The sequence below is a fragment of the Coprococcus sp. RTP31081st1_H1_RTP31081_211007 genome (genome assembly GCF_040227275.1).
Classification (GTDB): domain Bacteria; phylum Bacillota; class Clostridia; order Lachnospirales; family Lachnospiraceae; genus Coprococcus; species Coprococcus aceti.
This window is the reverse complement of the sequence record NZ_JBEHVP010000002.1, coordinates 461,371-519,041: the sequence shown is the minus strand read 5'-3', so window position 1 is coordinate 519,041 and position 57,671 is coordinate 461,371. Positions and strand designations below refer to the sequence as shown.

Below are 57,671 nucleotides of genomic sequence, written 5' to 3'. Positions count from 1 at the left end.
TACAACCAAAAAAGAAACAAAAAATGGGTCATGGAACGAATGCAGTGAAAATACAGAACGGGCAGTAATCATAGAAAAGAATCCAGAAGCGCTTTTACAAAGAGTGCGTTTGATCAAGAATGCAAAAAAGGAAATTATTTTTTCTACTTTTGCATTTCAATCCGATGAAAGTGGAAAATTGATTTTAGGAGCACTGCATGATGCGGCAGACAGAGGTGTACATATTCGTCTGTTAGTAGATGGAATGGAGAGCTGGATTGATATGGAAGGAAATCCGTATTTCTATGGACTATCTTCCCATGAGAATGTTGAAATTAAACTGTATAATAAGGCCAATCCATTGAAACCGTGGAAAATGATGGGTAGAATGCATGATAAATATTTGATTGCAGATGGAAAGAGATATATTCTTGGGGGAAGAAATACACACAATTATTTCCTGGGTGATTTTCCGGGACATAAGAACTATGACAGAGACGTGTTAGTGGTTTGCGATGAACCTGAGAAAGAAAATTCAGTTAACCAGTTGTCAGAGTATTTTGAAACCATATGGAATCAGGAAGACAGTGGTTATTTTCATAACAATAAAAAACTGGCAAATAGAAAATCTGTAAAGAACGCAGTTTTAGAGCTGCAGAACAGCTATCAGAAATATTTTGAGGAGAATAAGGAAAGAATCTGCGAGACCGATTATACGGACGAAACTTTTGAGACAGAAAAGATTACATTAGTGTCAAATCCTATTCACACAGGTTCCAAAGAACCAGTAGTGTGGTATCAGTTGGGAGAATTGATGAAAAATGCAAAAAATCGTGTGAAGATCCACACGCCATATATTATCTGTAATGATATGATGTATAATACATTGGAGGAGATTGCAGAGAACGTTTCAGATTTTTCTATTATGACAAATTCAGTTGCGAATAATAGGAATCCATTTGGGTCTGCCGATTATGCGAAAAACAGAAATAGAATCTTAAGTACAGGAATTAATATCTGGGAATATGAAGGCGGTTATTCATACCACGGAAAAAGTATTCTGATTGACGATGATCTGTCTGTAATCGGTTCCTTTAATATGGACATGAGGAGTGCATATCTGGATACGGAACTGATGCTTGTAATACGCAGTAAAGATATTAATAAACAGTTGGAAGAGGGCATGATGGAATATGAAAGAGTGTCCCGACAGGTATTGGAAGATGGAACCTATCGTGATCCGTATCATGTAGAGCCAATTGAATTGACAAAGAAGCGTCAGAGAAACGTACTTTTGGTACAGCATCTGCTTGGATGGGCAAGATATCTGTTCTGATAAAGGAGGAAGAAGATCGTGTTTCAAATATTAATTGTAGAAGATGATAAAGAATTAAGCCAGCTATTCCAAAAAGTGCTTGAGAAGAATGGATATCAGGTCAAAAGTGCATCGGATGGAGCACAGGCATTAGAAGTATTGGATAAAGAGTATATTGATCTGATCATTTCCGATATTATGATGCCGGTTATGGATGGTTATGAACTGGTGTCGGAACTCCGTTCAGCAGGATATCAGATACCGGTACTTATGATCACTGCGAAAGGTTCCTTTGATGATATGCGCCAGGGATTTCTTTCAGGAAGTGACGATTATATGGTAAAACCGGTAAATGTGAATGAAATGGTTTTAAGAGTCGGAGCACTGCTTCGCCGTGCACAGATACTGAATGAACACAAAATTGTGATCGGTTCAACAGAGTTTGATTATGATGCAATGACGGTTACAACTGATAAGGAAAGTCTTGTTTTGCCTAAAAAAGAATTCCTGCTTTTATATAAGCTTGCAGCTTCGCCAGGCAGAACATTTACAAAACAACAGTTGATGGATGAAGTATGGGGATACGAGACGGAGGCAGACCCACATACGATAGAGGTACATATAGGAAGAATCAGAGAGCGTTTTAAAGATAACCCTGATTTTGAAATCGTAACAATGCGTGGAATTGGATACAAGGTGGTGAAAAAATAATGGAACAAAAGAAAGAAAAAGGATTGCGGATCCGATCCTGTCTGACTGGTGCAATCTGGCTGGCACTTGTATTTTCAACAGTCATATCTGCATTATTATTTGCTTTTTTGAATCATTTTTTTTATCTGCCAGGCAGCATACCTGTGCTTGGTTGGCTTTTGATTTTCAATACATTGATTGCAGGGCTGATTACTTCCTTTATTAATGCAAAGTTGCTGGAACCAATTACCAGACTTAGTAAAGCAATGAAGGAAGTTTCTCAGGGAGATTTTGAACAGCATTTGGAAACTAACAGCCGTATAGCAGAAGTTGGAGAATCTTATCAAAGTTTTAACGTTATGACAAAAGAACTTCGTGCAACAGAGGTGCTGCAGATGGATTTTGTATCTAATGTTTCTCATGAGTTTAAGACCCCGATTAATGCCATTGAAGGATATACAATGCTGCTTCAGGGAGAAGAACTGTCTCCGGATCAAGAGGAATATGTAGAAAAAATCTTATTTAACACCCAAAGACTTTCCGGATTGGTTGGTAATATTTTGCTGTTATCCAAGTTAGAGAATCAGAATATACCAATGAAAAAAACAGAATATCGTCTGGATGAACAGATTCGCCAGGCATTTCTTTCATTGGAAACAAAATGGACAGAAAAAGAAATTGGTTTTCAGGTAGAATTGGAGGAAGTTAAATATACTGGGAATGAAGAACTTTTTATGCATATCTGGATAAATCTTTTGGATAATGCGATTAAGTTCAGCCCTTCAAAGGGGACAATTACGATGTTTCTGAAACAAGAACAGGATTCTGTTAAGTTCATTCTGGAAGATGAAGGACCAGGAATAGAGGATGATGTAAAATCCAGAATATTTGACAAGTTCTATCAGGTAGATGGATCTCATAAAGCAGAAGGAAATGGCCTAGGTCTTGCACTTGTAAAACGGATTGTAGATAGTGCCGGAGGAACAATCAAAGCAGAAAACCGTGAATATGGTGGATGCAGATTTGTTATAGAGCTGCCAAAGCAGAAAGATGAGATTATATAGTTTTAAGATAAATTAGAAGATGGGAGAATTTATATGACATTTTATCAGGAGTTGCAGTTAAATCAGGCAGGTTCTAAAAACCTGTTGAAAAAGAGTGAAACACTAAAAGAAAAATTATATCATATGTGGGTATATCTGGTGAAGATAGCTGTTACAATGGCATTTTGTTTTTTCTTTGTTAGTATTTTCAGCATCCTATTTGGAAATGAGAACAGCATTGTAGGTGTAGTAGTCTTATTATGTCTCATGGTGTTTAGAAATGCGGATCTGGGGATCCGCACCGGACAATCTACGATGCTTTTGGCTTTGTTCTTTGTAATTATGACTGTATGTCCGCATTTAGCAAATCAGTTTTCACCGGTATTGGGAATGCTGTTAAATATTGCGGCACTGGCTGTGTTGATTCTGTTCGGATGCCATAATCCATTCATGTTTAATCAATCTACATTGGGTCTTGGGTATCTGCTGCTATATGGTTATGATGTTACGGGAAAAAGCTATCAGATGCGATTAGTCGGAATGGCTTTAGGTGCAGCACTTACCTGCTTCGTATTTTATCGAAATCATAAAAACAGAACTTATAAAAGAAATCTGAAAGATCTGATACAAGAATTTGATATCACTTCTTCCAGAACAAAATGGCAGATATGTCAGATTTTATGCGTACCGATTGTCCTTTGCATTGCAGAACTTTGTAATATGCCACGTGCAATGTGGGCTGGTATTGCGGCCATGTCCGTGATTTTGCCGTTTATGGAAGATATGCACTACAGAGTCCGTAAAAGGATTGTCGGAAATATTGCAGGTGTTATATGTTTTACAGTATTATATTTTCTGCTTCCTTCGTCAATCTATGCATATATAGGAATTCTTGGTGGAATCGGTGTAGGATTTTCAGCAAAATATGGCTGGCAGGCAGTATTTAACACATTTGGTGCTTTAGCCATTGCTACAGAGACTTATGGACTACAAGGAGCGGTTAGTCTTAGAGTGATTCAAAATGTTTTTGGTGTTGTGTTTGCTTTAGCATTTTGTGTTATATTTTATTGGTTTATGTCTAAAAAAAAGGAAAGTGAGGTGACCGTACATGCAGAGTGAAGTGAATCAGGAAGAAAATTTGAATAGAATTATTACGGTTCCTTATCTTCTTTCTTTTTTCGGCTTTGTCTGATTCCGGTAATTATATGGAGTTATTGTGTAAAGAAAAATCCTCTGTTAGCTGGTGAAATCTTATTGCTTTCTGTTTACTCGTTTTCCGCATGTGCTTCTTTTAATCGTGATAATGGCAGGTAAGGAGTTGTATATGGTAGTCAGTGGATGTCTTGTGATACGAAAGACAGGAAAAGTACATGGTGCAGACTGGCATGGAAAGATAGTAACCTTTTTATTATATGCATGAGACAGATAGTGATATTCTGGATGGAATGCGCATCCTTTGTGCAGAGGATAATGAGTTGAATGCAGAAATCCTAATGGAATTATTAAAGCTTGAAGGTGCAGAGTGTACTATTTGTGAAAATGGCAAAAGAGTTTTGGAAGCATTTGAACAGTCCGTGCCCGGTGAGTACGATATGATCTTGATGGATGTACAAATGCCTGTTATGAATGGTTATGAGGCAACGGAGGCAATCCGTAGAAGTTCACATGAACAGGCAAAGACGATCCCGATTATTGCCATGACTGCCAATGCATTTTCAGAGGATATGCAGCACTCTCTCGCTGCTGGAATGAATGCTCATATTTCAAAACCAGTTGATATGAAGTTGCTGAAGAAAACCATAAGAAATATAAAACTTGGGAGGGAGGAAGCCCAATTTATTGATCAATAATCACTAAAGAGAAATAAGAAGGACAAGAAACAAAAAATACTCATTGTAGATGATTCAAAATTTAACACTTTTGGATATCAATACTCTGTGCAGATAAAAGCGAAGGTGGAAAATGATAGCCAGATGTATAGTCTGAAACTGCATACATTGTGGTCTCCTATGAAGAAAGACGGAGATATAGGAATCATTGGATATTTTGATGCTGTAAATTAAATATGTAGATTATTAATCATAGAGTGTATGGATTCAATCAATTCCATATGCTCTTTTTCTTTACTTGATCTCAGAAAAGATTTTTGCAACCTGATACAATTTTCTGTTCTACAATCTCCGTCATAATAAAAATATCTCCATCATTTCAAAAGAAAATGACGGAGATATTTAGAATCTGTTCACGGAGACTCAGCTGCTCCTGTTCGGCTTGCTCCAGCCGCTTTTGTAGTAATTTAATATTACTTGCTGTGACAGAGGATAGGTCAACATTTCGGCTTTCTAGTGCGAATTTCGCATCTTGGAAAGCGTTGAGTTCCTGATCGTGCTTTTGGTAGTATGCCTCCTTACATTAAAGTATGTCAGAATGCTAAAAGAGAGAAATATAGATGTATACTTTGAGGTGGAAAAAATACATAGTCTGAAGGATGGAGAATTTTTATTGACGATTCTAAGTTCTGTAGCACAGCAGGAAGTTGAAAATACTTCTGCTTATGTTAGAAAAGGATTGAAGATGAAAATGGAACGTGGTGAGATGGTTGGATTCCAAGGCTGCTTATCTGTGTTCACAATTCCTGTAGAAGTCAGATTGCCGAGGCACTTGGAAAACGTCTAGCATCTGATGTGTTTGAAAGCTATTCTGCCGGGACAGAAACAAAGCCACAAATCAATCAGGATGCTGTTCGTATAATGAAAAAACTCTATGGAATTGATATGGAAACAAATGGTCAATACAGCAAGTTAATTACAGATATCCCAGATGTAGACATCGCAATTTCAATGGGATGTAATGTTGGATGTCCTTTTATCGGCAGACCTTTTGATGATAACTGGGGACTAGATGACCCTACAGGAAAAGATGATGTGGATTTTATTAAAGTGATCCGTGAAATTGAAGAAAAAATTATTAAATTGAAGAATAGTTTATAATCATCAGCACCTTGCAGCAATGCAGGGTGTTTTTGTCATTCATAGAAAATTTACAGAGTGGGACTGTGGCAGAATTGAATTTGTCAACCAAATGGTTTATAATGTAACAAGTTGAGGTGCGTTTTAGACATGGAGGATAACGATGAAGACATCCGATATGATTAAAGAATTATGTAATAAAAAGAATATAAGCGTTTCAGAACTTGCCAGACGGATAGGTCAGACTCCACAGAACTTTGGTAAGAAACTGAAACGAGATACAGTTACTCTTGAGGAGTTGAAACAGATAGCTGATGTGATGGAGGTTACCTTTGAGCAATCATTTATCTTCCCGGATGGAGAACAGATAAAAACAAGTAACGAATAGGCGGTGAGTAGCATGGATACTGTGGATTTGATTATTAAATCATCAACAGAATTTTATAATGATTTGAAGGGTGATGAGAATGGTCGATATCGTTCTTGGGAACACTGCTATTCACATTTCATAAAAGCACGAGGGAGCCAAGAGATTGATTATGATTATTTGAGTTTGCAATTGGCCTTTTATTTGGCTAGTTGGGGAATGTATCGTGGTTCATCCTTTTTATTGCAAAAGGATTATAAAGTACATATTCCGGTAGTGAAAGAACTGTTAAGTGAGAAGTATGATGTGCTGGCTGGAATTGAGTGCGTTAGCTTTAGAGAAAAAAGCAATCAACAATTACTTCTAGATATAAATTCGTTTTTAGGGCAGTATTACGATAAAATCAGACGAGAAGTAAAAGAGCAAAAATTAAAAAATCAATTGTCCTTTACACTAATCACTAAAATACTTATGGGAACTCTTGGTTGCGTTCCTGCATACGATAGATATTTTATAGCAGGCATTAAAAATCAGAAGGTTGCAATCGGTAATTACAACTTGAAATCCATTATGCAGCTTGTCGATTTTTACGAAAAAAATTCTGCTCGATTTGAACCAGTTAGAGAGAAAATGAAAATTGAAGGTATGCCGTATCCACAGATGAAGATGATTGATATGGGATTTTGGCAGGTTGGTTTTGAATTGGATACAAATAAGGGAATACAGACAGCACACTAGGAGGTAGAAACATGGAATATACACCAATGGAAAAGGATGTTCTTGATATGATGCAGAGAACTGATTTTAAGAATATATCAAAAGGTGATGTGATTAGTTTTGCATCAAAGATAGGCGAACTTCGTCCTGAAGTGGCTAAAGAAGTGCTTGCATAGTTTCCTGAATTTGTTGGATTAATGAAATCTTCATTAACTGAATACAAGGAGATGCTTGATACAATTGTAAGTAGTGATGATGCAAGTATTAAGGAGTATTACGGTGTAGCAAACAAAGAAATGGATCAGGCTGCAGATAGTAGAAAACAGTTTTATGCTTTTGTAAAACAAGTGCAAGCTGATTGCAGTAAACTTCTCGATAATCCAAACCTTCCTCCTGAGATGATGATTGAGATGTCTGAGATATTTGGGGTGGATAAGTCCGGAATAAGCAGACATTTGAAAAAATATTTGAAACAGGTAAATTAGATGAAAAAGTGGTTGTTGCAAAAATTGCAACAACCACGAGGCATGGAGCAATAGAAGGAAAGCGGACGTTGGATTATAGTTGATGAGAATAAGAAGAAAGATTACTAATGAGACCAAGTGGACAGAAAAACAGAAGTCCTAAACTACCTGAAACAATACCCCAAGATGGCGAAATGGATGAATATATGCATTTGCTGTGGCTCAATGGGTTATAACCCGGATATGCCAGACAAGATTAATTCGAGAGATGGCAATGGGGAATATAACACTGTATTTTCAAGAAACATAAAGAAGTATTTTTCTCCACTGAGAGTAAATGACATGGGGATGTGCGCCATTTGTCAGAAATATTGGAGAAATAAATAAGTATTTGCAAAAGGAGACCTCTTATTTGAAAAAGAAAAAGGATGAAATAACCATCCGTTCCAGTGCAGCAGAATATTTAACCTATGTTGCCTCTATCGGTGGTCAGCAGGACAGTATTGAGATGCGCTATGAGGATGAGAATATATGGCTGACACAGAAGATGATGGCCACATTGTATGATGTGGATGTTCGTACAATCAATGAGCATATTAAGAAGATTTATTCCGACTCAGAGCTTGAGGAAGATTCAACTATCCGGAATTTCCGGATAGTTCAAACGGAAGGTCCCCGTCAGGTGACTCGTGATACAAAGCATTATAATCTTCAAATGATTATTGCGGTCGGATTCAAGGTTAATAATGAGCGAGCGGTGCAGTTCCGCAAGTGGGCCAATGGTATCGTGAAAGACTACACTATTAAAGGCTGGGTCATGGATGACGAACGTCTGAAAAATGGTGGCTCTGTGCTTACAGTAGAATACTTTGACCGCCTGCTTGAGCAGATTCGTGAGATCCGTCTCTCTGAGCGGAGATTTTATCAGAAAATAACGGACATCTATGCTACAGCTCTTGATTATGACCGAACAGCAAAAACAACAAAGCAGTTCTTTGCAAAGGTTCAAAACAAGATGCATTATGCAGTTCACGGACATACAGCAGCAGAGTTGATTTATGAGCGGGCTGATGCAGATAAGCCACACATGGGATTAACTACTTGGGCAGCAGCGCCGGAAGGCAAGATTGTAAAAAGTGATGTGAGTGTTGCGAAGAATTATCTTTCAGAGAAGGAAATGCGTTCATTAGAGCGTATTGTATCTGCTTATCTGGATTTGGCAGAGGATCGGGCGGAACGTCATATTCCAATGACGATGGAGGATTGGGCAAAGCGTTTGGATTTATTCTTGATGGCCGACGACAGAGATGTTCTTCAGGATGCAGGCAAAATCACTGCTGAGATTGCCAAGGCAAAAGCTGAAACTGAATTTGAAAAATATCGTGTTATTCAGGATAGGCTGTTCATGTCTGATTTTGATAAGTACATGTTGGAATTGGAAGAGAATGCGAAGAAGTAGCATGAAACCAGTGATGATGTGGATGGGTTCGGATGAGTAACTTCCAGACACAAATCGGTAATTCATAGAGTGCTGTCTTTTCATGTGAAGACCGTCTGCTTGCTAAGCAAGAAACCTTGAGTTTATGCGGTATTTAGGTGGTTCTGACGGATAATGTGTACGCGAATAGTTGTATCCATTGTTGTGAAATGAGTTCGTAGTTGGAGAAAATAGAATTATATGAGAAAAAATGACAAATTTCCATTCGCTATGACAAAGAAATCATTGGTTGTGTATATTGTTTTTACAGTTCTTCTGGGACTATTTCTGTTTTTTGTCATAGGAGATATGGCTGGAAAATGTGCGGCATGCATTGCTTGTCCGATGCTCATTGCATATTTGCTCTATGCGTATTGCAAGGAAAGTAAAGCAGATACGAAAGCTCGTGAGATGAAAGCACAATATATGAATGGCAGTTATTTTGAAAGCCCTGAGTGGCATGAGAAATATGTAGCCTATCTCAATGAGCACACATTTGAGAAACCTAAATATCAAAGCATGAAACTGGATTTATTAAAAAGATTTCAAAGACGGGAATATCTTGTTAATATGATATTGCTATTGTTCCTGATGTTTTGTACATTGTGTCTTATTCCTTTAGGGCGTTATTATATGGCTATCATAGGATTTTGTCTGTTCGGATTCCTATTTTGGCTAGAGTTTTCACTGTATATAGGAATGCCGGTACGGAAGTGGCTGAAGGGCGATATTGATTATGAGGAGCTTGAAGCGTCATATTTAAAAAGTCAGATGCTTTTCTATAAAACAAATGCATTAGCATTTGGAACTACACATTTACATGGATTCACAGAGAAAAAATATATGCAGTAGATTATCGGCTGGTGGAAGGAATATCAAGAAAAATAGTACGCCTTAAGAAGTATGAGGATGGAATTTATAATACGGAGGAGTTTCAGCATTTTGCAGTTATTCATGTCAGACTGCCAAAAAGCGGAAACATTCATGATGTTGAGATCGAACTAAATGAATTTCAGGTTCAAATGGCAATCGATAAGTTACCCACCTACAAAATTGGTGAAAATTTGATGGAGAATCTTTCTGTAAATGAGCATAAAGAAAATGAGGCTGTAATATAGCCAATGCAGTATTTAGCATTGCCTAAAAAGGATAAAGAAGATAAGGAGACTCCATGGACAGAAAAACCGAAGCCCTAAACTACCTGAAACAATACCCTAAGATGACAAAATGGATGAATACCTGCATTTGCTGTGGCACAATGGGTTATAACCCTGATATGCCAGAAAAGATTACTTCGAGAGATGGCAATGGAGAATATAACACTGTATTTTCAAGAAACATAAAGAAGTATTTTTTCCCACTTAGAGTAAATGACATGGGGATGTGTGACATTTGTCAGAAATATTGGAGAGAAAATCACTAAGTAACTTGATATGATGAAATTGAGGCTTGCATCAATAAGCTAAATAGAAAAGGAGGATAATCATGGAATTTATATGTTACCCAAAGTGTTCAACCTGCCAGAAGGCAAAGAAATGGCTGGACGAGAATAAGATCGAATACACGGAGCGCCACATTGTGGATGATAATCCTACATATGATGAGCTTAAGAAATGGTATGGTAGGAGTGGACTTCCGCTCAAGAGATTCTTCAATACGAGCGGCATGCTGTATAAGGAGATGAAACTGAAGGACAAGCTTCCGGACATGAGCGAGGATGAGCAGTTGCAGCTTCTTGCGACAAATGGCATGTTGGTGAAGAGACCGCTTGTCGTTGCTGAAGGTTTCATGCTGACTGGATTTAAAGAAAAAGAGTGGACAGAGAAGATGCTGTAGTAGGAACGTCCCCGTGGAGAAAAAATGAAAAAAATTGATGTAAACAACAGTTGGGAAATGCATCGCGTAGGCGATGACGATTGGATCATTGCGACAGTGCCGGGATCGGTGTATGGGGATCTGCTGCAGGCGGGCAAGATGGAAGATCCATTCTGGAAGGACAATGAGATAGAAGCACTGAAGCTGATGGATTACGATTATGAGTACCGCACCAGCTTTTCGTGTGATGATGAGCTGCTGGGATCGGATGAGGTTATCCTTCGGTTTGAAGGGCTGGACACCATTGCGGATATCACGCTAAATGGTGTGAAGCTTGGACACGCCGACAATATGCACAGGACATGGGAGTATTCGGTAAAGGATACCCTGAAGCAGTCGGATAATATATTAAGTGTATATTTTTATTCGCCGACAAAGTTCATCGCAGATGCATTTGCGAAGGCTCCAACACGGGGAACCGAGGATGCCATGAACGGATTTGTACATATCAGAAAAGCTCACTGCATGTTTGGCTGGGACTGGGGCGCTCACCTTCCAGATGCAGGAATATGGCGGCCGGTCAGCTTGCTTGGAATTGATACCGCACGGATAGATTCTGTTGAAATCCTGCAGCATCATGATCAGGACTCAGTGGAACTTGATATAAAGCCGGAGATAGAATTTGCCCGGAAGTATATTGGTTCTGGATCAGAGACGGGACAGCTGAGTGCAAACGTTAGAGTAGTAGATCCGGTTGGAAACGAAATTATAAATAGAATATTAAATGAAGATATCACGAAGAATATACATATAGACAACCCACAGCTCTGGTGGCCTCGTGGGTATGGTGAGCAGAACCTTTATACTGTTTCCGTTGACCTTGTGAAAGATGATGGTACGGTGGTTGACAACTGGACGAGAAAGATCGGCCTGCGGACAATAACCATGGACCGCACAAAGGACAAATGGGGTGAGAGCTTTGCCACCTGCGTAAACGACGTAAATATATTTGCCATGGGTGCCGATTACATTCCGGAGGATCATCTTCTTGGACGTGTGACACCTGAGACTACAAGGACTCTGCTTGAGAAGGCGGTATTTGCGAACTTCAATTCTATAAGAGTGTGGGGCGGTGGATATTATCCTGACGATTGGTTCTATGATATGTGTGATGAGATGGGACTTGTGGTGTGGCAGGATTTCATGTTTGCGTGTGCTGTCTACGATCTCACACCAGAATTTGAGGCAAATATCACCGCGGAATTTATTGACAACTTAAAGAGGATCCGTCATCATGCGTCACTCGGACTTATGTGTGGCAATAATGAGATGGAGCAGTTTGTTAAGGAGAGAAAATGGGTGAGCAAGGACAGCGAGGTTCGGGACTATATTATTATGTACGAGCGAATTCTCCCGCAGATCATGAAGCAGTATGCTCCACAGGTATTTTATTGGCCAGCGAGCCCGTCCTCAGGTGGTTCATTTGATGATCCGAGAGACGAGAACCGCGGAGATGTGCATTATTGGGCTGTGTGGCATGGTGATAAGCCATTTTCTGAGTACAGAAAGTTTTGCTTCAGATATCTTTCCGAATTCGGTTTCCAGTCATTTCCTTCAAAGAAGACTGTTGAGACATTTACGGATGATGAGCGTGATATGAATATCTTTTCATACATTATGGAGCGGCATCAGAGAAATGGCTCGGCAAATGGAAAGATAATGAATTATATGCAACAGACATATAGATATCCATCTGATTTCGAGACGGTTATCTACGCATCGCAGCTTCTGCAGGCGGATGCTATCAGGTATGGCGTCGAGCATTTTCGAAGAAACAGAAATGATGACAGGTGCATGGGAGCAGTGTACTGGCAGTTCAACGACTGCTGGCCGGTTGCATCCTGGTCCAGTGTGGATTACTGCCAGCGCTTAAAGGCACTTCACTACTATGCAAGACGTTTCTTTGCTCCGATCATGATCTCCTGTGAAGAGGAGGGCATGCTTGGAAGCGGACAGGAGCTGGTGAGACTCCCATTTGAATTCCCGAAGTCCATACGCCTCTGTGTGGCAAATGAAACCATGAACACAGAGAAAATACTTGTGTCCTGGCAGTTGAGGGACGCGTCAGCTCGTGTTCTTGAATCCCACGAGGAAGAGATCACTGCGCCAGCGCTGACGAGCGTATGGCTTGACAAGGTTGAACTTCCTGGTATCGACATTTACCACCAGTATGTGAGCTATCAGGCAAGTATGAAAGGACAGGTAATATCAGAGGGGACTGTCATATTCTCATATCCGAAATATTTCTGCTACGAGGAGCCTCATTTGCAGGCGACAGTGGATGGCGACTATATCACAGTCAGTGCGGATGCTTATGCGAAGAGTGTGGAGATCCTGAACCAGAATGAGGATCTGATCCTGTCGGATAATTATTTTGACCTGAATGCAGATTCAAAGACTGTAAAGGTTATAAGTGGAAGTGTGGATAAGCTGAGGCTTAGAAGTGTATATGATATAAGTTGATCTTGATAAGGGAGATTTATAAATGGTAAATGCCAGCGCATTATATATGTGCTGGCATTCACAAGAAAGGAGAAGCCATATGAGTTTTGCATTGTTTCTGGACATAGATGGTGTATTGAATACCCGGACGACAGTTGTGGGAGCGCCGAGTGGAAGAACCGGGATAGACGAGTCCAGAGTGAGGCTGCTGAAAAAGGCGTTAAAACAGTTTGGCGATGCAGCAATCGTTCTGACTTCTGATTGGAAGCTTATGAGAGAAGACGGGGATGACTTCTCATATCTTGTATCTATGCTGGGCAAATTTGGACTAAGCCTGTCTGGAAAGACAACCGATGTCTGGGTTGGCAGAGGTGAGGGTATCCAGAGCCATCTGGCGGAGCATCCTGAGATAGATGAATACGTGATACTGGATGACAATACATTTGATTTCTCCAATTATCCTAAGCTTTGGGAACGGCTGTTGCTTACCAATGGCATAGAGAATGTCGAATATGCATCAAAGACACCGGCGATTGAAGCAATGCTTTTTCTGGAGGCTATTTCTTAGTCCTTTCCCATATCATCCTGACTACATAAGGAATCAGAATAACAGGAATTGCCAGATAGGCTAGGAAACTGTAAGCCTTCTGGATGAGTGTCAGCAGGCCGAACTGCGCAATTCCAAAGTCGGCAAGGCAGCAGATCAGCGCAGCTATGATCTCTTTGCGGGTTATTCGGGCTGAGCCTGCAGCAGGACTGATGGCAGGTTTAGCAGGTTTTTTATTGCAAATTCTTGCGACCATTGCGGCTACCATATTCACCGCAGTGGACACGGCACCTAGTATTATAAGAACGGAGATGAGCGGTGTCAGGAATCGACTGCCCACGCCGCTTTGAACCATGAACAGAGTAGGCACACTCTGTTTTGCCATGTCAGGATTTGATGCCACAGTCATTATTCCAAGAACGACAACGGTCATCATGATTATATTTATCACGCATCCTATTCCCATGCTTTTTACCGCGTCCTTCGGTTTGTCAAATGATCTGGCATGCTGCACGAATACAGCTACATTTGCAAGCTGGAAAGTCCCGTACAGGAATGCGGAGTAAAGTGCCTTGCCAAGAGGAAATGCGTCGGAGTTCATGGTCGATGCGGTCTGGCTGATCTCATGTGAGCTCGCGATGATATTCGGAATGTACACGATGAGCAGTCCGACGATGATGCATATGGATAAAACGGATGCAACTCTGCGCACCAGGTCAGTTCCGAATATGGCAACTATGAATATAAATACGCCTATGACGAGTGTACAGACAAGATATGGCAGACCTGTCAGAGTGCTCAAGGTCGCGCCGCCTGTAGCAAATGCCACTGCAGGTGCGACACACATGACACAGATGTACAGCACTTCGAAGAGATTTGAGAATACAGGGGCAAATCTGCCATAGAGGGCATTGTTGTATGAACGGTAGTCATAGACTTCGTGTTTTCTTGCAAAATACAGGCAGTATGCGAAGAATACCGCATTGTAGATCATGGCGATGGCTGGCGTGATGAGACACCAGACTCCATAGCGTACATAGTAGCTGTATATCTGGGCGCCTGATGCGAAGCCGCCGCCAAAGTGGGTGGTGAACCACACAAAGGCAACTCCTAATATTATGGAATATTTACTTTTCGACTGCGTTGATTTCTCCATTATGTGATTCTCCTGTCATTGAATATCAGCTTATTCTTTGTTCCTCATATCAAGTTCGTTCATAGCCTTGACCAGCATATCTCTTGTCACCTTGTATGGATAATGTGCCACATCGGACATATCCGGTATGCGATTCATGGTTTCTTCCCACTCTTCTTCCGTGATCTCTATGTCATTCAGGCATACCGGGAGATGTATGGCTTTGTTGAGCTCGTATACTTTCTCGAATTCATCCATTTGTCCATCAACAATAAGTGCGATCAGGACGCCAAATCCTACAACTTCACCGTGAAGATGATTTTTCTCTATGACAGGGTAATTGGTCAGCGCATAGAATATGGCGTGGGCCAGACCGCTGTTGTAGTCCGGGGTGCAGTCCTTTGTGAGGAAGATAGAGGCAATGCCGGTGGTCACCACTATGGAGAGGATGACCTGTTCAACGTCATACGTGCACAGCCCTTTCTGATGATCGGCAAATGCTTTGGGCCCGTAGGACAGCAGTGGATCCCGGCACATACGGCTTACGGCAACTCCAATCGATGTGAAATGTTCCAGGCGTTCATCCCTGGAGGATATGGTCGATTCGTAGTATTTCGCATAGGTGTCACCTATGCCGGCCCACATATAGCAGCTTGGCGCCTTGGCGATTATCTCGGTGTCTATGAACGCATGCATGGCCGGTCTTATAAAGAAGTGCGGCTTCAAAAATGTGCCATCCGGATTGTACATGATGGATACCGATGTACAGGCAGAGCAGTTGGATGCGATGGTTGGAAATGTAAATACGGGTTTGTCGTCAGTTATGCACAGGCATTTGACTGTGTCCAGTGCCTTGCCGCCACCGACTCCAAATACCATGTCGGCCTGCTGATAGACAGGGAGTGCGCGAAGACGCTCCACATTGTCGTAGGTACAGTCTGCTCCGAACAGTTCCTTTCCAATTATAGTAAGTTTCGTCTTGGCGACAGCCGCAGCTATCTTTTGGTAGGCGGCAGCTAGAGCTTTTTCCCCGCCGATTACCAGCACGGTGCGACCGTAAGATTCACATACAGGTCCGATCTTGCTGTAGATATTGCAGCAAGGGTGAATATATGATACAATGTCCGAAAAGTCGGAAGAAGCAGGGGGACATATTTTGAAGGTATATGAGAAGATATTTGCAAGGCTTGACGAACTGAGTATGAGCCAGTCAGAGCTTTCGAGGCGAACGGGGATTTCAACCAGCACGATAAATGACTGGAAAAAGAAGAAGATCAATCCACAGGCGGACAAGCTGGTTGTTATCTGTAAGGCACTTGACATGTCATTGGCAGAGCTTCTTGGAGAAGACGGGGCTGAGAACAGCAGCGTCGATTATAGTGCTGATGAGAAATATCTCATTGAGTGTTATCGCAGATCGGATAATTATGTGAGAAAGCATATGCTCAGATATATGGAGCTTATTGACAAGACAGAGAGAAAAGCGACCGGGACACCACAGAGAAATGTTGCCGTTATACAGGATGTGGATGGGAATAATATTGTGTTTATCAATGATATTATTTTTATGGGTAAGCAATCAATAAAGTGGAACGATGTGGAAGCATATTTAAAAAGATTTGTTGGAGAATTTTATTGGATTTCAGATACGGAAGATGAGATTTATATAGGGGCTGATTTGCCTGATGAGTATGCACATTCAGAATATACCAGAGTATTGAAAGGGGCAAATGCTAAGGCAAAAGCGAACGCTGCCCAGGGAATACCAGAGCTTATTGAAATTGCAACAGAAAAACGGCATACAAAAAATTCAAAGAAAAAGCATGAAAAGGATGCAAAATATGGCTGGTATAGGTATGAATCCCGCTTTGCTTTGCCTGTGTACAGTGAGCGTAGAGAAGTAATAAGATATAATGTTTATCATGTGGCAATGATTATAAGGCATAGTGAGGATGGAAAAAAATATTTATACGATATTATGAATATAAAAAAAGAAACGGGCAACCTTTTCCAGTCAGATGACCTTACTCAGTAGAAAACCCATTTCTTAATGGAATAAGAATAAAACATGCTACAGGAAAAGTCAACAGTTATATTGAGGAAGGATATAGATTGAATTTACAGGAGACATTAAAACACTATTTTGGATATGACAGTCTGAGATCAGGACAGCAGGAGCTTATAGATGGAATACTTGCAGGAAGGGATGTGCTTGGAATTATGCCAACCGGAGCAGGTAAGTCGCTTTGTTATCAATTGCCGGCTTTGATGATGGAATCCGCCGGGAGGGGAGTGACGATAGTTATCTCACCGCTAATATCACTTATGGTAGATCAGGTTAAGGCACTGAACCAGGCGGGAGTTCACGCTGCGTATATCAATAGTACATTGACAGAAGGACAGATCAGAAAAGCTTTGGAATATGCCGGACAGGGCAGATATACACTCATGTATGTTACCCCGGAGAGACTTGGCACTGCGCAGTTTCTGGATTTTGCCGGCAAGGCAAGTCTTGCAATGGTGACAGTTGATGAGGCTCATTGCATATCCCAGTGGGGACAGGATTTCAGACCAAGCTATCTGGAAATAGCGGATTTTATAGATAAGCTGCCAGTGCGCCCTGTTGTGAGTGCGTTTACCGCTACAGCAACAGATATAGTAAGGCGGGATATCGTCCAGAATCTTAGACTTGAATCTCCTGTCACGATTGTCACAGGATTTGACAGACCGAATCTGTTCTTCAAGGTTGTGAACAGGAAAGGCGGACGTGATACGGACAACAGTGTATTGAACTATGTCAAGAGACATGAGGGAGAGAGCGGGATCATATATTGTGCTACCAAGAAGAATGTGGAGAAGGTACACGAATTGTTGGTGGCACATGGAATATCTGCAGGTCGGTATCATGCCGGATTATCGATGGAGGAGCGCAAGAGGAGTCAGGAGGATTTTACATATGACAGGCTCAGTGTGATGGTGGCGACAAATGCATTTGGCATGGGTATTGATAAGTCAAATGTGAGGTATGTGCTTCATTATAATATGCCGCAGAGCCTTGAGTATTACTATCAGGAGGCTGGAAGAGCCGGACGTGATGGTGAGGAAGCGGAGTGCGTACTGTTCTTCTCAAAGCAGGATATCATGATAAACAAGCGTTTGCTGGAACATAAGGTCAGTTCTGCAAATGCAGGCATAGACGATGATGAACTGCGGGCAAATGACCAGCGGAAGCTGAATCAAATGATACGTTATTGTGAAACGGATCAGTGCCTGAGACAGTATATACTGAGGTATTTTGGAGATGAAAGCCCTTGCACATGTGACAAATGCAGTAATTGTGTTGTGACGGAGGAAGAGACTGAGCAGTCATACATAACAGACAAACGTGCTGTGAAAAAGATGGCGGTGATGGCTGATCTGACAGATGAGGGAATGGAACTGTTTGAACTTCTCCGGGCTGGACGCCTGGAGCTCGCAAGGAAGCAGAATGTGCCGCCATTTATCATTTGTTCGGATAAGACTCTCAAGGATATGTGCATTAAGTTGCCGAGAAACAGTGAGGATATGAAGAACGTATATGGTATGGGAGTGCAGAAGACGGAGAGTTATGGAGAGACATTTGCAGAGATTATAGACGAATTCTGCCTTGCACATACGGAATATGTGGAGAGCATGAAAGCGGAAGCTTTGGATTCTGACAATTCTGGTGACTTAGGGACACAAGGTGTGGAATCGGAAAAGCAGCGCAGAAAAGAGAAAACAGTCAGGAAGAAAGAGTTCTATATTGATCCGAACATGCTTGATGATGTGGAGATCGTCGATGAATGTATTGTTTCTGAGCTGGCGAATCGTATAAATGAACTGAATCAGAAACAGGGAATCACAGGCATGAAAAAGCTGACAGCGGCATTTATCAATGGTCTGCTACAGCAAAATGGCTACATTGAAGAACTGGACATGGATGATGGCAGCAAGACGAAGCGGGTTACCTCAAAAGGGGCGGAGATTGGAATTCGTGAGGAAGAGCGGAAAGCGAAGTTTGGCAGAAGATACTATGCAATCACACATAGCAGGGAGAGCCAGAAGGTGATAATAACTCTGCTTAAGGAGTATTTTTTCACAGGATACGGTGAGGGAATAGTGGAGTGAGAAAAATATTATTCATCTTAAAGGGACCGAAATCGATACGTTTAAAAAGAAAGTGATAGATTACTTTATGATTAACAATAGATTGACAATAATGAGGTATGAAGATAATGGTATTTGAAACTATATACAGTTTGTATGAAAAAGAAGTAGTAAACGAGATTAAGAAATTAAAAACGGATGAAGAAATAAAATTTATTGAAAGAAAAGGAATTATACGAGATATTGTGTTGAAAAGGTTGGCAAAAGCATTAAGTGTGGCTGTATACAGAAATGGAAAGATAGAGGATGTACATGCGGGGGAATGCGAAGGGGAAGACTATTTTAGAGGTATACCGGATAGTTGTATGAAAGCAATTAATATTGATGTTTGTAATAAAATATATACGATGTTAAAACTATTGCTTAGTACAGATGAGGATGATTTTAAGATAGCTAATGCAGTTCTAAGATTCTCAGAGATGTGTGCGTCAGATTGGAATGAACCAGAACTGGATGATAGTATATACAATAAAGAACTGCTTGATTTGTTGTAATCATTTTTAGAAAGAGGATCAGACATATGAAGATAATAAATGCAACACCAAAAGACAAAGAAGAACTGCTCTCACTCTATCACGCCATGATAGGCGGACCATGTGAGTGGAGCGAGAATTATCCTGACGAGAATACCATAGCATTTGACCTGAAGAATGAGGATCTGTTTGTTATGAAGAATGACAAAGAAGAGATTGTGGCCACAATATCCATAGATCACGACGATGCTGTTGAGGCACTTACGTGCTGGAGAGCAGATCTGGCTCCATCGGGAGAACTTTCAAGGCTGTGCGTCAGGAAGGATATGCAGGGACAGGGAATTGCGAAGACTATGATGAACTATGCCTGTGATGTCCTGAAAAGCAGAGGCATGAAGGGCGTTCATATACTTGTCAGAGAAGGACATGTGGTGGCGCTTTCGACATACGCCAAGATTGGTTTTGAAACGGTTGGAGAGTGTGATCTTTTTGATAAGCATTTCGTATGTATGGAACGGGGATTCTAAAGAGGTAGATATTGCAAGTTATAGGATGCAGCTGCAGCTATATTGTAATATAATGGGGGTGTATTGTTTGATGAGTTATAGAGATGAGACATTTCTATTATATAAGAATGACGAGTGGAGGTGCACAGAATGATAATTACAATAGGCAGAGAGTGTGGATGTGACGGCGATGAGGTGGCAGCAAGACTTGCCTCAAAATATGGTATAGCCTGTTACACAAAGAAAGAGATAATAAGGCTGGCAAAGGAGAAGGGTGTGTATGACAAATATCCGTTTTTCTTTGGAGAGAAGGCTATAGATTCTATGATGCAGTCGGTGTCAGATGACTTTGTCGTGAAGAGAAGAAAGACCCCGGAGGAGGTACTTGAGAGATTGCTTGACGGACAGGATGGCGTTGTAGTGGGAAGAGCCTCGGACTTTGCATTCAAGAACAGGAACGATGCAGTGAGAATATTCCTGTGCGGAGATAAAGACAGCAGAATAAAGAGGATAATGGACAAGCATGGCATATCAGAATCAAAGGCAAAGAGTATTGTGGAGGAGACTGATGCCAAGCGAAGAAGCTATCATGACTATTACTCAGGAGAGAACTGGGGATATTCAGGACATTATGACCTGTGCCTTGATGAGGCGAAGCTCGGCGTGGACGGTGTCGTGGAGATGGTTTCAGCGTATATGAAGGTGATAGGCAGAAATTAGAATTGAGCTTGGCGGAAGATATATGGTATGAGCTGGATTGACAGGCTTTAGGCATTACTTGAAAGGTGTAGATATGGGGAAAAATACAACAGGAAAATACAGTCTTCTGGTACCGGATGGTGAGTATTCATTTAGGGTACTGAGCCCTGTGGTCATGCATGACCTTGGGCTTGATATGATATGCAGACAACTGTCGGCAAATGAGTCTGAACAGAATTATATAATGGGAGTTATGTCACGGATATATGCAGATCCATCTGTTACAAAGTACAGAGGTGGTGTGTTTGACGACATAATTGGAAATAAAAAACTCAGAGACGACATGATGGAGATTCTTGGGAAGATAAGCTTTCTCAAGGATTACGGCAGCTTTAAACGCGATTATGATGAGAATTCAGGTATATGGGATCTTATGCACAGACTTGATGAGATAGACGATTATATAGAATGCGTAGATTCGTTATATTCCTGCCTGAAGGATAAAAACTTGCATTCAGAGGGATTTACAGGTCTTAAGGAGTATGTTCAGAATATATATGAGGACAACGGTTTCAGTGAGCTGAAGAAGGACATATCAGAGCTGAAAAAGGTGAGTGGTGAGGTTCGAAGTATAACTATAGGAATTAATCTGAACAGCAGATATGAGGCTGATGGCGTTGGCTTGATATCTGTAAATAGTAAGCAATTTACGAGGGGCGGTGTGCTGAGCAATTTCTACGGTCATTTGATGTCCAGAGATAAGATAAGTGACAACCTCGACGCTAAGAGTGACTTCAGATTTCAGCCGTTAGATGCGGTAAATGAAGCATTATCCAAATTTCAGCAGGAACTTCAGGGAAGAGTGGTAACTGGAGGTGCAAATAACTTGGCGGCAGGAATGGTTGGTATTCCTGATTCTGACAAATCCAAAGATATTACGCGGTATACAGACAGGGTATTCACCAAGCTCATAACAAGAATTGTCAAGAGGATGAGGGAGACGTTAAATAAGTACGTGTCGATTACCATAACTGATATGACGGATCTCATACCTGAGCTCACTTACTATATAAGATGGGCTGAGTACATAGAAAAACTGCAGAAACGCGGCGCAGCATTTTCCAAGGCAAAGGTTGTGAACTCTGCATATCAGCCGGACGCAGGTACATCTAAGGAAGCCAATTCCAAGAGCAGATATTATATGAAGGCTCGTGGCGTATACAATATCAAGCTTGCAGCATTTGATACGGAGGAGTCGGATCACATAGTGACCAATGATCTGGACTTTGATAGCGAGCACAGAGTGTATATTCTGACAGGAGCAAATAGGGGTGGAAAGACGACCATAACACAGACGATAGGTCAGCTTTTTGTACTGGCTCAGGGTGGTATATATATCCCAGGTGATGAATTTGAATTTGCTCCAGTGGACTGCGTATTTACACATTTCCCTGCTGACGAAGACAAGACCCTGGATCTTGGAAGACTTGGTGAGGAGTGCAAGAGATTCAGGGAGATATTTGACGGTGCGAATGATCGCAGTCTCATACTTCTCAATGAGACATTTTCAACCACATCATTTGAGGAGGGCTATTATATAGCCAGGGATTCCGTGAGAGCTATTCTGACAAAGGGAACGAGAACGATATACAACACGCATATGCATAAGCTGGGCTTTGATGTGGATGAGATGAATGAAGGGCGTACAGAGGGCAAGGTATATTCGCTGATCGTACACAACGAGGGCTCACAAAGATCTTACAAGATCGAGATAGCGCCACCTGCTGGTAAATCATATGCCAGTGACATAGCGGAGAAGTATGGTGTTACATATGACATGCTGGTGAATAAAGAAAAATAGTTGGCTGTATGCAATGCTTGTGGATGATATTACAGACGATATGTGGGCAGTTTAGAGTCATATAATATGAATTGTCTACAGTGAAGATATTGGAGGGTATAGGATGACAGAAAAGCATACAGACAAGAGAACAATACTTATAGTGGATGATGACGCTGATCTGTCTATGCTGATACAGGATATGCTGGAGGACAACGGCTATGCTTTTCTGTACGCAGCCAGCATAGACGATGCATATGAAGTGCTGACAGATAACAAATGTGATCTCATACTTCTGGATATCAATCTTCCCGATGGTACAGGTTTCTCATTCTGTAAAGAACTCAGGCATACTTCGCAGGTGCCAATCATATTTGCAAGTGCAAGGACGAGTGAGGATGACAAGGTGAATGGCCTTGATATGGGTGGAGATGACTATATCGCAAAGCCGTATTCACTGAAAGAGCTTATGTCTCGTATCCGTTCGATACTCAGGAGAACTTATGGTGTTGATGACAATAAGTCTGAGATGTTGACCCTGAACACAGACGGGAACGAGATAGAGATCAACAGGCACGCACGGACTGTGAGCAGAAACAAAAGTAATGTGGATATGAAGCCGAAGGAATTTGACCTGCTTGTATACATGGCGGAGAACAGAGGCAGGGTATTGACAAAGGAACAGATCATGAGTGCCGTGTGGGGGCTGTACAGTGATGTGGAGCCATCCACGGTTGCGGTGCATGTGAGGTGGCTCAGAGAAAAGCTTGAGACAGATCCGTCACATCCGCAGCTTATCCGTACGGTATGGGGAACGGGATATGTGCTGGGAGATAATGAATAGACAAAGACAGTGAGGATAATATGAGCTTGTAATGTGGATGTCCACTTGGCAGCTATAGGGAGTTTATATGAAACGACATTCAGTAAGAAACAATATAATAAAAATGCTGATCGTGTTCATGTGCGCCATAACCATAGTTTTTGGCTGGCTGTTCTACAGGGAGAAGCAGGACGAGACACGGCGGATAAAAGATGATGAATATGGGCAGTATATAGTGGAACTGAATGAAGTGAAACAACTGTATGATTCGGGATCCACAGATGCTGACGAAAAGCTTGACGCTGTAATGAATGAACTCAGGGAACAAAAGCTAGATACCGGCAAGTCAGGACTTAGAAATATATTGATCATTTATATTGTTGTCCTGTGTGTTGTGATTGTATTATTCCTGTACATATACGTGTGTGTTCTCAGGCCATTTGATGAGCTGGAGGATTATGCATCACATCTGGCAGCAGGGGATATGGACACCAAACTTAAGTACAGACGGGTAAATATGTTCGGAAGCTTCACGTGGGCATTTGACCATATGAGAACGGAGATAGTGCATGCAAGGCGTAGAGAGCAGGAAGCGATAGAGAACAACAAGACAGTTATAGCCACGCTGTCACATGATATAAAGACTCCGATCGCATCCATAAGAGGATATGCGGAGGCATTGGTCATGAATATGGATGCCACCCAGGAGCGCAGGGAGAGGTATGCGTCGGTCATCATGAAGAAATGTGATGAGGTTACGTCCATAACGAATGACATGTTTATTCATTCCTTGCATGATCTGGACAGACTGGTGGTGAAGAGTGATAAGGTTGAGATAAAACCTCTGCTGGAACAGGTCCTGTCAGATATAGGTCTCGGAATGGATATCGTGGTGAATGGAGATATAACCGAGGCAGTGCTTGAGCATTCAGATTCGGGAAGAGTGGTTCAGGTGATAGAAAATATACTGTCAAATGCCGCTAAGTATGCCAGAGACACAGAGATAAGTATTGTTACGGAATGTATATCGCCCGAAAAACTTCCAAGGAATGTCCATGTGAGCGGCGCTGATATGGTATACAGGCTGTCCATAAAGGATCATGGAACAGGAATCCCGGATAAGGACATGCCGTTCATATATGAGAAGTTTTATCGAGGGGAAAACTCCGGTGATGAACCTGGAGCGGGCCTTGGACTATTTATTGTCCATTATCTCATGGACAGAATGGGCGGAGATGTGGAACTTGTAAATCATGCTGATGGCCTGGAGGCAGTGTTATATTTTGCAGCAAGAAAGGTTTGTTAAGGACTTGTTAATAAATAGGGTGATATGGTTGTAGCACGGTGGCGAGGTGAAGATCTGTAGAGGATGTCTGAATGCCCCCGTGCTACAACTATAAAAAGGAGAGAAAAATGGCAGATATAATTCTTCAGGCAAGAGACCTTTGCAAAAGCTTTTCCAGTGAGGGCGTGCAGAATCATGTGCTCAACAATATGGATCTGGATATCTATAAGGGAGATTTTACAGTCATCATGGGAGCGTCAGGCTCGGGAAAATCCACACTGCTTTACAGTCTGTCCGGGATGGACAGACCGACTTCGGGAAAGGTCATATATGATGGCGAGGATATAACAGAATACAATGAGAAGCGCATGGCAGAACTCAGAGTGTATGAGTTTGGATTTGTGTTTCAGCAGATACATCTTGTTAGTAACCTCAGCATTAGAGAGAACATACTTGTGCCGGGTTATATGAATAAGGATACGAGAACAAAAGAGACTGAAAACAGGGCTGATGAACTCATAAAAAAGATGAATATAGAAAGTGCTGCTGACCGACTTCCTGCACAGGTGTCCGGCGGAGAGGCACAGAGGGGCGCTATTGCCAGAGCGGTCATCAACAGTCCGGGTATCCTTTTCGCGGATGAGCCGACAGGCGCATTAAACCGCAGAAATACCCAGGATGTGCTGGATCTTCTCACCGAGCTCAACGTGGAGGGACAGAGCATACTCATGGTTACCCACGATGTGAGGGCTGCTATCAGGGCGAACAGGATCATCTACATAGAGGACGGAAGGATCATAGGTGAGCTGAAGCTGTCACAATATATTGAAGAAGATCGCAAGAGCCGTGAGAGCCAGATAGATGCATGGCTTGGTTCCATGCAGTGGTAGGAGGTGCCGGGATGAGATATATCATGATGGTGCTTCGAGGAAATATGAGAAGAAACAAGGGCGTGCATATAAGTGTGTTCGTGCTTATGCTTATCATTTCTCTGGCATTCTGTTCAGTGCTTTCTTACTACACGAATTCCATAAGGCATGATTCGGAAGCTATGGAAGAGGTTGGTTATGGAGGTATGCTTGCCGCACTTTACGGGGAGAACAGGCTGGATGCCTATGGAACAAGTGCAGACAAGATAATAAAGAATATTGGCAAATGTGATGCGGTGCAGGAAGTGAAAGCAGCAGATGTTGTATATCTGCTGCTTAAGGACTGCAATGGAAAAGGCGGAAACAGCAGCTTCGTTTTGAATGATACAGACAGCGTGCTCACATATGATCAGTATGATGTGGATAACAAAATGACAGATCGCCGGCTTGAAAAAGGTGAGGTAAGTGTGCCGTTCAGTTTCATAAGTATGTATGACTGCAAGATTGGTGATACAGTCGAGCTGGGCAATGATAACGGTTCTTATACCTTCAAAGTTGCGTCATTTTTCGAGGATCCATATATGGGATCTTCGGTCATGGGAATAAAGACGATATTGATCTCAGATGAGGATTTTGCGGATCTCAAGGCAAAGGCTGCGGAAGATAATAGAAGCGGACTGGAAGATGACAAGAGATCCTTTGAATTGTCAAAGCTTATCATAATAGATAAAAAGCCGGGCCTGGACCTCACGGAGATGGAGTTTGAGAGAGAACTGAATAATGTGAGTGATTTCGCGTCATATTGCTGGATAACTTTATCAAAGGAGCAGGCGGGAAACTACATGCTTCTTATGACAAAGGTATTCTCCGCGGTGCTGCTTATATTTGTTGTGCTGCTTCTGGTGGCGGCTATGATAGTTCTAGGACACAACATCGGCAGCAGCATAGACATGGATTTTGTTAACATAGGAATACTCAAAGCGGTCGGAATGACAAATGCATCGGTGAAGCTGGCGTTGCTTGCCGGGTATATGTGCACTGTGGCGGCTGGACTGTTTGCTGGAATACCACTGGCCATTCCGATACTAAAAATTATAAATAGTGCCACAAGATCTTCTTCAGGACTTGAAGTTCCGTCTGATATTAATGTAGGACTTGTGCTGTGTGTCATATTGGCGATACTGCTTCTGGTAGCAGCATTTATCATGTTGAAGACAAGGAGAATATCCGAGGCCACACCTATAAAGGCGATAAGAGGTGGACGGGACAGTGTGCATTTCTCAAGCGTTCTGAAGCTTCCGGTCTCAGGCAAGAAACTTGGTGTGAGTCTTGCATACAGACAGTTTATATCTGAGAAGAAACAGTATGCCGCAGCCATCATAGTGACTGCTATACTTGCCATGTTCATGATACTTATGAATGATATGATGCGCTGGTTTAATTCACAGAATATGCTGGCGGATATGTTTTTAGTCACGAAGTATGACCTGACTGCTTCGTTTGTCGATGAGGATACGCAGAAGGATATAGAGAATGTTATATCAGAACACACAGCGTATAGAAAATATCAAATGTCCAGCGAGTACCTTCTGTTCGATGATGTGCAGATGTATTGTTATATAGTGGAGGACCCTGATATGATCAACACGATAAGAAAGGGAAGAACCTGCACATATGACAATGAAGTGCTGATAACCCAGTATGTGGCTGATGGATTTCACATGAACGTAGGTGACACAGTCACAGTCAAGCGCGGCGGCGTGGCAAGGAAGATGGTGATCTCCGGCATATACGATTCGGCAAATGATATGGGCAAGAACTTTGCAATTAGTAAGGCTGCATATAGTAAGTTTGCCAGCGAAGAGACCGTAAGTGAGTCTGGTGTCAGTGGAGCTGCCAAAAGCAGTTCAGATGAGGAGGAATGGAGCGGCAAAGGAATATGTTATGATCTTGACAATACTGATGAATGTGATGCGATAATCCAGGAGATAGATAAGAGATATGGCGATAATCAGGGCATCACGTATTCAATACATTCAGCAAAGGATGATTTTGAAGAAGTGGCGGGTACAGTCAACATTGCAATACAGGGACTCACATTGCTCACATATATGTTAGGGGCTGTATTCGTGATAGTCACGGTCATAATCGTGTGTGGCAAGGTTCTCATGCGTGAGCAGAAGGATATCGGAATATACAAGGCACTTGGATTTACATCCTTCAGACTCAGATGCCAGCTTGCGGTCCGCTTTATCGTGACGGCAGTTGTGGGTTCGCTGCTTGGTATAGTTCTGGCACTTATCGTCAGCAAGCCGTTCTTCAAGGCAGGATTTGAATCATTTGGAATATACAGTTTTAATTTAAGTACAAGCGTGATATCACTGGTTATACCATTGGTATTTATGAGCGTGTTATTCTCTGTGGTAGCATTTATCAGAGCGGGGAACATCAGAAAGGTTCAGCCGCAGGTGCTCATCGCAGATCAGTAGAAGTATATAGGAGAGTGGAACTATGTATACAATGTCAGTAGACAAGGTGGGTATATATAATGGATAAGTTGATCATATATCTGATATGTATAAATATACTAGGAGCTGTCCTTGATGGAGTGACGGCTGCGAGACGCAGGAGAACAAGCCATAAGGCGCTCAGTGTTCTGCTGGGGATCATAGCCATTGCCGGTGGTGCCCCTGGCATGATAATAGCATTTGCGTTGTGTGACAGGACTGCATCCAAGACGAATATGATGCTGAGAGTGTTCACAGTGTGCGTGTGTGTGATAGAGCTTGCGGTGTTCATGACTTGGAAGCTTAGACCTGCGGGCAAATGGAACTTTGCATTCTGGAATGTGTTTGTGGAATACAGATGGACACTTTGGTTCGTTGCGGCAATGAGTGTTGTAACATTTGTCATGTTCGGAATTGACAAATATAGAGCGGTCAAGGGCGGATACAGGATACCTATAGCTGTCCTGCTCGGCATGGCATTTGCCGGTGGAAGTATCGGTGCTCTGCTTGGAATGGTGGTGTTCAGGCACAAGATAAGGAAGAATTATTTCTCGGTTGGAGTGCCACTTATACTTGTAATGCAGGTGGTGCTTCTGATGTGTGTGGTTAATCTGTTGTAGGAACCGCAAATATCCCCAGTTCAGGCGGATAGTTGGTAAATGCAAAGAATGCAACCGCGAGAATTGCCAGGATAGTCATGGAAACGTAGTCGTTTATGCACATTTGCCTGGATTCTAATCTGTTTTCGGTGCGCAATGCATATACAACCCCAGCAAAATAAAGTGCGATATTCAGAAATTCATAATTCCTGCCCAGTACACCGTTTAGAGTGTAGAAACCAACCACAATGAATGCCATACCTGACAGGATACCGACAGTCCTTGCTGGAAGATAATGTTCCGGCAGGGGCTTATCTTTTATATGAGCCCAGAGAAATTCCATCATTGTCAGCAGGAGCATTGGAAAGAATATAAGTTTCAGGTGTTCCCAGGTTGACTCGTTCACTGCCGAGAATAGTCCGACAGCGGGATTGTCATTTGACCACTCGTAGGTGAAATGCAGCAGCACTCCGAGGATCGATATGAAGAAAAAACGAAAAAAATTGAGTTTGTTAGTAGTTGCCATAGAGCGTTCTCCGATGAAAACTAGTGCTATATTACATAGTATATGACGAATATGGTATTTCATGTAGCGGAGAAACCGAAATCAACGAAATTAAGATAAACATAATTGGGATATATTGTCGGTGATGTTATAATCATTTCAACGAATGTTTTGCTTAAAGGGGGGGACATATGAGTAGCTTGTATGAACATTATCCAATTGTAATGTGGGTAATAGATGGTGTCTTTTGGATGATAGGAGTGTTGTGCTGGATCATTACCTACATTGGGGCACCTCTTGAAAGTAGGAAACTGGGACATCATGTTTCAGGAGTGCCTGGAGCAGCTTTTGTATTCTTTTTGATAGCAGGTTATTTCTCACCGAATAAATGGCTGATGCTGACTGCGTTGCTTGATTTTAGTCTTACATACCTGCCTGTATTTTTGTTGAAAGAACAATTAAAAAAACATTTAAAAAAGGCAAAAGATGAATAATTGTAGGACTAAGTGCCAATCAATATGGGAAAAAGCCGGGAGAGTAAGAAAGGGGAAGTACATATGCGTTTGATCCATTTATCTGATCTTCACATAGGAAAGCGTGTAAATGAATTTTCTATGTTGGAGGATCAGGAGTATATATTAAAAGAAATATTGGGCATCATCGATGATGAGCAGCCGGATGGAGTCATCATAGCCGGGGATGTATATGATAAGTCTGTGCCGAGCGAGGAGGCGGTGAAACTGCTGGACAGCTTCCTGACTTCGCTTGCAAAGAGAAAGCTGCAAGTATATATCATCAGCGGCAACCATGATTCGGCGGCCAAGCTGGCATTTGCATCAAGTCTGATTGATCTCAGTGGAATCCATATATCGCCGGTATATGATTCGGCACAGATAGCCATGATGGGAGATGGGCTGGTCAGACCATATAAGCTGGAGGATGGAAAAGGACAGATGGCGAACATATACATGCTGCCATTTGTGAAGCCGGCAATGGTCAGAGCGGTATTCCCTGATGAGGCGGATTATATAAAGGATTACACGGATGCCTGCCGTGTGGCGGTGGAGCACATGGATGTTGATGAGAAGGTTACAAATATCCTTGTGGCCCACCAGTTCGTGACCGGGGCTGTGCGCTCGGAGTCGGAGGAGAATGTGGGCGGTCTGGACAATGTGGATGTGTCGGTATTTGACTCATTTGACTATGTGGCGCTGGGGCATATACATGGGCCGCAGAAGGTGGGCAGGGAGACTGTCAGATACTGTGGAACACCGCTTAAGTATTCACTTTCGGAGGCTAACCACACCAAATCGGTGACAGTTGTTGACATCCCTGAGAACAAGAAAATAGAGATAAGGACTGTTCCGCTTGTTCCGATGCATGAGCTGCGCGAGGTAAAGGGAACATTTGACGAGCTGATGGACAGGCGAAACTATGAGGGGACGGCTGTGGATGATTATCTGTATGTGGTTCTCACGGACGAGGATGACGTGCCGGATGCTTTGGGAAAACTCAGAACGGTCTATCCAAATGTGATGAAGCTTGGATACGACAACACCCGAACCCGTGTGACACAGACGATAGACGATGGCGCTGTGCTTGAAGGGAAAAAGCCTATAGATCTGTTTGGAGAGTTGTATGAGAAGCAGAACAACAAGGAAATGAGCGATGAACAGAGGAGTTTTGTTCAGGATATTATAGACTCTATATGGAAGGAGGAGCGCTTATGAGCGAAGCGAATAACTCAAATGCGCTCCGACGACCTGCCCCGCTCGCGGAGGCGAGAGGGGCGATACATTGTGAAAGGAGGCCTGGTGATGAGACCCATAAATCTTACGATGTCGGCATTTGGGCCATATGCGGGAGTCCAGATGCTTGACATGGCCCAGCTTGGGGCTGAAGGCTTGTATCTTGTGACTGGGGATACAGGTGCGGGAAAGACCACGATATTCGATGCCATCTGTTATGCGCTGTATGATGAGCCGAGCGGAGCGAGCCGTGATGCGAGGATGATGAGATCAACGTATGCCGATGTGGACACAGATACCTACGTTGAACTGACATTTGATCATATGGGGAAGACTTACAGAGTTAAAAGAAATCCTTCCTATGAGAGACGTAAGAAAAAAGGTGAGGGAACTACCCTGCAGGATGCGGCTGCAGAACTGTATCTGCCGGATGACTCGGTCATCTCCAACAGAACGAAGGTAAATTCATATCTTCAGGAATTGTTGGGTGTGGACAGAGAGCAGTTTTCGCAGATATCCATGCTTGCCCAGGGTGAGTTCAAGAAACTGTTGGTGGCGGAGTCCGGGGACAGACAGAAGATATTCAGCAAGCTTTTTCACACATCAAGGTATTTTGTTCTGCAGAAGCGTCTTCAGGATGAGACGAGAAAGCTTCAGAGTGAACGGGACGATATGAAGAAGAGTATAGAGCAGTATATATCCGGGATAGTCTTCGGAGAGGATGACCCGCTGGGGATCAGTGTCCAGAAAGCAAAGGACGGCCAGATGCCAATTGATGAGGTGATCACACTCATCGGAAAGCTTATTGTAACGGAGAAGGCAAGAACAGATTCATATGAAAAGCAGATCGGTACACTTGAGACCCGGGTCGGGGAACTTGACACGCTGATAGGCAAGGCACAGCAGACAGAGAAAGCCAGAGTGCAGCTAGAAAAGACACATTTGGAGCTTGCAAATGTACAGAATGACAGAACTACTGCTGAGGCAGAGTTAAACAGGACAAAGGAAGCGCTCCCAGAGACGGAAGAGCTCCAAATGCAGGCAGCAGTTATAAATAATGAGCTTCCAAACTATGAGAAACTGGACGAGAAGCGAAAAAATATTGTAGATGAGGAACAGCTCCTGCAAAGGCAAAATGAACAGGCAGAGAAGGGCAGAATGCTTGTGACAGACAAACAGAAGAGCATAGAAAAGCTGAGGCAGGAGCAGACACAGCTTGCGGATGCGGGGGAGAAAATAGTTGCAATCACGGCATTGAGGGAGAAGATGGCTGACGCTGTTGACTATCTGAATGACATAAGCAGACTGCTCATGGAATACAGCAGAAGAAAACAGGCGGTGGACAAAGTACAGAAGCAGTATCTGTTTGATAATGATATGTATACCAGAAAACAGGATTTGTATGAGCATATGAGCACGCTCTACAGGAATGCCCAGGCGGGAATCCTTGCAAAGGATCTGAAGGAGGGACAGGCGTGCCCTGTGTGCGGTGCGACGGAGCACAAACTCCTTGCATCGCTGCCAAAGGAGGCTCCGACAGATGCGCAGTTAGATGGTGCGAAGAAGGATGCTGACAAAGCCCGCGACAGGGCAAATGCCAGTGCTACGGATGCAAAGGTAAAGCTTGCCAGCGTCATGGAGATCAGAAACAGCATTATTGAGCAGGCTGGAAGGAAATTTGACGATCCGGAGGATATAGACGGTCTGCCGGAAAAGGTTGAGAAGAATATAGGATATTACAATGAGAAGATTGCCGATACAGACAGACAGATCGAGGCAGAACGCAAAAGGGTCAGCAGAAGGGATGAGCTTGCTGCAAAACTTCCTCAGGAGGAAGAAGCATTTGCCGGGATGCAGGTGAAGCTGGCGGAGCTTGAGAGAAATATATCGGCGCTCACGGCAAAGGTTGTTTCAGACAGAGAACAGGCGACAGAACTGGCCGCGGGGCTCAGATTCAGGAATCGGAGTGAGGCGGAAACGAAGATGAACGAGATTCTTGGCAGAGCAAAGAAACTGCAGAATTCATTTGACGCCGCTGAGAAGAGATATAATGCTGTGATCCAGGATATTAAGACGCTGGAGGGGCAGATAAAGGCTCTGACAGACACGCTGGAATCAGCAGAGAGGCTCGAACTTGCTAAGCTTGAGGAAGATAAAACCGCAGTGAGAGATGAACTGGGAAGGATCAGGCTTCTCATGCAGGATGGAAACAGCCGCATCCGTGCAAATGAAACGGCGATGGCGAATATAAGCAGAAAGTCCGATGAGCTTTCGGCAAAAGAAAAGAAATATGTAAGCGTGAAGTCGCTCTATGACACTGCCTCAGGAAATGTATCCGGCAAGAACAAGATAAACCTTGAGGCGTATATACAGATGTCGTATTTTGACAGGATAATTCAGCGTGCAAATCTGAGATTCCTGAAGATGTCAGATGGTCAGTATGAGCTGGGGCGTGTGACGGACAGCAGTGACAAGAGAAGCCAGATCGGCCTTGACCTCTGTGTTGTGGATCATTACAACGGCAGCAGACGAGACGTTAAGTCTCTTTCTGGGGGCGAGTCATTTATGGCATCACTCTCCCTTGCACTTGGACTCTCCGATGAGGTGCAGGCTTCGGCTGGCGGCATACAGATAGATACAATGTTTGTGGATGAGGGCTTTGGATCTCTTGATACAGAAAAGACTCTGCCACAGGCATACAAAGCGCTGGTCAGCGTGACCGAGGGACGCAAGCTGGTGGGAATAATATCGCACGTGACTGAACTCAAGGAGAAGATTGACAAGCAGATCGTGGTGGAAAAGGACAGAACCGGCAGGGCGAAGGCGAGGCTGGTGGTGTAGGAATAGAAGGACGGTACAAAATAATGGAACTTTTTGATATATGCGACGAACAGGGCAACCCTACCGGAGACACAGTGGAGAGGAGCGAGGCACATGCAAAAGGCATATGTCACAGGACTGCCCATATCTGGATAGCGAAGCAAGAGAATGGAAGGTATAAGGTTCTTCTGCAGAAGAGGTCGATGGATAAGGATTCTTTTCCCGGAAGGTATGACACTTCCTCTGCCGGACATATACAGGCAGGCGATGAACCGATGGAGTCGGCACTCAGGGAACTCGGAGAGGAGCTTGGCATCAAAGCTGAGGCCGCAGATCTTGATTTCGCGGGAACATTCAGGATCCGGTATGAGAAGGAATTTCACGGCAAAATGTTCAGGGACAATGAGGTGGCATTTGTGTTCGTGTATCAGAAAACGGTGGACATAGCAGACCTGACGATCCAGAAGGAAGAGCTGGACGGCGTGAGCTGGTTTGATCTGGATGAAACCTATGAGGCATGTAAGAACCATGACCAGAAGTTCTGCGTGCCACTCGGCGGCCTTGAGACGGTGCGAAGATACCTGGATGGCAAATAGAGATAACTTTCAAAAATATGTTGCCAGACTAGTTAGTTTATGCTAACATAACATGTGTTATGGAAAACGACAAGCGTAGTGAAACGATAGAAAAACTTAAAAAAGCCGGCAAAGAGGAATTCCTTGAAAATGGTTACCAGAGGGCAAGCCTCAGAAAGATATGCAAGAGTGCTGGAGTTACCACCGGAGCTTTCTACTTTTCATTTGAGAGCAAGGAGGCTCTGTTTAAGGCGATACTTGAACCGCTTGTGAACCAATATGAAGCCATGCTTGGAGAACTTATGAAGGGGGAGATTGAGAACCCCGCCACGGGCGTAGATGCAGATAAGATTATGATGCAATTCCTTCTGGCACACAGGGAAGAGGTAATGATCATCATGCATGGCGCTGACGGCAGCTGCTATGAGAATTATCACCAGAGGGTTGAGGAGTTCATGAGACATTCATTTGCGGCATATTACAGGTCACAGCTTGGATGCGAGCCGGATGAGACTTTGGTTCGCGTGCTGGCTAAGATGCGGCTTGAAGGAGCCATGGCGATACTGAACGAGGATGTAGATGTGGAGAAGAAAATGTATCTGACAGAAAAGATTGGCATTCATGCCACAGGCGGTACAGAAAAGTTGATAGAGAGTTTAAAGAAAGAGGTTCATCGATGATGAACCTCTTATTTTTATGAACATAACAAAACAAGACAAATGTTATATTTCATAAGGAGGGGCCCACGTAAGTGGGAGGATTCCGGCAGAGGAAGCGCACTGATGTGCGCGCAGGTCATCAAGCTGCGCTTGACGACATGTTGTGAAGCACGCAAACGCCGCGCGCAGCGCCTCTCATGTGTTTACACAATTAAAAAGCAGGAGGAAATGAGAAAATGGTTAGTACACAGAACAATACAGTAAGCAGATCAAAGGTAGACATAACCGGAGTCCCGGAGACGATGCTCCAGACACTCTATGCCAGGGCGAAAGAATCAAGAAAGCCGGATCATGTCATATACGATGGCAAGGCCATAGAGATAGTTGACAGCCTGGATTATGACTTTTCACTGGCGGACAAGGATCTGGCAATGGGAAGCGGAGTTATAGCGCGAACTATAGTTCTTGATAAGCTTGTATCAGAATACCTGAAAAAGCATAAGGGTGCTGTGGTTGTGAATATCGCCAGTGGTCTTGATACCCGTTGCTATAGAAATGAGGGTAAATATAAAGGTTGGTACAACATTGATCTCCCGGAGACCATGACTGTAAGGGCAAAGTTCCTGCAGGAGGACGGACCGGTGTACCAGATAGCGGAATCCGCCATGGACGGCAAATGGGCTGACATGGTAGAGTATGCCGGTGAACCTGTGCTGGTCATCATAGAGGGGCTTACGATGTATCTCACAGAAGCTGATGTGAAGAAAATATTCGACATAATAGACAGGAAATTTACTCATGCTACGGTGCTCGTAGAGACTATGGCTCCGTTCATGGCAAAGCATATCAAGGAGAAATCCATCCATGGAAGCTATGCCAGGTTTTCCTGGGGCGTGTCAAATGGAAAGAAGCTGGCGGAGATCATACCGAAATACAGATACATAGAACAGCACAGTCTTGTAGAAGGAATGGCTGAGTTCATACCGGTATATAAAGTCATTGGCAAAATACCATTTGTCAGCAATATATCAAACAAGATAGTAGTGATGGAAAAGTGATAAAAAAGTGTTGACATAAAGTTAAAAGCCCTTTATGATACAGTAAAATGCAAATGACTTGCAAATTCGAAAAAGAGGAATATTATGGCGAGGGAGTATAAAACGAGAATAAGTCAGGCTATAGAGGCATTTGCTGCAGAGAGGCAGGACAGAGGGTTTTGCGCGGCTGATGTAAGTGTGTATTTGGATGAGAATGGCATAGATGCGAATACAACAACTGTATATCGCAATCTTGACCGCATGGTTACCCAGGACAAATTGATAAAGTATCAGAGTGCTGATGGTGGTTCAAGTATGTATAGAATGGAAAAGGCTGATCATAGTTGTCACGAACACCTTCATATGCAGTGTGTTAAGTGCGGAAGAGTCATACATATTGACCGCGATACCATGAATCACATAGCTAAAGGAGTTCAGGAGAGGTATGGATTTATGATCGACTGTGACAGATCGTCGATATGTGGTATTTGCAAAGATTGTCAGAGACGTTGTGGAGTCGCTGTAGTCTAAACTAAACGTGATTGTTACAGATGGGATTGTATCGTTACGGTCACAACGAAAACTATATATCCCCAAATTCCTACAATGAAAAGGAGGTGTGCAGAATGAGTAAAAAGAGAATAATGTCATGGATTCTTATAGTGTTATTTGTATCGGGAGTACTTTTCTCTTACGGCTATATTGCGCGCAATGTGGAGCATGACTGTACGGGGCAGGAATGTCCTATATGTATGCATTTGCAGCAGGCTGCACAGTTCCTTTCAAATATAAAGACAATGTCAACTACGCCAGTGTTCCTGGCGTTCTTAAGTGTGTTCACACTTGGAGTTGTATTGGTGTATACCCACGAGTATTGTACCGATACGCTCGTTTCCCTGAAGGTGGAATTGCTGAATTGATTTAAAGTACGGATATTGACTGAGAATTGCGTCTGGAAATACATCTAAAGATAAGGGCGAATACTTATTATTGGTGTTTTTTGATCTAGAGGCAGTTTATTAAATTTACCCAATTATAGGCATCAAAATATGCCTGTCAATTTTATCAATCAATTCGGAGGTTTATTGATCATTATGAAAAATAGAATATTTGGCCTTGTTATGGCATCGGTACTTACTGTTTCAGCATTTTGTGGCTGCGGAGCATCAATGACGGCAGCAGATTCTGATCAGAAAGGGGGCAGTGTGCCTGAAAATACGGCAAATGCTGCGGCGTACAGCATTGTATGTACGACTTTTCCTCAGTATGACTGGATCCGCAATATTATAGGCGGTGATTCCGACAAGTTTCAGCTTACTATGCTGCTCGATCAGGGGATGGATCTTCACAGTTATCAGCCAACTGCAGAGGATATAGCAAAGATAGCTGACGCAGATATGTTTGTGTATGTTGGCGGTGAGTCTGATGGCTGGGTGGATAGTGCCCTGAAAGAAGCGACTAATAAGGATATGAAGGTTGTAAATATGCTTGACGCTTTGGGAACTGCAGTCAAAGAGGAAGAGGTTGTTCCAGGCATGCAGGCAGAGGAAGAAGAGGAAGAAGAGGAAGGAGAGGAAGGCCCGGAGTATGATGAACATGTATGGCTTTCACTCAAGAACGCAGTGGCGTTGACGAATGTGTTGGCGGATAATATCCAGGCGCTTGATCCAGATAATAAATCTGATTACATGGCGAATGCAGGTAAGTACGTTGATGAACTCAATGATCTTGATGGAAGGTACGAACTAACAGTTTCTAAGGGAAAACGTCAGGCAATTCTGTTTGGCGACAGATTCCCTTTCCGATATATGGCGGATGATTATGGGCTTACTTACTATGCTGCATTTGTGGGATGCAGTGCTGAGTCGGAGGCAGGTTTTGAGACAATAACATTCCTTGCGCAGAAGGTGGATGAGTTAAAGCTTCCGGTTATTCTGACGATAGAGGGTGCGGATCACAGTATAGCAGAGTCGATAAAGAAGACAACAGATTCGAAAAATCAGGAGATCCTGACGATGAATTCGATGCAGTCTGTGACTGCAAAGACTGTAGCTGATGGTGAGACGTATCTGAACGTGATGGAAGATAACTTGAACGTACTTTCTCAGGCATTGAATTAATTGCTGAACAATAAAACAAATTTAGATTTATAGGAGAAAACAAATGTCATATATAACGTGCAAAGACCTGGCAGTGGGATATGATGGACGTGCAGTTGCGTCAGGCCTTAATTTCAGTATAGACAAGGGAGACTATCTCTGTATAGTTGGAGAGAACGGAGCGGGAAAGAGTACCTTGGTAAAAACTCTGCTTGGCCTGTTGAAACCGGTTTCAGGAGAGATAAAGTTTGGCGATGGTTTGACATCGCGTGATATAGGCTATCTGCCGCAGCAGACACCTGTGCAGAAGGATTTCCCTGCGACTGTATGGGAGGTGGCTTTGTCGGGAACGCTGCCTAAGTGCGGAGCACGTCCTTTTTATGGCAGAAAGGAAAAGCAGCTTGCACAATCTCAACTTGAACGACTTGGAATATGGGATATACGCAGGAAATGTTACAGGCATTTGTCGGGAGGACAGCAGCAGCGCGTCCTTCTGGCGAGAGCCCTGTGTGCAACTGAGAATCTTCTTCTGCTTGATGAACCGGTAACTGGCCTTGATCCTGTCGCAACGGCACAGTTCTATCAGATGATACAGCAGTTAAATGAAAATGGTGTGGCAGTGATCATGATATCACATGATCTGAGGGCAATAGATTGCGCCAGACATGTGCTTCATATGAATCATGAGGGCTCGTTCTGGGGCAGCAGAGAGGAATATAAGAACAGCAGATATTGGAACATCATTTCGGTAGAATATGAGAAAGGTGGTGGACAGAGTGCAGCTTGTTGATAAGTTAATTTACTATATGCAGTATCCATTTGTTAAGTATGCTCTTGTGGTTGGTATTCTTATAGCATTGTGTTCGTCACTTTTCGGTGCAACATTGGTTTTGAAAAGATTTTCATTTATCGGCGATGGACTTTCGCATGTTGCATTTGGAGCAATGGCGGTAGGATCTGTCCTGAAACTGACAAACAACACGATAATAGTGATGCCGGTGACTGTGGCTGCTGCAATTCTCATACTTATGTCGGGACAAAATGCGAAGCTTAAGGGAGATGCCGCGATAGCCATGATGTCTGTCGGTGCTTTAGCCGTAGGTTATCTGATAATGAATGTATTTTCCACGTCAGCAAATGTATCGGGGGATGTGTGCTCTACGTTGTTTGGTTCAACCTCAATACTTACATTGACAATGGGAGAAGTGTGGCTGTGTATAGTTATGTCAATATGTGTAATAGCGTTTTTCTGTTTGTTCTACAACAGGATATTTGCAGTCACATTTGACGAGAGTTTTACCAGGGCAATCGGGAAAAATGCAGGGGCATATAATCTGGCGCTGGCGGTGATAATCGCTGTGATAATGCTCATGTACGGTAGAGAAGCACAAGACATGGATAGCCAGCCCTGCCACTATTCCGAAGTCAGGGGAACGCAATAGAAAAATTCATAGCTGTATGCTATACTTAATTAGCATTTGAACATATCAAGCTGACACAGCAATCTCTTTGCTTGCCGTTAATGTGCGTCTACCAACAGTCCGCAGAAAGCAAGAGTAGCGTAAAGGTATAAAAATTTCAAACTTCTTTGTAACGAAATTCCGATTTCTCCGTCTAACCTATGAAGCTGAAGGAGGTGATGACAAGTATGGACTATGAAAAGCTCTATAAAGCCTACTATTTACAGGTATACTCGTATACTATTTCTCTTGCCAAAAATCGTGAGATAGCAGAGGAAATCACGCAGAACACATTCTATAAGGCTGTTTCTACAACATCACAATTCAAAGGTAAGTCAGATGAATTGACATGGCTCTGCTCCATAGCAAAAAATCTTTACCATGATGAAATGCGAAGCCGTCAGCGAGTAGCTGATGTGAGTGAAATCAATGACTTGCCATCAAATGAAAATGTTGAGAACTCAGTTGCAGATTCTGACATGGCGTTCCGCATACACCTCGTTCTTCACCGTTTGGAAGAACCATACAAAGAAGTCTTTCAGCTTCGCGTATTCGGGGAACTATCTTTTTCACAAATCGCTGCAATTTTTGGAAAAACAGAATCATGGGCGAGAGTTACTTATCATCGTGCAAAGCTAAAAATTCAAGAAAGGATGGATGAAAAGCATGAGTAAACAATGCGATATTGTTCGAGATATTCTTCCGCTGTATGTTGACGGTGCTTGCAGCGAAGCAAGCGCAGAGATGGTAAAAGAGCATTTGAACGCCTGTGCTGATTGTAACGCAATTTATCAGAAATTGCTTTCTCACACGAGCGAAGATGTTCTTCACGAAGAAAGCGAAAGCGTTATTATGCGCCATGAGGCAAAAGAAAAGCAGAGGGGCAGGAAAAAGATAACGATTGCTGTTCTCGTTTCCATCGCTCTTTGTACCATTGCAATTTTTACAGCTCTCTTTCTGTTACCTATAAACATTGCTTATGAGCCTGTCAAAATCGACTTCCCATTTGAGGTTGAAGATGTCGAAAGCGTTGAAATGTACCACTATGACGGAGTGCCTGCATCAGCAGAAAAGAAAGTAGTTGTTGCTGAAAATGATATAAAGACCCTGTATGATAAGTTCAAGGACTTATCCTTAAAAGACAAAACAACTGAGGAAACTGCCGGAGCAGATGTGACCAGCTTTAGATTTAACCTCTCAGATGGAACAAGCTACGATTTGATTTACGCCTGCTATGGAGTTAAAAACGGCGAATTGAAGTCAGAAGCAGGCGGTTTTAAGTATTTCACAAGTGCGGATATTGGCTCTTATTGGAACAATTTGAATACGGACCTTGAAGCAATTCCTATCAATGAGAGTGAATTGCCGTGAGCAGATAGCAAACCCAGCCGAGCCTGTCAACGGTCAAGATGAACGGCGCAAATGCGCCGCCGTTGACAGCCCCGCCCGTCTTTGCTGTTCGGTAATCAAGAGGGCGACAGCACAAGATGCTGCCGCCCTCTGCCATTATTCAGAAAGGGGGATTTTCCATGACCGAACACGAAAAGTATCAAGAACATATCCGGCATACACACGATGCCTTTTGCAAGACTGTTATTCGCCACGCTGCCATAGACGCAGCCCGGAGCATACGGAGCCGCCGCAAGCGGGAAATCTCGCTTGAATATCTGATAGAAGAAAAACACTATCCATTCAGTACCACAGATAAATACTTTGCGGAGCAATCCGGCATGACCAGCTATCCGCTTTTCGTCTGTGGTCAGATGGTGCTTTTGGAAAGTCCAGAGCTTGCCGCAGCCCTGTCCGCACTATCACAGATGGAACAGGAAATCATTTTCTTGTACTACTTCCAACGATTGACGCATAGGGAGATTGGACGGAGATATGGACGGGCTGGCAACACAACCGGGCGGCGTATTCAGATGATTTTACGGCGGCTACGGGCAGAGTTGGAGGGCTTGTCCTATGAACCAGCTACTTCCCTATGAAACAATCGTTAAGGCAAGCGAGGGCGACCCGGAAGCTGTTGCCGCCGTCCTATCCCATTATGCCGGATATATCCGCTCTTGTGCGAAAATGGACGGACAGATCAACACAGATATGCAGGAACATATCGTCGGGCGGCTGATAGAAAGCCTGTTGAAGTTCCGCTTTGACCGCTAAGCAGAAAAGTTGTATAATTAGAGCCTGACAAATTAAACTTTAATGGGGGTGGAGCAAATGGAACAGATTATCAATTATAGAGACATACCCACAGATAAAAGGCTTGACATATTAAATGCTCTTGAGCGAATAGGTTTTTTTCCTGCATACGGCGGTGTGAAAACCATGCAACAAATTATGGAAAAGTCAGTTCCGGGTTCAGGTCCACAATTCTATTTCGTTTTCCGTGAAAATGAGTTGATAGGGTACAATTTTCTCATTGGTGACACTAAGAAATATAAAGCGTTCCCATGGCTTGCTATTAGCAATATGGATGAGCAGAAGTTGGCTGTTTGCGAAGAACTGATGAAAATACAAATTGCTTTTTTTGAAGAACTCGGAATGCAAAAGATAGCAGATCATTGCGTTAGGATTATGGAAGATTACAGAAAAGGGATTGGAAAGCGAAAAGAAAGCGATTGCAGATAAATTCCATTTGAAAAACGGCTGACAATTTAATACCGCCGCCCATCACAGCGGCATATAAGCAGTAAATCTTGAAAAAGGTTTGCTGCTTTTTTTGCGCCCATTTTCAAAAATCTTTGGCAAACCACACCGCCGGATTGTTGTAGGGAGCAGACAGGGAAAACAAAAAATTTTCCGTGCGTTTGCCAAAACGCCCCCTTTTCACCGTTGTAGTGGTGAACAGCGGGCAGAACACGCCGCCGCAATCGCTATATTGGTGGAGCAAGCCAGTATATCCGCAAACCAGAGCCGCCGAGGAAAGCGGTAGTTTTTTAGAGCAAGATTCTACCACGGTGCCAAAATCCGCATATCTGCGGTTTTGCCCCCTTTGGTAAATCTTGTTGGGGAGTGCCTTCCCCAAACCCTGCTCATGCGCCCTGTCGGGCGAGAAAGGAGGTCAACGCTTGAAGAAAAAATACAACACACCCCACCGCTGCCATGTGGTCAAAACCCGCATGACCGAGGAAGAATACGCCGACTTTACCGAGCGGCTGAAACACTATGACATGAGCCAATCCGAATTTATCCGGCAAGCCATTACACGGGCGACCATTCGCCCCATCGTTACCGTTTCCCCGGTCAATGATGAACTGCTGTCCGCTGTTGGAAAGTTGATAGCCGAATACGGAAAAATCGGCGGCAACCTTAATCAGATCGCCCGTGCCCTCAACGAATACGGAACGCCCTACAATACGCTGTCCGTTGAAGTGCGAGCCACCATTTCCGACCTTGCCGCCTTGAAGTTTGAAGTCTTGCGAAAGGTAGGTGACGCTGTTGGCAACATTCAAGCATATCAGCTCTAAAAATGCGGACTACGGTGCAGCCGAGCAGTACCTCACCTTTGAACATGACGAGTTTACCATGAAGCCCACCCTTGATGAAAACGGGCGGCTCATGCTCAGGGAGGACTATCGAATAGCCACGCTGAACTGCGGCGACGAGGATTTTGCCGTTGCCTGTATGCGCTCCAATCTCCGCTATGGGAAGAACCAGAAGCGGGAAGATGTAAAAAACCACCACTACATTATCAGCTTTGACCCACGGGATGCGGTGGACAACGGCTTGACCGTAGACCGGGCGCAAGCATTGGGCGAGGAATTTTGTGCCGAGCATTTCCCCGGACACCAAGCCATTGTCTGCACCCACCCGGACGGACACAACCACAGCGGCAATATCCATGTTCATATCGTTATCAATTCTCTGCGTATTGAGGAAGTACCCTTGCTGCCCTACATGGACAGACCGGCAGATACCCGTGCCGGGTGCAAACATCGCTGCACGGACGCTGCTATGGAATACTTCAAAGCCGAGGTCATGGAGATGTGCCACCGGGAAAATCTCTATCAAATCGACCTGCTCCATGGCAGTAAAAACCGCATTACCGAGCGTGAGTATTGGGCGCAGAAGAAAGGACAAGCCAAACTTGACAAGGAAAATGCCACCCTTGCAGCCGAGGGGCAGCCTGTAAAGCAGACCAAGTTTGAAACCGACAAGGCGAAGCTACGGCAGACCATACGGAACGCCATGAGCGAAGCTACTACCTTTGACGAGTTTTCCGCTTTACTTCTGCGGCAGGGTGTGATCGTCAAAGAGAGCCGAGGGCGGTTGTCCTACCTTACCCCGGACAGAACGAAACCCATTACTGCCCGAAAACTGGGAGATGATTTTGACCGTGCCGCCGTTCTTGCCCTTTTGGAGCAGAACGCCCACAGAGCCGCCGAAAAGACCGCACCCATACCCGAATACCATACCGCTGAAACAAACCGCACAGAGCGAGGAAAAACGCAGAAAATCGCCCCGGCAGGCAACATTCAGAGAATGGTTGACCGTGCGGCGAAGCGAGCCGAGGGAAAAGGTATCGGCTATGACCGTTGGGCGGCTGTCCATAATCTCAAACAGATGGCGGCTACCGTTGCCGCTATGGAGCAATACGGCTTTACCCCGGATGAACTGGACGCAGCCCTTGTGTCTGCCAATGCGGATTTACACAGCAGCACCGCCAAGCTGAAGCCCATTGAAACGGCTATCCGTGAGAAAAAGGACTTGCAGAAACAGGTGCTTGCCTATGCCAAGACAAGAGATGTGCGTGACGGATTGAAAAAGCAGAAAACCGATAAGGCACGCAAAGCCTACCGGGAAAAGCATGAAAGCGACTTTATCATAGCAGACGCAGCCGTAAGATATTTTCGGCAAAAAGGCATTACCAAGCTGCCCACCTATAAATCGTTGCAGGCTGAAATCGAGCAGCTTACCGCCGAGAAGAACGCCCTTTACAACGAGTACCGGGCAAATAAAGAGCGTGTCCGGGAATTGCAGACCATGAAAAGCAATCTTTCCCAAATGCACCACGGCGAGCCGAGCCGACAGAAAAAGCATGAACAGGAGCGTTAAAAACCGCCCCGAAATGATACCGAAACCAAACAAAAACAGGGATATGCCCTTACCCCTATCCGCAATACTCCCCGACCTCAAAACAGGGCGCACAGCGCAGGAAATCCCCGAAAATGACACCGAGAAACTACATTTTTACCGACCTATCCGCTTATACCAGCGGAAACGGCAGAAAGGAGCGAGAAATGCCACGCATGAGCAAAAAGCGGCGGTTGGAATGGAGCTTTTTCCTCAACTACCGAAACCGTATTACCTACAATGACCTTTGCCGGGGCTGCACACACGGCTGCAAGCAGAGCTTCCGGGCGATTATCGTCCTCTGCCCCCGGTATTTCTCTAAGAGATGGAAACACAGGGAGGACACCGCCAATGGCAGATAACCGCAAATATTACTACCTCAAGCTGAAAGAGAACTTTTTTGACAGCGACTCCATTGTGCTGCTGGAAGATATGAAAGACGGGATTTTATATTCCAATATCCTCTTGAAGCTGTACTTAAAATCGCTGAAAAACGGCGGGAAGTTGCAGCTTGACGAGTATATCCCCTACACAGCGCAGATGATAGCGACACTGACCCGCCACCAGATAGGGACGGTTGAGAGGGCTTTAGAGATTTTCCGGCAGTTGGGGCTTGTGGAGCAGCTTGACAGCGGGGCTTTCTATATGACCGACATTGAGCTGATGATAGGACAGTCCTCTACCGAAGCCGAGCGAAAACGGGCTGCAAGGCTGGAAAACAAGGCACTTTTACCGCCCCGGACAAAAGGCGGACATTTGTCCGACATTCGTCCACCAGAGATAGAGATAGAGTTAGAGAAAGAGATAGAGATAGAAAAAGAGAGAGAGGGAGAAACGGGACCCCCCACCCCCGCCGCTTATGGCAGATACAACAATGTGATACTGACCGATACAGAGCTTTCCGGGCTGAAAACAGAGCTGCCCGACAAGTGGGAGTATTATATTGACCGGCTTTCCTGCCATATCGCTTCCACCGGGAAGCAGTACCACAGCCATGTAGCCACCATTTACAAGTGGGCGCAGGAGGACACTGCCAAAGGCAAGGCTGCCCCGAAACAGGGCATACCCGATTACTCATGCAAGGAGGGCGAGAGCTTATGAAAAACGAGATTGAAGCTATGATTACGGACATTACAACCACTACCGCCGAAGCGGAGGACTACACAGGCGAGGACGGGCTTTTATACTGCGGCAAGTGCCATACGCCAAAAGAAGCCTACTTTCCAAAAGAAACCGCCCAATGGTTAGGGCATGACCGACACCCGGCAGAGTGCGACTGCCAGCGGGCAGCCCGTGAAAAACGGGAAGCCGCCGAAAGCAGACAGAAGCACCTTGAAACAGTGGAGGACTTGAAACGCCGGGGCTTTACCGACCCTGCTATGCGGAACTGGACATTTGAGCATGACAACGGCAGAAACCCGCAGACCGAAACCGCCCGCTTTTATGTGGAGAACTGGGAAACCATGCAGGCTGAAAATATCGGCTACCTGTTTTGGGGCGGCGTGGGGACGGGAAAAAGCTACCTTGCCGCCTGTATCGCCAACGCCCTTATGGAAAAAGAGGTTGCCGTTCGCATGACAAACTTTGCAACGATACTCAATGACCTTGCCGCCAGCTTTGAGGGCAGGAACGAATATATTTCCCGCCTTTGCAGCTACCCTCTGCTGATACTTGATGATTTCGGTATGGAGCGAGGGACAGAATACGGGCTGGAACAGGTTTACAGCGTGATTGACAGCCGTTACCGAAGCGGCAAGCCGCTGATCGCCACGACCAACCTCACGCTGGAGGAATTGCAGCATCCGCAGGACACGCCCCACGCCCGTATCTATGACAGGCTGACTTCCATGTGCGCCCCTGTCCGCTTCACGGGCAGCAACTTCCGAAAGGAAACCGCACAGGAAAAGCTGGAACGCTTAAAGCAACTGATGAAGCAGCGAAAGGAGAGCCTATGACAGAAACCAAACAGACAAGCACCACCAAAACAGACCGCCGCCCGGACTGTGTAACGGAAATCCGCATGGGCAACTCCGTCCTTACCGTTTCCGGCTTCTTCAAGCAGGGCGCAACCGACACCGCAGCCGACAAGATGATGAAAGTGCTGGAAGCGGAAGCTGCTACACAAAAAACAGCGATTTGACCGACCATAAAGAAGCAGATTTGACGCTTTTGCCGCTATACAGACAGCCGCCCCATGTGGTACAATCAAGGTACGGAATAGTGGGGCTGGCTGTCGGAAACGGAGGATTTTATGTTAAGACAGACCAACCAACAACCAATTACCGCCCTTTACCCAAGACTTTCCCATGAGGACGAGCTGCAAGGCGAGAGCAATTCCATTTCCAATCAGAAGCGTATCCTTGAAACCTATGCAAAGCAGAACGGCTTTTCCAATCTGCGCTGGTACACGGACGACGGTTATTCTGGTGCGAACTTTCAAAGACCCGGTTTTCAAGCCATGCTTGCGGACATTGAAGCCGGAAAAGTCGGGACAGTTATCGTAAAGGATATGTCGAGGTTAGGGCGAAACTACCTGCAAGTGGGAATGTACACGGAAATGATTTTCCCACAGAAAGGTGTCCGCTTTATCGCTATCAATGACGGAGTGGACAGCGCACAAGGCGACAATGACTTTGCCCCGCTGCGGAATATCTTTAACGAATGGCTGGTGAGAGATACGAGCAAGAAAATCAAAGCAGTAAAACGCTCAAAAGGCATGAGTGGCAAGCCCATCACAAGCAAGCCTGTGTATGGCTACCTCATGGACGAGGACGAAAATTTCATTATTGACGAGGAAGCTGCACCCGTAGTCAAGCAGATATACAACCTCTGCCTTGCCGGGAACGGTCCGACTAAGATAGCCCGTATGCTCACAGAGCAGCAAATCCTCACGCCGGGGACGCTGGAATACCGTAGGACGGGCAGCACCCGCCGCTACCACCCCGGCTATGAGTGCAAGTGGGCGACCAATACCGTTGTGCATATCCTTGAAAACCAGGAATACACAGGCTGTCTGGTAAATTTCAAGACAGAAAAACTTTCTTACAAAGTCAAGCACAGTGTAGAAAATCCCCCGGAAAAGCAAGTGATTTTCGAGAACCACCACGAGCCTATCATAGACACCCAGACATGGGAACGGGTGCAGGAACTTCGCAAGCAGCGCAAACGCCCCAACCGCTATGATGAAGTGGGCTTGTTCTCCGGCATACTGTTCTGTGCGGACTGCGGCAGTGTCATGTATCAGCAGCGATACCAGACGGACAAGCGCAAGCAGGACTGTTATATCTGCGGCAACTACAAGAAACGCACCCATGACTGTACGGCGCACTTTATCCGCACCGACCTCTTGACCGCTGGCGTACTCTCCAATCTGCGGAAAGTGACAAGCTATGCGGCAAAGCATGAAGCTCGGTTTATGAAGCTCTTGATTGAGCAGAACGAGGACGGGGGCAAGCGCAGGAACGCCGCCAAGAAAAAGGAGCTGGAAGCCACCGAGAAACGCATAGCCGAGTTATCCGCTATCTTCAAGCGGCTGTATGAGGACAGCGTGACCGGGCGCATATCAGACGAGCGTTTCACAGAGCTGTCGGCAGACTATGAAGCAGAACAACGGGAGCTGAAAGAAAGAGCCGCTGCTATCCAAGCGGAGCTTTCCAAAGCACAGGAAGCCACCGTGAACGCAGAAAAGTTTATGAATGTTGTCCGGCGGCATACCAGCTTTGAAGAACTTACCCCTACTCTGTTGCGGGAGTTTGTAGAGAAAATCGTTGTGCATGAGTGCAGCTATGACGAGAACAAGACCCGTAGGCAGGACATTGAGATTTATTATTCTTTTGTTGGCAAGGTGGACTTGCCCGAATAACCGCCCGCCCTATCCGATACCAGAGCTGAGTATCGGATAGGAAAGGCAAAATTTTTTACACTTCTATTACTTCTTTATCACACATAAGCAAATAGTGCTTGCAATGAATCTGGTGGGCTCCCTGCTCATCACGGCGCTTCTGGTATTCCCTGCACTTTCGGCAATGAGAGTTATGTATAGTTTCAGGTCGGTGGTATTATATTCGGCTGTATTGTCAGTTGTGGGAACTTTGACCGGCATGCTGGTATCTATATTATTTTCAACACCGGTAGGATCTACGATCGTTGCATGCGATATGGTTATATTTGCATTTAACAGTATAGCAGGGAAAGTGATGAGGAGATAAGAATATGTATATGAATAGAAATAGAAGAATGCATGGATGCAGACACAGATTTAAGCGATTGATTATGTCAATATTGGTGCTGAGTATGTTGCTGACTGTCACAGGCTGTGGTGGAGCATCTCAGACTGCGGGCAGTCGTTTGAACACACAGAATGCAGTGGATAAGGTGCTTAATCAGAAAACAGGCGATGGTGATGAGGAAAGTAAGTCGTCAGTGGGAGCCACAACAGAGACGACGATCACAACAGAGATGCAAACCACGACAGAGACAGAATCCGCATCTGTAACTGAGGCGACATCAGAACCAACATATGGGCAGGTCGTGAATGGAGACAGCTCAGTTATAGCGCAATACAAGTCTGAGGGTGTGGATGTGGACCTCACTCTTATGGGAAAAGATCTTATATATGCAACTGTATATCAGATGATGTCAAAACCTGAGGAATATGAGGGCAAGACGATAAGGATAGAAGGAAAGTATTATGCATCATATTATCCAATAACCGACAAATATTATAATTATTGTCTCATAGCCGACGCTTTGGCATGCTGCAGTCAGGGACTTGAATTTGAACTTGGTGGAGGTGCAGTATATCCAGGCGATTACCCGGCGGACCAGAGTGAGGTGATCGTTACGGGAGTATTTGAAACCTACACAGAGGAGGCTGGACAGACATTTTATTACTGCAGGTTGAGAGATGCAGAATATCAACTGGTATCGACAGAGAATCAGGAGGCACATAGTTGCATCAAAACCAGGAATCACATAGAAAAATATGGCAAAATGACGCAAATATACTAAAAAACATTAAAAATAGCTAAAAAATGATAAAATTACTTAAAAAAGAATTTGATATATTGTAAAAACTATGCTAATTTTGAATAAAGGTAAATATTCAGCCGTGCAGGATAAGAACAGCGGATTCGACATGCTTGCATGTAAGAATCAGGTGTTCTTATCCTGTGGTGACTCGAATAGAGTCACCGCCCCATACAATGAGCAAAATAGCTGCGCAGCAGCGAAAGAGCACGGGAACCGTGCGGTTTTGCGAATGTATGGTCGGCTGAATACATTAAAATACACAGAAGGGATGTGATGAAGTGAAAGAGAAATACAAAGGTGTACAAAAACTCACAGACAATCCGTTCCTCAACCTCTATCATATAGATGCGGTTGACACGGCTGGAAAAGACTTCAATTATTACTTTGCTTCAAGGAATAAAGAGAACGACATCAAGATAAAGACCCACGATATAAAACCGGAAGGAATAGTTATATACGGAGTTAAGCTGGAAGATGAGCCGAAGCTGGTGCTCATAAGGCAGTACAGATACCCACTCGATGCGTATATATATGAACTTCCTGCAGGACTGGTGGACGGAGATGAGACTCCGGCGCAGGCAGCAGTCAGGGAGATGAAGGAAGAGACAGGGCTTACCCTTGATGTATATGAGGGCGGAGAAAAACTCTACAGAAGGCCATTTTATATGGGCCCGGGATTTACGGATGAGATGAGCAGTGCTGTATTTGGAACAGTTACAGGAACACCAAATCTCGACAGCAAGGAGAGCACAGAGGATATACAGGTCATACTCGCAGACCGAGGTGAGGTCAGAAGAATCCTGTCAGAGGAACAGGTGTCGCTCAGAGGAGCATACCTCATGACACATTTTCTGGCTGAGGGAGATCCACTAGAATTCCTGAGAAAATAGGAAGCGCTGAGCAGTGATTGCTCAAACAGCAGAACGTTCATAAAAGGGCATGCTAAATGAGAAAAAAGAAGGAGAAGTAGAAAGATGAGTTACAGAGACACATATGATTTTTGGATGACAGATGATTATTTCGATGAGGACACCAAGAAGGAGCTTGCAGCCATAGCTGATGATGAGGCTGAGATCGAGGACAGATTCTATCGTGATCTTGTATTTGGAACTGGTGGACTCAGAGGTGTGATAGGCGCGGGAACCAACAGAATGAACTTCTACACCGTCCGCAAGGCTACACAGGGGCTTGCAAACTTCATTGTGAAGCAGAATGCGCAGGACAAGGGCGTGGCAATAGCATACGATTCAAGAAAGTATTCTCCAGAGTTTGCAGCAGAAGCAGCTCTCTGCCTGTGTGCAAATGGAATCAAGTCATATCTCTTTGAGTCACTCAGACCTACACCTGAGCTTTCATATGCAGTCAGAAAGCTTGGATGTACAGCAGGTATAGTTATAACAGCCAGCCATAATCCACCAGAGTACAACGGTTACAAGGTATACTGGGAGGATGGCGCGCAGATCACAGCTCCAAAGGACAGAGAGATCATCGCAGAGGTTAAGGCTGTAACAGATTTCCATACAGTAAAGACCATGGATAAGCAGGAGGCACTTGACAAGGGCCTTCTCACTATCATAGGTGCCGAGATAGATGACGCGTATATGGAGGAACTCAAGAAGCAGATCATTCATCCTGAGATCATCAAGGAGCAGTCAGAGAACATCAAGATCGTATACACACCGTTCCACGGAACCGGTCTTGTACCTGTAAAGAGAGTCCTGTCCGAGCTTGGTTTCAAAAACGTATACATTGTTCCTGAGCAGGAGCTTCCAGACCCTGAGTTCACAACGCTTGAGTATCCAAACCCAGAGGATCCAAAGGCATTTGAGCTTGCCCTCAAGCTGGCAAAGGAGAAGAATGCGGACATAGTTCTCGCTACAGATCCTGATGCAGACCGTCTTGGAATATACGCACTCGATACAAAGACAGGCAAGTATATGCCGTTTACAGGAAATATGTCAGGACTTATAATCGCTGAATACCAGTTCAGAGAGAGAACAAAATGCGGTCTCATGCCAAAGAATCCGGCCATGGTCAAGACTATTGTAACCACAAATATGGCTGATCCACTGGCTGCAGATTACAATGTCAACCTCATCGAGGTTCTAACAGGCTTCAAGTTCATCGGTGAGCAGATCAAGTTCTTCGAGCAGAATAATTCATACAATTTCGTAATGGGTATGGAGGAGAGCTACGGATGTCTCGTTGGAACATACGCAAGAGACAAGGATGCTCCGGTTGCAGTTATGTGTCTCTGCGAGGCTGCAGCATACTGCAAGAGCCAGGGAATCACTCTGTGGGATCACATGCTTGATCTCTATGAGAAGTACGGATATTACAAGGAAGGCCTCTACACAATAACGCTCAAGGGTGTTACAGGAGCAGAGAAGATCCGCAAGATCATGTCCTCACTCAGAGCTGAGTCACTTACTCAGATCGATACACTCAAGGTTCTCAAGGTTCGTGATTACGAGAAGAACACGATCACAGATCTTGCCACCGGAGAGGTCACAGAGTCAGGACTTCCACAGTCCAACGTTCTCTACTACGACCTTGAGGATGGCGCATGGGCATGTGTACGTCCATCAGGAACAGAGCCAAAGATTAAGCTGTACTACGGAATCAAGGGAACAAGCCTTGATGATGCAGATGCAAAGCTTGAAGCTCTCCAGACAGCACTTGTTGAGAAGCTCAACAAGCTGGCAGAGTAGCATAAGTATAATATATAGCAAATACAAAAAAGCGCCGTCTGGTCTGGTGACCGGACGGCGCTTTGCTGTCATTATACGATGACGTCGAACTGTATGTAGTCTCCCTGGTCGGTATTTACCGTGTCGAGATATATTTTACCATTGTACTTGTCGGTCAGTTTTTTCAGGTTGTAGAGACCGTAACCATGGCCATGTCTGTCTCCGGTTTTGGTGGTATATCCCGGTGAGAACATATTCTGGCGGAATTCGTTGGTTTTGACGGAACCCTTGTTTCTTGTTCTTATTTCTATCTGGTTCTGCCTGCTGTCCAGGTACAGATATGCAGTGCCAAATGGGGCGGTCGATTCAAGCGCATTATCGATCAGTATACCGATGATCCTGATCAGTTCATACTCCGGCATTCGGCTCTTCAGATCCCTGGATGCCACCTGAACTACAAGCTCCTTCTGATCCTTCTGTGCCTCCGTGATCTTGCTGTACACAAATCCGGCTACAACGCTCAGGTTGATCTTGAGCAGATCACAAATGGCCTCTGTAAAGGAATAAAAAAGGTCGGTTATATTACAAGTCAATTGCAAAAAAATATAATTCTTTTAGTTAATACCACCATAATAAAACGGCTGCAATATACATCTGCGCAACAAAGTGATATAAATTGCAAGATTAAATATTGAATTTAAAAACTGCTTAATATATTATACAAATAACAATAAATTAGCTAAAAATAGCCTAATAAAATGAACGGAAGATAAATTGTGGATAGATAAAAAGGAAAAATCTGTGTGGCCTGTGAGGTCAGGAAAGGGGTAGAAGATGGACGCAAAGCAGAGATACGAGATGTGGCTTGGCAGCGATCAGGTAGATGATGTTACGAAGCAGGAGCTCGTAAACATAAAGGATAATGAAGCGGAGATTGAAGATAGATTTTACACAAACCTTGAGTTTGGAACAGGTGGACTTCGAGGCGTGATGGGAGCGGGAACGAACCGCATGAACATTTACACGGTTCGCATGGCAACACAGGGAATTGCTAACTACCTGGCGAAGATCGGAATATCAGAGCCGTCGGCAGCTATAGCATTTGACAACAGAAACAATGCTTCGCTGTATGCGCTTGAAACTGCTCTCTGCCTGTGTGCAAATGGCGTGAAGGTGTATCTGTTTGATGCGCTCCGCCCGACACCGGAGCTTTCATTTGCAGTGAGACATCTGCACTGCAATATCGGCGTGAATATAACGGCAAGCCACAATCCAAAGGAATACAACGGATATAAGGTTTACTGGGATGATGGAGCCCAGATCGTATCTCCTCAGGATAAGGAGATCATTGCAGAGGTCAACAATATAGAAGATTTCTCCATGGTTAAGACTATGGACAAGGACGCTGCAATAGATGCAGGACTGTTGAATGTGATCGGTCAGGAGATCGATGACGCATATATAGGAGAGCTTCACAAGCTTGTCATGAATCCGGAGGAGATTCAGAAGGCAGGAGATCTGAAGATCGTATATTCTCCGCTTCACGGAACAGGCCTTAAGCCTGTTACAAGAGTTCTAAGCGAGCTGGGTTTCAAGGATGTACATGTCGTTGAGGAGCAGGCTGTTCAGGATGGCAATTTCCCAACTGTGAAATCTCCAAATCCTGAGGGCGCAGAGGCGTATGCCCTGAGTCTTGAGCTGGCGAAGAAGGTCGGCGGCGAGCTGATTCTTGTCACAGACCCTGATGCTGACAGACTCGGAATGTATGGATATGACAGCAAGAATAATGAGTATAAAGAATTTACAGGAAATATGTTCGGTGCGATCCTATGTGATTACGTGCTGATGCAGAGAGCCCAGAGTGGCAGACTCCCAGATAATCCGGCGATAGTCACAACGGTTGTAATCACCAATATGGTCAAGGAGATATGTAAGAAGTACAACACCTTCTGTGACTGCAACAACCTGATCGGATTTAAGAATATAGCATCGAGAATGAGGGCTTATGAGCAGACAGGTGAACACAATTATGTGTTCGGGCTTGAAGATACATTTGGATGTCTGCCTGGTACATATGCAAGGGATAAGGACTCGGTTGGAACGCTGATGCTTCTCTGTGAGGCTGCGGCATACTACAAGAACCGTGGCATGACTCTGTGGGACAGAATGGTTGAATTGTGGCAGGAATATGGTTACTACAAAGAGAAGGTTCAGACCATGAAGTTTGACGGACGTGAGGGTGCTGCAAAGATACAGTCAATGATACAGACGCTGAGAGATAATCCGGTGCAGAAGGTCGGAACTTACAGCGTGGAGAAAATCTACGACTACAAGCTTGGAACAGAGACAGACGCAGCGACAGGCAAGTCCGAGGCGGCGGTGCTTCCAAAGTCCAACATGATATATTATCAGCTTGCGGATGGCGCATGGTTCCTTGTGAGACCTTCAGGTACAGAGCCGAAGATCAAGTTCTATCTCGGGGTAAAGGGAAACTCACAGGAGGATGCGGCAGAGCAGCTTGACGAGCTTGCAGCAAATGTGATGGCGATGTTCTCATAAAACGGGATGATTGGTAAGAAACGAAATGGCTGGCAAATAAATGTCAGCAGAAAATAGATTCGAAGATCGCGGTAGCGACTAAAAATAATTACAAGATGGAGGTAAAAAAGATGGGTTACATGGACGAATACAAGTTCTGGCTTGAGTCAGACTGCTTTGATGAGAAGACCAAGGAAGAGCTTAGAAGTATCGCAGATGATGACAAAGAGATCCAGGACAGATTCTACAAGAATCTGAAATTTGGAACCGGCGGAATGCGCGGAATCATGGGTGCCGGAACCAACAGAATGAATATATATACAGTTACAAAGGCAACACAGGGACTTGCAGATTACATACTTGAGGTCGGCGCAGATGCTGCGGGGAGAGGTGTTGTTATTGCACATGACTGCCGAAATATGTCAGCAGAGTTCACAGAGGCATCAGCTCTGTGTCTCAATGCAAATGGCATAAAGACTTATGTGTTTGATGCACTCCGCCCTACACCTGAACTGTCATTTGCAGTGAGAGAGCTTGGATGTATAGCCGGAATCGTGGTAACAGCAAGCCACAATCCACCTGAGTACAACGGCTATAAGGTGTACTGGGAGGACGGCAGCCAGATCGTATCCCCTCAGGATCAGGATATCCTGAAGCATGTGGCGGATGTAGAGAGATACGAGGATGTCAAGACCATGGACAAGGACAAGGCGGTTGCAGACGGTCTGTTCTGTATGGTTCCTGCAAGTGTTGATGAGAACTATTATCAGGCGCTCATAAAGCAGACCATCCACGGCGACATCATTCCGAAGGTTGCAGACGATATCAAGATAGTATACACACCGCTTCATGGAACAGGAAATGTACCTGTAAGAGAAGTGCTCAAGAGACTTGGCTTCAAGCATGTATATGTTGTAGAAGAACAGACTGTTCCTGACGGAGACTTCAGCACAGTCAAGTCACCAAATCCGGAGGAACCATCAGCATTTGCCATGGGAATAGAACTGGCAAAGAAGGTTGATGCGGACGTTATCATGGCCACAGATCCTGATGCAGACAGACTTGGAATATACGTCAAGGACAGCACGGGAATCTGGAAGGACACGGAATTTGCAGATGATCCGGCATATCCATATGTCCGATTCAATGCCAATATGACAGGTGCCCTGATAGCAGAATATGTATGCCGCGAGCAGAAGGCAGTCGGCAAGCTGCCGGCAAACGGAGCTATCTGTAACACGGTTGTCAGCACCAATCTTACAAAGGCGATAGCAGAGAATTACAAACTGAAATATATAGAGACACTCACCGGATTCAAGTACATAGGTGAGCAGATACTTCTCTTTGAGAAGAACAACACATACAAGTTCATCTTCGGAATGGAGGAGAGCTTTGGATGTTTGGTAGGAGACTACACTCGTGACAAGGACGCCTGCGCAGCCGTTGTCATTTTATGTGAAATAGCAGCATTTTATAAGCTGCAGGGAGAAACCATCTGTAATGCCATGGAAGAGGTTTACCGCAAATATGGCTATTACTTTGAAGGTGCGTTTGGGATAACTCTAAAGGGTGTAGATGGTGCAGCACAGATTAAGGAGATGATGGAGAACTTCAGAAACCATCCACTTACGACCTTTGCAGGTATCAAGGTTATCGGCATGAGGGACTATGTGAGCGGAATCCGCAAGCCGCTTGATGGCGAGGAGGAGAATATGGGCCTTCCAAAGTCGAACGTGCTGTACTATGAGCTGGAAAATAATGCGTGGTTCGCGGTTAGGCCTTCCGGAAATGAACCAAAGATCAAATTCTACTTTGGCGTGAATGAAAACAGCCTAAAAAATGCCATGTCAAAGATAGACGAGATGAAAGCATGTGTGCAGGAGCTTGTTAAATAAACAATCACAAAGTATGGCAGAATTTACTGCCGAAAAATAAAAACATTCCTTCCATATACTACAAAAATTAACATACGAATGCACTTTCCAGCCAATGCGCTGAACAAGAGGGATCTCGGCTTTGAGGCTGAGGTCCCTTTTGTAAAAGTAAAATATAGTTAAAAATGCTAAAAACCTGTTTAAAAATTAACTAAAAAATGCTACAATGTATAAAGTAACGGCAGTGTGTGGCAAACGCGTATAGGAGTAGTATAGGAGATTATATGCCAGAAAAAGAAATAGAAATAGAAAAAGAAATAAAAAAAGAGAGAGAAATAGAAAAGAAAAATATAAAAAGTATCGCTGGACATATCATCGATGAGAAAACCGATGAAAAAGAGAAACGAGAGCCGGAGAGTGTCTTGGATGTGGATGAGCATATGTCTGAGAAACAGAAACTCAGCCTTATGAACAAACAGCAGAAAAAGGAATACATACTGGAGTATTATGCTCCGAAGGCTCTATTTGCACTTGTTGTTGTGGGCATAGTTGTATTCCTTGTCGTAAAACATTTTACGGCGGAATCTGCGGCACTCAACATCCTTGCGGTCAACACTACACAACAGGAATCCGCGGCGAACGACAAGGCGTATTATGAGGAATTCCTAAGTGAAAATGGTCTTGATGCGGAGAAGGAATATGTCAGTATAAGTACAGGGATCGGCGTGTCAACTGATCCGAATGATGCCA

The 57,671-nt window shown here is 44.2% G+C and carries 59 protein-coding genes and 5 pseudogenes (2 of these 64 only partly in view); 60 read left to right on the top strand and 4 right to left on the bottom strand.

From position 1 onward, the window contains the following. The 19 genes and pseudogenes from ABUA31_RS06500 to ABUA31_RS06410 form a co-directional block, all read left to right on the top strand. On the top strand, positions 1-1,315 hold the 3' portion of the coding sequence (locus ABUA31_RS06500; protein ID WP_117875514.1) for a phospholipase D family protein. 119 nt of this gene lie to the left of the window's left edge; the window shows 1,315 of its 1,434 coding nt (coding positions 120-1,434); its start codon lies beyond the left edge, outside the window; its stop codon occupies positions 1,313-1,315. Between the two features lie 18 nt (positions 1,316-1,333). Further along, entirely contained in the window at positions 1,334-2,005 is a 672-nt protein-coding gene (locus ABUA31_RS06495; RefSeq protein ID WP_003698938.1) for a response regulator transcription factor, read from the top strand. After that, positions 2,005-3,048 carry a HAMP domain-containing sensor histidine kinase gene (locus ABUA31_RS06490; protein ID WP_349818971.1) on the top strand — a complete coding sequence of 348 codons (1,044 nt, stop codon included), beginning with the start codon at positions 2,005-2,007 and terminating at the stop codon, positions 3,046-3,048. Before ABUA31_RS06495 ends, ABUA31_RS06490 begins: the two co-directional genes overlap by 1 nt. 33 nt (positions 3,049-3,081) lie before the next feature. Then, entirely contained in the window at positions 3,082-4,146 is a 1,065-nt protein-coding gene (locus ABUA31_RS06485) for an FUSC family protein (protein WP_349818970.1), read from the top strand. Then, positions 4,136-4,441 (top strand): annotated as a pseudogene (locus ABUA31_RS06480) (CDP-alcohol phosphatidyltransferase family protein); the annotation flags it as partial. The gene ABUA31_RS06485 and the pseudogene ABUA31_RS06480, both read left to right, overlap by 11 nt. A 4-nt stretch (positions 4,442-4,445) precedes the next feature. Next, positions 4,446-4,877: pseudogene (locus ABUA31_RS06475) on the top strand (response regulator); the annotation flags it as partial. A 559-nt stretch (positions 4,878-5,436) separates the two neighbouring features. Then, positions 5,437-5,646 (top strand): annotated as a pseudogene (locus ABUA31_RS06470) (recombinase family protein); the annotation flags it as partial. Then, positions 5,631-6,017, top strand: a complete 387-nt coding sequence (locus ABUA31_RS06465; protein WP_055272254.1) for an arsenate reductase/protein-tyrosine-phosphatase family protein — start codon at positions 5,631-5,633, stop codon at positions 6,015-6,017. The pseudogene ABUA31_RS06470 and the gene ABUA31_RS06465, both read left to right, overlap by 16 nt. A 142-nt stretch (positions 6,018-6,159) precedes the next feature. Further along, the gene (locus tag ABUA31_RS06460; RefSeq protein WP_055272256.1) at positions 6,160-6,384 is read left to right on the top strand and encodes a helix-turn-helix domain-containing protein; all 225 of its coding nucleotides are present in this window, start codon (positions 6,160-6,162) and stop codon (positions 6,382-6,384) included. A gap of 12 nt (positions 6,385-6,396) precedes the next feature. Then, on the top strand, positions 6,397-7,101 hold the full coding sequence (locus tag ABUA31_RS06455; RefSeq protein ID WP_015534665.1) for a hypothetical protein: 705 nt from the start codon (positions 6,397-6,399) through the stop codon (positions 7,099-7,101). Between the two features lie 11 nt (positions 7,102-7,112). After that, positions 7,113-7,256, top strand: coding sequence for a hypothetical protein (locus ABUA31_RS06450; RefSeq protein WP_015534666.1), 144 nt, complete (start codon positions 7,113-7,115; stop codon positions 7,254-7,256). A gap of 51 nt (positions 7,257-7,307) precedes the next feature. Beyond that, positions 7,308-7,565, top strand: a complete 258-nt coding sequence (locus ABUA31_RS06445) for a hypothetical protein (protein WP_208896171.1) — start codon at positions 7,308-7,310, stop codon at positions 7,563-7,565. Between the two features lie 391 nt (positions 7,566-7,956). After that, complete coding sequence (locus tag ABUA31_RS06440) at positions 7,957-9,003, top strand: virulence RhuM family protein (RefSeq protein ID WP_055272258.1); 1,047 nt, start codon at positions 7,957-7,959, stop codon at positions 9,001-9,003. 219 nt (positions 9,004-9,222) lie between these two features. Then, positions 9,223-9,873, top strand: a complete 651-nt coding sequence (locus ABUA31_RS06435) for a hypothetical protein (RefSeq protein ID WP_349093198.1) — start codon at positions 9,223-9,225, stop codon at positions 9,871-9,873. 11 nt (positions 9,874-9,884) lie between these two features. Then, on the top strand, positions 9,885-10,139 hold the full coding sequence (locus ABUA31_RS06430; RefSeq protein WP_055224466.1) for a hypothetical protein: 255 nt from the start codon (positions 9,885-9,887) through the stop codon (positions 10,137-10,139). 53 nt (positions 10,140-10,192) lie between these two features. Then, the gene (locus ABUA31_RS06425; RefSeq protein WP_015534670.1) at positions 10,193-10,444 is read left to right on the top strand and encodes a hypothetical protein; all 252 of its coding nucleotides are present in this window, start codon (positions 10,193-10,195) and stop codon (positions 10,442-10,444) included. Positions 10,445-10,506: 62 nt separating this feature from the next. Further along, on the top strand, positions 10,507-10,857 hold the full coding sequence (locus tag ABUA31_RS06420) for an arsenate reductase family protein (RefSeq protein ID WP_015534671.1): 351 nt from the start codon (positions 10,507-10,509) through the stop codon (positions 10,855-10,857). A 24-nt stretch (positions 10,858-10,881) separates the two neighbouring features. Then, complete coding sequence (locus ABUA31_RS06415) at positions 10,882-13,359, top strand: beta-mannosidase (protein WP_349818969.1); 2,478 nt, start codon at positions 10,882-10,884, stop codon at positions 13,357-13,359. 79 nt (positions 13,360-13,438) lie between these two features. Continuing rightward, positions 13,439-13,906, top strand: a complete 468-nt coding sequence (locus ABUA31_RS06410) for an HAD domain-containing protein (protein ID WP_349818968.1) — start codon at positions 13,439-13,441, stop codon at positions 13,904-13,906. On the opposite strand, the gene ABUA31_RS06405 is transcribed toward ABUA31_RS06410, so the two are convergent. Continuing rightward, the gene (locus ABUA31_RS06405; protein WP_349818967.1) at positions 13,896-15,041 is read right to left on the bottom strand and encodes a YkvI family membrane protein; all 1,146 of its coding nucleotides are present in this window, start codon (positions 15,039-15,041) and stop codon (positions 13,896-13,898) included. The two genes, ABUA31_RS06410 and ABUA31_RS06405, sit on opposite strands and share 11 nt — an antisense overlap. Before the next feature lie 30 nt (positions 15,042-15,071). Continuing rightward, on the bottom strand, positions 15,072-16,100 hold the full coding sequence (locus ABUA31_RS06400; RefSeq protein ID WP_334296676.1) for an iron-containing alcohol dehydrogenase family protein: 1,029 nt from the start codon (positions 16,098-16,100) through the stop codon (positions 15,072-15,074). Positions 16,101-16,176: 76 nt separating this feature from the next. Here ABUA31_RS06400 and ABUA31_RS06395 point away from each other — a divergent pair, with 76 nt between their 5' ends. The 11 genes from ABUA31_RS06395 to ABUA31_RS06345 all read left to right on the top strand — a co-directional run bounded on the left by ABUA31_RS06395 (position 16,177) and on the right by ABUA31_RS06345 (position 28,830). After that, positions 16,177-17,055, top strand: a complete 879-nt coding sequence (locus ABUA31_RS06395) for a helix-turn-helix domain-containing protein (protein ID WP_349818966.1) — start codon at positions 16,177-16,179, stop codon at positions 17,053-17,055. Between the two features lie 77 nt (positions 17,056-17,132). Next, positions 17,133-19,169, top strand: a complete 2,037-nt coding sequence (locus ABUA31_RS06390) for a RecQ family ATP-dependent DNA helicase (RefSeq protein ID WP_349818965.1) — start codon at positions 17,133-17,135, stop codon at positions 19,167-19,169. A gap of 98 nt (positions 19,170-19,267) precedes the next feature. Further along, entirely contained in the window at positions 19,268-19,702 is a 435-nt protein-coding gene (locus ABUA31_RS06385; RefSeq protein WP_133300880.1) for a hypothetical protein, read from the top strand. A 26-nt stretch (positions 19,703-19,728) separates the two neighbouring features. After that, the gene (locus ABUA31_RS06380) at positions 19,729-20,208 is read left to right on the top strand and encodes a GNAT family N-acetyltransferase (protein WP_004851846.1); all 480 of its coding nucleotides are present in this window, start codon (positions 19,729-19,731) and stop codon (positions 20,206-20,208) included. A 129-nt stretch (positions 20,209-20,337) separates the two neighbouring features. Beyond that, positions 20,338-20,907: a cytidylate kinase-like family protein gene (locus ABUA31_RS06375; RefSeq protein WP_022216825.1), complete on the top strand. Its 570-nt coding sequence runs from the start codon at positions 20,338-20,340 to the stop codon at positions 20,905-20,907. Between the two features lie 73 nt (positions 20,908-20,980). Further along, positions 20,981-22,747 carry a MutS-related protein gene (locus ABUA31_RS06370; protein WP_349818964.1) on the top strand — a complete coding sequence of 589 codons (1,767 nt, stop codon included), beginning with the start codon at positions 20,981-20,983 and terminating at the stop codon, positions 22,745-22,747. A gap of 103 nt (positions 22,748-22,850) precedes the next feature. Next, positions 22,851-23,570, top strand: a complete 720-nt coding sequence (locus ABUA31_RS06365; protein ID WP_349093215.1) for a response regulator transcription factor — start codon at positions 22,851-22,853, stop codon at positions 23,568-23,570. Between the two features lie 67 nt (positions 23,571-23,637). Beyond that, positions 23,638-24,855: a HAMP domain-containing sensor histidine kinase gene (locus ABUA31_RS06360; RefSeq protein ID WP_349818963.1), complete on the top strand. Its 1,218-nt coding sequence runs from the start codon at positions 23,638-23,640 to the stop codon at positions 24,853-24,855. A gap of 107 nt (positions 24,856-24,962) precedes the next feature. After that, entirely contained in the window at positions 24,963-25,724 is a 762-nt protein-coding gene (locus tag ABUA31_RS06355; RefSeq protein WP_015534679.1) for an ABC transporter ATP-binding protein, read from the top strand. A gap of 11 nt (positions 25,725-25,735) precedes the next feature. Next, complete coding sequence (locus ABUA31_RS06350; protein ID WP_349818962.1) at positions 25,736-28,192, top strand: ABC transporter permease; 2,457 nt, start codon at positions 25,736-25,738, stop codon at positions 28,190-28,192. A gap of 59 nt (positions 28,193-28,251) precedes the next feature. Next, complete coding sequence (locus tag ABUA31_RS06345; protein ID WP_349818961.1) at positions 28,252-28,830, top strand: DUF1294 domain-containing protein; 579 nt, start codon at positions 28,252-28,254, stop codon at positions 28,828-28,830. Here the strand turns inward: ABUA31_RS06345 and ABUA31_RS06340 are convergent. Then, on the bottom strand, positions 28,817-29,335 hold the full coding sequence (locus ABUA31_RS06340) for a DUF6512 family protein (RefSeq protein ID WP_349818960.1): 519 nt from the start codon (positions 29,333-29,335) through the stop codon (positions 28,817-28,819). The two genes, ABUA31_RS06345 and ABUA31_RS06340, sit on opposite strands and share 14 nt — an antisense overlap. Positions 29,336-29,505: 170 nt before the next feature. Between ABUA31_RS06340 and ABUA31_RS06335 the strand changes: the two genes are divergently transcribed. The 27 genes and pseudogenes from ABUA31_RS06335 (at position 29,506) to ABUA31_RS06205 (ending at position 52,530) form a co-directional block, all read left to right on the top strand. Continuing rightward, on the top strand, positions 29,506-29,808 hold the full coding sequence (locus ABUA31_RS06335) for a hypothetical protein (protein ID WP_349818959.1): 303 nt from the start codon (positions 29,506-29,508) through the stop codon (positions 29,806-29,808). Between the two features lie 63 nt (positions 29,809-29,871). After that, the gene (locus ABUA31_RS06330; protein ID WP_015534685.1) at positions 29,872-31,044 is read left to right on the top strand and encodes an exonuclease SbcCD subunit D; all 1,173 of its coding nucleotides are present in this window, start codon (positions 29,872-29,874) and stop codon (positions 31,042-31,044) included. Positions 31,045-31,131: 87 nt separating this feature from the next. Then, a complete protein-coding gene (locus ABUA31_RS06325; RefSeq protein ID WP_349818958.1) occupies positions 31,132-33,903 on the top strand; it encodes an AAA family ATPase in 2,772 nt (923 codons plus the stop codon). 23 nt (positions 33,904-33,926) lie between these two features. Beyond that, positions 33,927-34,478 (top strand): NUDIX hydrolase, encoded by a 552-nt coding sequence (locus tag ABUA31_RS06320; RefSeq protein ID WP_349818957.1) that lies wholly within the window; start codon positions 33,927-33,929, stop codon positions 34,476-34,478. Between the two features lie 59 nt (positions 34,479-34,537). Next, a complete protein-coding gene (locus ABUA31_RS06315; RefSeq protein ID WP_015534689.1) occupies positions 34,538-35,137 on the top strand; it encodes a TetR family transcriptional regulator in 600 nt (199 codons plus the stop codon). Between the two features lie 215 nt (positions 35,138-35,352). Then, on the top strand, positions 35,353-36,174 hold the full coding sequence (locus tag ABUA31_RS06310; RefSeq protein ID WP_349818956.1) for a class I SAM-dependent methyltransferase: 822 nt from the start codon (positions 35,353-35,355) through the stop codon (positions 36,172-36,174). Between the two features lie 84 nt (positions 36,175-36,258). Then, complete coding sequence (locus ABUA31_RS06305) at positions 36,259-36,684, top strand: Fur family transcriptional regulator (RefSeq protein WP_015534691.1); 426 nt, start codon at positions 36,259-36,261, stop codon at positions 36,682-36,684. 95 nt (positions 36,685-36,779) lie between these two features. Beyond that, positions 36,780-37,073, top strand: coding sequence for a hypothetical protein (locus tag ABUA31_RS06300; RefSeq protein WP_349818955.1), 294 nt, complete (start codon positions 36,780-36,782; stop codon positions 37,071-37,073). A gap of 174 nt (positions 37,074-37,247) precedes the next feature. After that, positions 37,248-38,273, top strand: a complete 1,026-nt coding sequence (locus tag ABUA31_RS06295) for a metal ABC transporter substrate-binding protein (protein ID WP_015534693.1) — start codon at positions 37,248-37,250, stop codon at positions 38,271-38,273. A gap of 43 nt (positions 38,274-38,316) precedes the next feature. After that, positions 38,317-39,042, top strand: a complete 726-nt coding sequence (locus ABUA31_RS06290; RefSeq protein WP_015534694.1) for a metal ABC transporter ATP-binding protein — start codon at positions 38,317-38,319, stop codon at positions 39,040-39,042. Continuing rightward, positions 39,008-39,625 (top strand): annotated as a pseudogene (locus ABUA31_RS06285) (metal ABC transporter permease); the annotation flags it as partial. The gene ABUA31_RS06290 and the pseudogene ABUA31_RS06285, both read left to right, overlap by 35 nt. Before the next feature lie 275 nt (positions 39,626-39,900). Beyond that, complete coding sequence (locus ABUA31_RS06280) at positions 39,901-40,386, top strand: RNA polymerase sigma factor (protein WP_008818014.1); 486 nt, start codon at positions 39,901-39,903, stop codon at positions 40,384-40,386. Next, positions 40,379-41,083: a zf-HC2 domain-containing protein gene (locus ABUA31_RS06275; protein WP_009259848.1), complete on the top strand. Its 705-nt coding sequence runs from the start codon at positions 40,379-40,381 to the stop codon at positions 41,081-41,083. The genes ABUA31_RS06280 and ABUA31_RS06275 overlap by 8 nt, the downstream gene beginning before the upstream one ends. 158 nt (positions 41,084-41,241) lie before the next feature. Further along, the gene (locus tag ABUA31_RS06270) at positions 41,242-41,700 is read left to right on the top strand and encodes an RNA polymerase sigma factor (protein ID WP_023921375.1); all 459 of its coding nucleotides are present in this window, start codon (positions 41,242-41,244) and stop codon (positions 41,698-41,700) included. Further along, positions 41,678-41,875 carry a helix-turn-helix domain-containing protein gene (locus ABUA31_RS06265; RefSeq protein WP_004853580.1) on the top strand — a complete coding sequence of 66 codons (198 nt, stop codon included), beginning with the start codon at positions 41,678-41,680 and terminating at the stop codon, positions 41,873-41,875. The genes ABUA31_RS06270 and ABUA31_RS06265 overlap by 23 nt, the downstream gene beginning before the upstream one ends. Positions 41,876-41,932: 57 nt before the next feature. Further along, a complete protein-coding gene (locus ABUA31_RS06260) occupies positions 41,933-42,343 on the top strand; it encodes a hypothetical protein (protein ID WP_023921374.1) in 411 nt (136 codons plus the stop codon). Positions 42,344-42,783: 440 nt separating this feature from the next. Then, on the top strand, positions 42,784-43,182 hold the full coding sequence (locus ABUA31_RS06255) for a plasmid mobilization protein (protein WP_023921373.1): 399 nt from the start codon (positions 42,784-42,786) through the stop codon (positions 43,180-43,182). After that, positions 43,154-44,770 (top strand): relaxase/mobilization nuclease domain-containing protein, encoded by a 1,617-nt coding sequence (locus tag ABUA31_RS06250; RefSeq protein WP_023921372.1) that lies wholly within the window; start codon positions 43,154-43,156, stop codon positions 44,768-44,770. Before ABUA31_RS06255 ends, ABUA31_RS06250 begins: the two co-directional genes overlap by 29 nt. Before the next feature lie 185 nt (positions 44,771-44,955). Continuing rightward, entirely contained in the window at positions 44,956-45,150 is a 195-nt protein-coding gene (locus ABUA31_RS06245; protein WP_081717085.1) for a hypothetical protein, read from the top strand. Further along, positions 45,140-45,889, top strand: coding sequence for a phage replisome organizer N-terminal domain-containing protein (locus ABUA31_RS06240; RefSeq protein WP_023921371.1), 750 nt, complete (start codon positions 45,140-45,142; stop codon positions 45,887-45,889). Before ABUA31_RS06245 ends, ABUA31_RS06240 begins: the two co-directional genes overlap by 11 nt. Then, complete coding sequence (locus ABUA31_RS06235) at positions 45,886-46,743, top strand: ATP-binding protein (RefSeq protein ID WP_349818954.1); 858 nt, start codon at positions 45,886-45,888, stop codon at positions 46,741-46,743. Before ABUA31_RS06240 ends, ABUA31_RS06235 begins: the two co-directional genes overlap by 4 nt. Then, a complete protein-coding gene (locus ABUA31_RS06230; protein ID WP_002569233.1) occupies positions 46,740-46,928 on the top strand; it encodes a transposon-encoded TnpW family protein in 189 nt (62 codons plus the stop codon). Before ABUA31_RS06235 ends, ABUA31_RS06230 begins: the two co-directional genes overlap by 4 nt. A gap of 111 nt (positions 46,929-47,039) precedes the next feature. Next, complete coding sequence (locus ABUA31_RS06225) at positions 47,040-48,650, top strand: recombinase family protein (RefSeq protein WP_023921369.1); 1,611 nt, start codon at positions 47,040-47,042, stop codon at positions 48,648-48,650. 61 nt (positions 48,651-48,711) lie between these two features. After that, positions 48,712-48,996: pseudogene (locus ABUA31_RS06220) on the top strand (metal ABC transporter permease); the annotation flags it as partial. A 10-nt stretch (positions 48,997-49,006) separates the two neighbouring features. Beyond that, a complete protein-coding gene (locus tag ABUA31_RS06215) occupies positions 49,007-49,798 on the top strand; it encodes a hypothetical protein (RefSeq protein ID WP_349818953.1) in 792 nt (263 codons plus the stop codon). 299 nt (positions 49,799-50,097) lie between these two features. Then, the gene (locus ABUA31_RS06210; RefSeq protein ID WP_055145352.1) at positions 50,098-50,709 is read left to right on the top strand and encodes an NUDIX hydrolase; all 612 of its coding nucleotides are present in this window, start codon (positions 50,098-50,100) and stop codon (positions 50,707-50,709) included. A gap of 84 nt (positions 50,710-50,793) precedes the next feature. Continuing rightward, complete coding sequence (locus ABUA31_RS06205; RefSeq protein ID WP_022216152.1) at positions 50,794-52,530, top strand: phospho-sugar mutase; 1,737 nt, start codon at positions 50,794-50,796, stop codon at positions 52,528-52,530. Positions 52,531-52,601: 71 nt separating this feature from the next. On the opposite strand, the gene ABUA31_RS06200 is transcribed toward ABUA31_RS06205, so the two are convergent. After that, the gene (locus tag ABUA31_RS06200) at positions 52,602-53,108 is read right to left on the bottom strand and encodes a sensor histidine kinase (RefSeq protein ID WP_117875451.1); all 507 of its coding nucleotides are present in this window, start codon (positions 53,106-53,108) and stop codon (positions 52,602-52,604) included. Between the two features lie 235 nt (positions 53,109-53,343). Between ABUA31_RS06200 and ABUA31_RS06195 the strand changes: the two genes are divergently transcribed. The 3 genes from ABUA31_RS06195 to ABUA31_RS06185 form a co-directional block, all read left to right on the top strand. Further along, positions 53,344-55,068, top strand: coding sequence for a phospho-sugar mutase (locus tag ABUA31_RS06195; RefSeq protein ID WP_349818952.1), 1,725 nt, complete (start codon positions 53,344-53,346; stop codon positions 55,066-55,068). 110 nt (positions 55,069-55,178) lie between these two features. Continuing rightward, a complete protein-coding gene (locus ABUA31_RS06190) occupies positions 55,179-56,942 on the top strand; it encodes a phospho-sugar mutase (RefSeq protein ID WP_349818951.1) in 1,764 nt (587 codons plus the stop codon). Between the two features lie 263 nt (positions 56,943-57,205). Next, positions 57,206-57,671, top strand: partial view of a hypothetical protein gene (locus ABUA31_RS06185; protein WP_349818950.1) — the 5' portion only. The gene runs 344 nt beyond the window's last position; 466 of the gene's 810 nt are visible here — the first part of the coding sequence; its start codon is at positions 57,206-57,208; its stop codon lies off the right edge, out of view.

Bases quoted from the DNA above. Each gene is read 5' to 3' on its own strand.
- ABUA31_RS06380 (WP_004851846.1), top strand. From the start codon at position 19,729: ATGAAGATAATAAATGCAACACCAAAAGACAAAGAAGAACTGCTCTCA.
- ABUA31_RS06265 (WP_004853580.1), top strand. From the start codon at position 41,678: ATGAACCAGCTACTTCCCTATGAAACAATCGTTAAGGCAAGCGAGGGC.
- ABUA31_RS06435 (WP_349093198.1), top strand. From the start codon at position 9,223: ATGAGAAAAAATGACAAATTTCCATTCGCTATGACAAAGAAATCATTG.
- ABUA31_RS06365 (WP_349093215.1), top strand. From the start codon at position 22,851: ATGACAGAAAAGCATACAGACAAGAGAACAATACTTATAGTGGATGAT.
- ABUA31_RS06355 (WP_015534679.1), top strand. From the start codon at position 24,963: ATGGCAGATATAATTCTTCAGGCAAGAGACCTTTGCAAAAGCTTTTCC.
- ABUA31_RS06195 (WP_349818952.1), top strand. From the start codon at position 53,344: ATGGACGCAAAGCAGAGATACGAGATGTGGCTTGGCAGCGATCAGGTA.
- ABUA31_RS06445 (WP_208896171.1), top strand. From the start codon at position 7,308: ATGCTTGATACAATTGTAAGTAGTGATGATGCAAGTATTAAGGAGTAT.
- ABUA31_RS06330 (WP_015534685.1), top strand. From the start codon at position 29,872: ATGCGTTTGATCCATTTATCTGATCTTCACATAGGAAAGCGTGTAAAT.
- ABUA31_RS06275 (WP_009259848.1), top strand. From the start codon at position 40,379: ATGAGTAAACAATGCGATATTGTTCGAGATATTCTTCCGCTGTATGTT.
- ABUA31_RS06190 (WP_349818951.1), top strand. From the start codon at position 55,179: ATGGGTTACATGGACGAATACAAGTTCTGGCTTGAGTCAGACTGCTTT.
- ABUA31_RS06315 (WP_015534689.1), top strand. From the start codon at position 34,538: ATGGAAAACGACAAGCGTAGTGAAACGATAGAAAAACTTAAAAAAGCC.
- ABUA31_RS06260 (WP_023921374.1), top strand. From the start codon at position 41,933: ATGGAACAGATTATCAATTATAGAGACATACCCACAGATAAAAGGCTT.
- ABUA31_RS06350 (WP_349818962.1), top strand. From the start codon at position 25,736: ATGAGATATATCATGATGGTGCTTCGAGGAAATATGAGAAGAAACAAG.
- ABUA31_RS06335 (WP_349818959.1), top strand. From the start codon at position 29,506: ATGAGTAGCTTGTATGAACATTATCCAATTGTAATGTGGGTAATAGAT.
- ABUA31_RS06325 (WP_349818958.1), top strand. From the start codon at position 31,132: ATGAGACCCATAAATCTTACGATGTCGGCATTTGGGCCATATGCGGGA.
- ABUA31_RS06290 (WP_015534694.1), top strand. From the start codon at position 38,317: ATGTCATATATAACGTGCAAAGACCTGGCAGTGGGATATGATGGACGT.
- ABUA31_RS06420 (WP_015534671.1), top strand. From the start codon at position 10,507: ATGGAATTTATATGTTACCCAAAGTGTTCAACCTGCCAGAAGGCAAAG.
- ABUA31_RS06450 (WP_015534666.1), top strand. From the start codon at position 7,113: ATGGAATATACACCAATGGAAAAGGATGTTCTTGATATGATGCAGAGA.
- ABUA31_RS06310 (WP_349818956.1), top strand. From the start codon at position 35,353: ATGGTTAGTACACAGAACAATACAGTAAGCAGATCAAAGGTAGACATA.
- ABUA31_RS06300 (WP_349818955.1), top strand. From the start codon at position 36,780: ATGAGTAAAAAGAGAATAATGTCATGGATTCTTATAGTGTTATTTGTA.
- ABUA31_RS06245 (WP_081717085.1), top strand. From the start codon at position 44,956: ATGCCACGCATGAGCAAAAAGCGGCGGTTGGAATGGAGCTTTTTCCTC.
- ABUA31_RS06320 (WP_349818957.1), top strand. From the start codon at position 33,927: ATGGAACTTTTTGATATATGCGACGAACAGGGCAACCCTACCGGAGAC.
- ABUA31_RS06230 (WP_002569233.1), top strand. From the start codon at position 46,740: ATGACAGAAACCAAACAGACAAGCACCACCAAAACAGACCGCCGCCCG.
- ABUA31_RS06455 (WP_015534665.1), top strand. From the start codon at position 6,397: ATGGATACTGTGGATTTGATTATTAAATCATCAACAGAATTTTATAAT.
- ABUA31_RS06405 (WP_349818967.1), bottom strand. From the start codon at position 15,041: ATGGAGAAATCAACGCAGTCGAAAAGTAAATATTCCATAATATTAGGA.
- ABUA31_RS06270 (WP_023921375.1), top strand. From the start codon at position 41,242: ATGACCGAACACGAAAAGTATCAAGAACATATCCGGCATACACACGAT.
- ABUA31_RS06425 (WP_015534670.1), top strand. From the start codon at position 10,193: ATGGACAGAAAAACCGAAGCCCTAAACTACCTGAAACAATACCCTAAG.
- ABUA31_RS06485 (WP_349818970.1), top strand. From the start codon at position 3,082: ATGACATTTTATCAGGAGTTGCAGTTAAATCAGGCAGGTTCTAAAAAC.
- ABUA31_RS06225 (WP_023921369.1), top strand. From the start codon at position 47,040: ATGTTAAGACAGACCAACCAACAACCAATTACCGCCCTTTACCCAAGA.
- ABUA31_RS06240 (WP_023921371.1), top strand. From the start codon at position 45,140: ATGGCAGATAACCGCAAATATTACTACCTCAAGCTGAAAGAGAACTTT.
- ABUA31_RS06345 (WP_349818961.1), top strand. From the start codon at position 28,252: ATGGATAAGTTGATCATATATCTGATATGTATAAATATACTAGGAGCT.
- ABUA31_RS06360 (WP_349818963.1), top strand. From the start codon at position 23,638: ATGAAACGACATTCAGTAAGAAACAATATAATAAAAATGCTGATCGTG.
- ABUA31_RS06235 (WP_349818954.1), top strand. From the start codon at position 45,886: ATGAAAAACGAGATTGAAGCTATGATTACGGACATTACAACCACTACC.
- ABUA31_RS06340 (WP_349818960.1), bottom strand. From the start codon at position 29,335: ATGGCAACTACTAACAAACTCAATTTTTTTCGTTTTTTCTTCATATCG.
- ABUA31_RS06305 (WP_015534691.1), top strand. From the start codon at position 36,259: ATGGCGAGGGAGTATAAAACGAGAATAAGTCAGGCTATAGAGGCATTT.
- ABUA31_RS06410 (WP_349818968.1), top strand. From the start codon at position 13,439: ATGAGTTTTGCATTGTTTCTGGACATAGATGGTGTATTGAATACCCGG.
- ABUA31_RS06490 (WP_349818971.1), top strand. From the start codon at position 2,005: ATGGAACAAAAGAAAGAAAAAGGATTGCGGATCCGATCCTGTCTGACT.
- ABUA31_RS06460 (WP_055272256.1), top strand. From the start codon at position 6,160: ATGAAGACATCCGATATGATTAAAGAATTATGTAATAAAAAGAATATA.
- ABUA31_RS06280 (WP_008818014.1), top strand. From the start codon at position 39,901: ATGGACTATGAAAAGCTCTATAAAGCCTACTATTTACAGGTATACTCG.
- ABUA31_RS06370 (WP_349818964.1), top strand. From the start codon at position 20,981: ATGGGGAAAAATACAACAGGAAAATACAGTCTTCTGGTACCGGATGGT.
- ABUA31_RS06215 (WP_349818953.1), top strand. From the start codon at position 49,007: ATGAATAGAAATAGAAGAATGCATGGATGCAGACACAGATTTAAGCGA.
- ABUA31_RS06385 (WP_133300880.1), top strand. From the start codon at position 19,268: ATGAAGATAATGGTATTTGAAACTATATACAGTTTGTATGAAAAAGAA.
- ABUA31_RS06295 (WP_015534693.1), top strand. From the start codon at position 37,248: ATGAAAAATAGAATATTTGGCCTTGTTATGGCATCGGTACTTACTGTT.
- ABUA31_RS06375 (WP_022216825.1), top strand. From the start codon at position 20,338: ATGATAATTACAATAGGCAGAGAGTGTGGATGTGACGGCGATGAGGTG.
- ABUA31_RS06415 (WP_349818969.1), top strand. From the start codon at position 10,882: ATGAAAAAAATTGATGTAAACAACAGTTGGGAAATGCATCGCGTAGGC.
- ABUA31_RS06205 (WP_022216152.1), top strand. From the start codon at position 50,794: ATGAGTTACAGAGACACATATGATTTTTGGATGACAGATGATTATTTC.